The sequence below is a fragment of the Deferrisoma palaeochoriense genome, from assembly GCF_054656955.1.
In genome coordinates this window covers 1-57671 of record NZ_BAAHXI010000013.1, presented here as the reverse complement: position 1 = coordinate 57671, position 57671 = coordinate 1, and the positions used below count along the sequence as shown (strand labels likewise).

51 protein-coding genes and 1 pseudogene are annotated in these 57671 nt (G+C 70.5%); 25 read left to right on the top strand and 27 right to left on the bottom strand.

Annotated features, from left to right (window positions below; all coding sequences use genetic code 11):
* Positions 1-5: 5 nt before the first annotated feature.
* From ACYQ8L_RS05635 to ACYQ8L_RS05550, 18 genes are all read right to left on the bottom strand, one after another.
* Positions 6-1649, bottom strand: coding sequence for a flagellar hook-length control protein FliK (locus ACYQ8L_RS05635; protein ID WP_459940800.1), 1644 nt, complete (start codon positions 1647-1649; stop codon positions 6-8).
* Between the two features lie 81 nt (positions 1650-1730).
* The gene (locus tag ACYQ8L_RS05630; protein ID WP_459940799.1) at positions 1731-2282 is read right to left on the bottom strand and encodes a MotE family protein; all 552 of its coding nucleotides are present in this window, start codon (positions 2280-2282) and stop codon (positions 1731-1733) included.
* On the bottom strand, positions 2272-2733 hold the full coding sequence (gene fliJ, locus ACYQ8L_RS05625) for a flagellar export protein FliJ (protein WP_459940798.1): 462 nt from the start codon (positions 2731-2733) through the stop codon (positions 2272-2274). Before fliJ ends, ACYQ8L_RS05630 begins: the two co-directional genes overlap by 11 nt.
* A 1-nt stretch (position 2734) precedes the next feature.
* The gene (locus tag ACYQ8L_RS05620; RefSeq protein ID WP_459940797.1) at positions 2735-4072 is read right to left on the bottom strand and encodes a FliI/YscN family ATPase; all 1338 of its coding nucleotides are present in this window, start codon (positions 4070-4072) and stop codon (positions 2735-2737) included.
* Positions 4069-4809 (bottom strand): FliH/SctL family protein, encoded by a 741-nt coding sequence (locus ACYQ8L_RS05615; RefSeq protein WP_459940796.1) that lies wholly within the window; start codon positions 4807-4809, stop codon positions 4069-4071. Before ACYQ8L_RS05615 ends, ACYQ8L_RS05620 begins: the two co-directional genes overlap by 4 nt.
* Before the next feature lie 363 nt (positions 4810-5172).
* Entirely contained in the window at positions 5173-6198 is a 1026-nt protein-coding gene (gene fliG / locus ACYQ8L_RS05610; protein WP_459940795.1) for a flagellar motor switch protein FliG, read from the bottom strand.
* 3 nt (positions 6199-6201) lie between these two features.
* A complete protein-coding gene (gene fliF, locus ACYQ8L_RS05605; RefSeq protein WP_459940794.1) occupies positions 6202-7800 on the bottom strand; it encodes a flagellar basal-body MS-ring/collar protein FliF in 1599 nt (532 codons plus the stop codon).
* Between the two features lie 122 nt (positions 7801-7922).
* Positions 7923-8213 (bottom strand): flagellar hook-basal body complex protein FliE, encoded by a 291-nt coding sequence (gene fliE / locus ACYQ8L_RS05600; protein WP_459940793.1) that lies wholly within the window; start codon positions 8211-8213, stop codon positions 7923-7925.
* 46 nt (positions 8214-8259) lie between these two features.
* Positions 8260-8682, bottom strand: a complete 423-nt coding sequence (gene flgC, locus ACYQ8L_RS05595) for a flagellar basal body rod protein FlgC (protein WP_459940792.1) — start codon at positions 8680-8682, stop codon at positions 8260-8262.
* Positions 8679-9074, bottom strand: coding sequence for a flagellar basal body rod protein FlgB (flgB, locus tag ACYQ8L_RS05590; protein WP_459940791.1), 396 nt, complete (start codon positions 9072-9074; stop codon positions 8679-8681). The genes flgC and flgB overlap by 4 nt, the downstream gene beginning before the upstream one ends.
* A 150-nt stretch (positions 9075-9224) precedes the next feature.
* The gene (locus ACYQ8L_RS05585; protein WP_459940790.1) at positions 9225-10574 is read right to left on the bottom strand and encodes a sigma-54-dependent transcriptional regulator; all 1350 of its coding nucleotides are present in this window, start codon (positions 10572-10574) and stop codon (positions 9225-9227) included.
* A gap of 287 nt (positions 10575-10861) precedes the next feature.
* Positions 10862-12064: a two-component system sensor histidine kinase NtrB gene (locus ACYQ8L_RS05580; RefSeq protein ID WP_459940789.1), complete on the bottom strand. Its 1203-nt coding sequence runs from the start codon at positions 12062-12064 to the stop codon at positions 10862-10864.
* On the bottom strand, positions 12061-14040 hold the full coding sequence (locus ACYQ8L_RS05575) for a tetratricopeptide repeat protein (protein WP_459940788.1): 1980 nt from the start codon (positions 14038-14040) through the stop codon (positions 12061-12063). Before ACYQ8L_RS05575 ends, ACYQ8L_RS05580 begins: the two co-directional genes overlap by 4 nt.
* Positions 14037-14903: a MinD/ParA family protein gene (locus tag ACYQ8L_RS05570; protein WP_459940787.1), complete on the bottom strand. Its 867-nt coding sequence runs from the start codon at positions 14901-14903 to the stop codon at positions 14037-14039. Before ACYQ8L_RS05570 ends, ACYQ8L_RS05575 begins: the two co-directional genes overlap by 4 nt.
* Positions 14900-16129: a flagellar biosynthesis GTPase FlhF gene (gene flhF / locus ACYQ8L_RS05565; protein WP_459940786.1), complete on the bottom strand. Its 1230-nt coding sequence runs from the start codon at positions 16127-16129 to the stop codon at positions 14900-14902. The genes ACYQ8L_RS05570 and flhF overlap by 4 nt, the downstream gene beginning before the upstream one ends.
* Positions 16119-18215, bottom strand: a complete 2097-nt coding sequence (gene flhA / locus ACYQ8L_RS05560; RefSeq protein WP_459940785.1) for a flagellar biosynthesis protein FlhA — start codon at positions 18213-18215, stop codon at positions 16119-16121. The genes flhF and flhA overlap by 11 nt, the downstream gene beginning before the upstream one ends.
* A 144-nt stretch (positions 18216-18359) precedes the next feature.
* Positions 18360-18836, bottom strand: a complete 477-nt coding sequence (locus ACYQ8L_RS05555; protein ID WP_459940784.1) for a chemotaxis protein CheX — start codon at positions 18834-18836, stop codon at positions 18360-18362.
* 16 nt (positions 18837-18852) lie between these two features.
* A complete protein-coding gene (locus ACYQ8L_RS05550) occupies positions 18853-19212 on the bottom strand; it encodes a chemotaxis response regulator CheY (RefSeq protein ID WP_459940783.1) in 360 nt (119 codons plus the stop codon).
* Positions 19213-19579: 367 nt separating this feature from the next.
* Here ACYQ8L_RS05550 and ACYQ8L_RS05545 point away from each other — a divergent pair, with 367 nt between their 5' ends.
* The 6 genes from ACYQ8L_RS05545 (at position 19580) to ACYQ8L_RS05520 (ending at position 23503) form a co-directional block, all read left to right on the top strand.
* Entirely contained in the window at positions 19580-20047 is a 468-nt protein-coding gene (locus ACYQ8L_RS05545; protein WP_459940782.1) for a phosphate-starvation-inducible PsiE family protein, read from the top strand.
* 80 nt (positions 20048-20127) lie between these two features.
* Positions 20128-20847: a glycosyltransferase family 2 protein gene (locus ACYQ8L_RS05540; RefSeq protein ID WP_459940781.1), complete on the top strand. Its 720-nt coding sequence runs from the start codon at positions 20128-20130 to the stop codon at positions 20845-20847.
* Entirely contained in the window at positions 20844-21119 is a 276-nt protein-coding gene (locus ACYQ8L_RS05535) for a lipid-A-disaccharide synthase N-terminal domain-containing protein (RefSeq protein ID WP_459940780.1), read from the top strand. Before ACYQ8L_RS05540 ends, ACYQ8L_RS05535 begins: the two co-directional genes overlap by 4 nt.
* Positions 21103-22710 (top strand): ArnT family glycosyltransferase, encoded by a 1608-nt coding sequence (locus ACYQ8L_RS05530; RefSeq protein ID WP_459940779.1) that lies wholly within the window; start codon positions 21103-21105, stop codon positions 22708-22710. Before ACYQ8L_RS05535 ends, ACYQ8L_RS05530 begins: the two co-directional genes overlap by 17 nt.
* Positions 22707-23324, top strand: coding sequence for a DedA family protein (locus tag ACYQ8L_RS05525; protein WP_459940778.1), 618 nt, complete (start codon positions 22707-22709; stop codon positions 23322-23324). The genes ACYQ8L_RS05530 and ACYQ8L_RS05525 overlap by 4 nt, the downstream gene beginning before the upstream one ends.
* A complete protein-coding gene (locus tag ACYQ8L_RS05520; RefSeq protein WP_459940777.1) occupies positions 23321-23503 on the top strand; it encodes a uracil-DNA glycosylase in 183 nt (60 codons plus the stop codon). The genes ACYQ8L_RS05525 and ACYQ8L_RS05520 overlap by 4 nt, the downstream gene beginning before the upstream one ends.
* A 539-nt stretch (positions 23504-24042) precedes the next feature.
* Here the strand turns inward: ACYQ8L_RS05520 and ACYQ8L_RS05515 are convergent.
* The 3 genes from ACYQ8L_RS05515 to ACYQ8L_RS05505 all read right to left on the bottom strand — a co-directional run bounded on the left by ACYQ8L_RS05515 (position 24043) and on the right by ACYQ8L_RS05505 (position 25847).
* Entirely contained in the window at positions 24043-24594 is a 552-nt protein-coding gene (locus ACYQ8L_RS05515) for a hydrolase (protein ID WP_459940776.1), read from the bottom strand.
* A 178-nt stretch (positions 24595-24772) separates the two neighbouring features.
* Complete coding sequence (locus tag ACYQ8L_RS05510) at positions 24773-25066, bottom strand: hypothetical protein (RefSeq protein ID WP_459940775.1); 294 nt, start codon at positions 25064-25066, stop codon at positions 24773-24775.
* Between the two features lie 160 nt (positions 25067-25226).
* Positions 25227-25847, bottom strand: a complete 621-nt coding sequence (locus ACYQ8L_RS05505) for a MarC family protein (RefSeq protein ID WP_459940774.1) — start codon at positions 25845-25847, stop codon at positions 25227-25229.
* A gap of 279 nt (positions 25848-26126) precedes the next feature.
* Here ACYQ8L_RS05505 and ACYQ8L_RS05500 point away from each other — a divergent pair, with 279 nt between their 5' ends.
* Positions 26127-27515: a UTP--glucose-1-phosphate uridylyltransferase gene (locus ACYQ8L_RS05500; protein WP_459940773.1), complete on the top strand. Its 1389-nt coding sequence runs from the start codon at positions 26127-26129 to the stop codon at positions 27513-27515.
* On the opposite strand, the gene ACYQ8L_RS05495 is transcribed toward ACYQ8L_RS05500, so the two are convergent.
* The 6 genes from ACYQ8L_RS05495 to ACYQ8L_RS05470 all read right to left on the bottom strand — a co-directional run bounded on the left by ACYQ8L_RS05495 (position 27504) and on the right by ACYQ8L_RS05470 (position 38265).
* Positions 27504-29636, bottom strand: coding sequence for a bifunctional diguanylate cyclase/phosphohydrolase (locus tag ACYQ8L_RS05495; RefSeq protein WP_459940772.1), 2133 nt, complete (start codon positions 29634-29636; stop codon positions 27504-27506). The two genes, ACYQ8L_RS05500 and ACYQ8L_RS05495, sit on opposite strands and share 12 nt — an antisense overlap.
* Before the next feature lie 228 nt (positions 29637-29864).
* Positions 29865-29999, bottom strand: coding sequence for a hypothetical protein (locus ACYQ8L_RS05490; protein ID WP_459940771.1), 135 nt, complete (start codon positions 29997-29999; stop codon positions 29865-29867).
* A 212-nt stretch (positions 30000-30211) separates the two neighbouring features.
* The gene (gene ftsH / locus ACYQ8L_RS05485; RefSeq protein WP_459940770.1) at positions 30212-32068 is read right to left on the bottom strand and encodes an ATP-dependent zinc metalloprotease FtsH; all 1857 of its coding nucleotides are present in this window, start codon (positions 32066-32068) and stop codon (positions 30212-30214) included.
* Between the two features lie 183 nt (positions 32069-32251).
* A complete protein-coding gene (gene uvrB, locus ACYQ8L_RS05480; RefSeq protein WP_459940769.1) occupies positions 32252-34261 on the bottom strand; it encodes an excinuclease ABC subunit UvrB in 2010 nt (669 codons plus the stop codon).
* 200 nt (positions 34262-34461) lie between these two features.
* Entirely contained in the window at positions 34462-35940 is a 1479-nt protein-coding gene (gene cysS / locus ACYQ8L_RS05475; protein ID WP_459940768.1) for a cysteine--tRNA ligase, read from the bottom strand.
* A 777-nt stretch (positions 35941-36717) separates the two neighbouring features.
* Positions 36718-38265, bottom strand: coding sequence for a DUF445 family protein (locus tag ACYQ8L_RS05470; RefSeq protein ID WP_459940767.1), 1548 nt, complete (start codon positions 38263-38265; stop codon positions 36718-36720).
* A gap of 257 nt (positions 38266-38522) precedes the next feature.
* Between ACYQ8L_RS05470 and ACYQ8L_RS05465 the strand changes: the two genes are divergently transcribed.
* From ACYQ8L_RS05465 to ACYQ8L_RS05380, 18 genes and pseudogenes are all read left to right on the top strand, one after another.
* Positions 38523-39209, top strand: a complete 687-nt coding sequence (locus ACYQ8L_RS05465) for a 4Fe-4S dicluster domain-containing protein (protein WP_459940766.1) — start codon at positions 38523-38525, stop codon at positions 39207-39209.
* 170 nt (positions 39210-39379) lie between these two features.
* Entirely contained in the window at positions 39380-41194 is a 1815-nt protein-coding gene (locus ACYQ8L_RS05460) for an aldehyde ferredoxin oxidoreductase family protein (RefSeq protein WP_459940765.1), read from the top strand.
* Positions 41195-41197: 3 nt separating this feature from the next.
* The gene (locus ACYQ8L_RS05455) at positions 41198-41374 is read left to right on the top strand and encodes a hypothetical protein (protein WP_459940764.1); all 177 of its coding nucleotides are present in this window, start codon (positions 41198-41200) and stop codon (positions 41372-41374) included.
* Positions 41367-42245 (top strand): 4Fe-4S binding protein, encoded by an 879-nt coding sequence (locus ACYQ8L_RS05450; RefSeq protein WP_459940763.1) that lies wholly within the window; start codon positions 41367-41369, stop codon positions 42243-42245. The genes ACYQ8L_RS05455 and ACYQ8L_RS05450 overlap by 8 nt, the downstream gene beginning before the upstream one ends.
* Entirely contained in the window at positions 42242-42415 is a 174-nt protein-coding gene (locus ACYQ8L_RS05445) for a hypothetical protein (RefSeq protein WP_459940762.1), read from the top strand. Before ACYQ8L_RS05450 ends, ACYQ8L_RS05445 begins: the two co-directional genes overlap by 4 nt.
* Before the next feature lie 207 nt (positions 42416-42622).
* Positions 42623-43423 carry an SAM hydrolase/SAM-dependent halogenase family protein gene (locus ACYQ8L_RS05440; protein ID WP_459940761.1) on the top strand — a complete coding sequence of 267 codons (801 nt, stop codon included), beginning with the start codon at positions 42623-42625 and terminating at the stop codon, positions 43421-43423.
* Positions 43424-43524: 101 nt separating this feature from the next.
* The gene (locus tag ACYQ8L_RS05435; RefSeq protein WP_459940760.1) at positions 43525-43749 is read left to right on the top strand and encodes a hypothetical protein; all 225 of its coding nucleotides are present in this window, start codon (positions 43525-43527) and stop codon (positions 43747-43749) included.
* 19 nt (positions 43750-43768) lie between these two features.
* The gene (locus ACYQ8L_RS05430; RefSeq protein ID WP_459940759.1) at positions 43769-44488 is read left to right on the top strand and encodes a Bax inhibitor-1/YccA family protein; all 720 of its coding nucleotides are present in this window, start codon (positions 43769-43771) and stop codon (positions 44486-44488) included.
* A 102-nt stretch (positions 44489-44590) separates the two neighbouring features.
* Positions 44591-48169, top strand: coding sequence for a pyruvate:ferredoxin (flavodoxin) oxidoreductase (gene nifJ, locus ACYQ8L_RS05425; RefSeq protein WP_459940758.1), 3579 nt, complete (start codon positions 44591-44593; stop codon positions 48167-48169).
* Positions 48170-48471: 302 nt separating this feature from the next.
* Complete coding sequence (locus tag ACYQ8L_RS05420) at positions 48472-49464, top strand: dihydroorotate dehydrogenase-like protein (protein WP_459940757.1); 993 nt, start codon at positions 48472-48474, stop codon at positions 49462-49464.
* On the top strand, positions 49461-50120 hold the full coding sequence (locus ACYQ8L_RS05415) for a DUF3047 domain-containing protein (protein ID WP_459940756.1): 660 nt from the start codon (positions 49461-49463) through the stop codon (positions 50118-50120). Before ACYQ8L_RS05420 ends, ACYQ8L_RS05415 begins: the two co-directional genes overlap by 4 nt.
* 96 nt (positions 50121-50216) lie before the next feature.
* Complete coding sequence (locus tag ACYQ8L_RS05410) at positions 50217-51650, top strand: 1-acyl-sn-glycerol-3-phosphate acyltransferase (protein ID WP_459940755.1); 1434 nt, start codon at positions 50217-50219, stop codon at positions 51648-51650.
* 75 nt (positions 51651-51725) lie between these two features.
* Positions 51726-51974 carry a CopG family transcriptional regulator gene (locus ACYQ8L_RS05405; protein ID WP_459940754.1) on the top strand — a complete coding sequence of 83 codons (249 nt, stop codon included), beginning with the start codon at positions 51726-51728 and terminating at the stop codon, positions 51972-51974.
* Positions 51971-52372 (top strand): type II toxin-antitoxin system VapC family toxin, encoded by a 402-nt coding sequence (locus ACYQ8L_RS05400; RefSeq protein ID WP_459940753.1) that lies wholly within the window; start codon positions 51971-51973, stop codon positions 52370-52372. The genes ACYQ8L_RS05405 and ACYQ8L_RS05400 overlap by 4 nt, the downstream gene beginning before the upstream one ends.
* A 156-nt stretch (positions 52373-52528) precedes the next feature.
* The gene (locus ACYQ8L_RS05395) at positions 52529-53515 is read left to right on the top strand and encodes a helix-turn-helix transcriptional regulator (RefSeq protein ID WP_459940752.1); all 987 of its coding nucleotides are present in this window, start codon (positions 52529-52531) and stop codon (positions 53513-53515) included.
* Between the two features lie 684 nt (positions 53516-54199).
* Positions 54200-56356: a DEAD/DEAH box helicase gene (locus ACYQ8L_RS05390; protein WP_459940751.1), complete on the top strand. Its 2157-nt coding sequence runs from the start codon at positions 54200-54202 to the stop codon at positions 56354-56356.
* Complete coding sequence (locus ACYQ8L_RS05385; protein WP_459940750.1) at positions 56353-57021, top strand: DUF2290 domain-containing protein; 669 nt, start codon at positions 56353-56355, stop codon at positions 57019-57021. Before ACYQ8L_RS05390 ends, ACYQ8L_RS05385 begins: the two co-directional genes overlap by 4 nt.
* Positions 57022-57278: 257 nt before the next feature.
* A pseudogene (locus tag ACYQ8L_RS05380) lies at positions 57279-57671 on the top strand (IS3 family transposase); the annotation flags it as partial.

Sequence of the window (57671 nt, the reverse complement as noted above, 5' to 3'; positions counted from 1 at the left end):
CTTCGTCAGATCCGGGTCTCGAACCCCCAGGGCATCCAGGCCGACCGCACCGCCACCTCGTCGTCGAGGGGGTCCGGCGTGGCCCTCCGGCGGCCCCGGGGGCGGGGATCCGGCCGGTCACCGGGACGGCCATCGCCCCGGTCGAACTCCACGGCTACGTGGACCAAGGGAACCTGCCTCGTCTCGGCCGCGGCCCGAAGCGCCGGCAGTTCGTTCAAGAGCAGTTGGTGGGCCTGGGGGGTTTCGACCCGGATGTGGGCCGCGACCCCCCCGGCCTCCCGGGCCACCTCCACGTGAACCCGGCCCAGGTGCGCGGGCTCGAGTTGCACGGTCATGCGGTCGGAGCCGGTGCGGATGGCCACCCGCACGGCCCGGGACACCTGGTCCACGGCCGGGGGTGGCTGAGAGGGTCGGGGGGCCGTGGGCTGGACCGTGTGGGGCTTCATTGGGGCCGCCGCATCGGCTTCTGCAACGACGTGTAACGACTTCGGGTCGGCCCCACCGGCGGTTTGCTCCCGGGAACCCGGCCTCGGTTCCTCCCGGGAGACGGCGGCGAACTCCCCCCCGGTGCCCGACACATCCGGGGGAGAAGCGGCACGGCACTCCGCGGTCCGCATCGCCTCGGCCCCCCCTTTTTCGATCGGTGGAACCCCGTCTTCGACGCACGCGGACGGCCCGCCCCAGGCTTCGCGGAGCCGCCCAGCCATGAACTCGGCCGCGGCGTTGCTCGGGGCGTCCGTCTTCCCCTTTGACTCCGGACGCACCGGGAGGAAATCTTTGAGGTGGGCCCGCGCAGTCTGCTGTGGTTGATCTTCGACAAATGCACGTGCCCCCTGGTTCACACGGTCCGTGCTCGGGGACACCCCGGGAGCTAGTGTGGTCCTGGGGCCGCCGGGGCCGGGTATCATGTCGTACACCCTTGGGGTCCGTTCCCTGGAGGGCTCCGCCCGGTTCGCGGCCTCTGGCCGGGCGCCCGCGACGAGTCCCTCCGGCCCCCCGCCTTCCGGGGTCGCCGGGGAGGCCGAGCCGGGTCCCGGCGCAGGCCCCGCCCCCTCGGCCTTCGCCTCGGCGGCCTTGGGCAGGACGCCGTCCGCGCCGCGCGGAACGGCGCCGCCGGGCCCCTTGCCCCCCTCCCTGGCGGCCGGCGGGGCCCCCCGGGCCCGGCGCAGCCAAAACCCCCAGAGCCGCTCGGCCCTGGGGTCGGCCGGGGCCGGGACCCGGCCATCCGGTTCGGCGTCGGGTTCCGGCTTCGTCAGAGTCGGGAGGTCCACCGCCCGGGGGGAACCGAGGGGCGGCCGCGCCGGCTCCGCGCCGGCCCCCGCGGTCTCGCCCGAGGGCAACCCGGCCTGGTCCGGCACCGGCGCGGGGGTCGGCACCGCCAGGACCAACGCGAGCCCCCCGGGGTCGGGTTGGACCGCCCTCGACCCGGGGTCCTGGGGCGCCGGATCGCCGGAGGCGTCCTCCGGGGCGGGGACGTCCTCCGCCGGCGCGGGCACGGCCTCTGGGGGCAGGGGTTCGGCCCCGGCCTCGGCCGAGAGCCGTTCCGCGAGCACCGCCCAGAGGTCGGGAAACCCTTCGGGGGCGGCGGGCTGCCGGCCGGTCGTACCGGGGTCGGGCAGGGGCACGATGGCCACGGGCACCACGTCCATGGGGCACTCCTTTGCCGCTGGGGCCCTCGCAGGGGGGCCGGGGGACGTCGGTGCGGGGCGATCGCGGGGTGGGGAGGCGGGCTACTTCTTCGCGGGCGACGGGTTGGAGGAGGCTCTCCCTTCCTCCAGGCGGTGGGTCAGCTCCCGGACCCGGTCCTTGTCCATGAGGTCGAAGATCTTTCCCACGGTCCGGCCCGGCAGGCGCTCCAGAATCGCCACCGCCATGTCGTCCTCCAGACCCGACAGGGCCTGGGCGGCCTCCCGGGGCTTCATGGCCCCGTACACCTTGGCGATCTGGTCGAGCCGCTCGTCCTCGGCCTTCTCCCGCCGGGCGATGGCGGCCTCGACCTCCCGCTTGAGGGCCTCGAGCCGGCCGGCCTCCTCGACCAGAGCCTGCCGGGCGGCGTCCACGGCCCTCCGGAGCGCCTCCAGGGATTCCTCCTCCTGCGCGAGCTGCTGGCGGCGCTCCTCGATTCGCCGATCCAGCTCTTGCAAGAGGCGGGCCTTCGCCTGGAGAGTTTGGGGATCTTCTTGTTTTTCCTGGGACTCCTGCCCAAAAACAGGGGTCCCGAGGGCGAGCACGAGCCCGAGCAGGGCGGCCGCGGGGGCCAGAAATCGGACCTCACGGGCCATGGGGTTCCTCCTCCCCGAGGGGCCGGCGGGTCAGGGCCACCTCATCCAGGATCTGGGTCTCCCGGCGGCGCTCGGCCTCCTTCCACCGGGCCTCCTCGCGCTCCCGCAGCTTCTCCAGGGCCTCCCGGGCCTGGTGGGCCTGGAGGAGCGCCTCGTGCTCCCGGCGCACCCGGTCCTCGGCCGCGGCGAGCCCGGCCTCGGCCTCCCGGAGCCGACGCCGCACCCCGGCCACGTGGGAGGCGTGGAGAAACAGGTCGTCGGCGCTCATCTCCCCCTTGCGCTTCAGGGCGTCGAGCGCCTCGTTCGCCCGCAAGAGGGCCGCGCGCTGCCGTTCCACCTCCTCGCGGGCGCGGTCGCGTTCCCGCCGGGCCTCGGCGTGGCGCCGTTCGGCCTCCTCCTCCTCCCGGCGGCGGACCGCCAGAACCTTCTCCAGCCGGAACCGGAACGCCACCCTACGTCACCTCGGGAAACATCTCGACCAACCGCGCCACCGCCTGCTCCAGGGTCCAGGACTCCTCGATGCCCTGGGTCAGGAACGAGAGCATCGCCTCGCGCTTCTCCAGGGCCTCGTCCACGGCCGGGTTCGACCCCGGGCGGTAGGCGCCGATGTTGATGAGGTCCTCGGCCTCCCCGTAGGCCGCCAGCAGGCTTTTCATCCGTGCCGCGGCCCGGCGGTGCTCGGGGGACGCCACCTCCATCATGAGCCGGCTCGCCGAGGTCAGGACGTCGATGGGCGGATAGTGGTTCCGCGCCGCAAGATCGCGGGAGAGCACCACGTGGCCGTCCAGGATCGAGCGCACGGTGTCGGCCACCGGGTCGTTCATGTCGTCGCCCTCCACGAGCACCGTGTAGAGCCCCGTGATGGAGCCCTTCCCCCCCTCCCCCATGCCGGCCCGCTCCATGAGGCGCGGCAGGGCCGCGAACACGCTGGGGGTGTAGCCCTTGGTGGTGGGGGGCTCGCCGATGGCGAGGCCCACCTCCCGCAGGGCCATGGCGAACCGGGTCACGGAGTCCATCAGGAGGAGGACGTCCATGCCCTGGTCGCGGAAGTACTCGGCCACGGTGGTGGCCACCAGGGCGCCCCGGGCCTTCACCAGGGGAGATTTCTCGGAGGTGCTCACCACCACGACCGAGCGCCGGAGGCCCTCCTCCCCCAGGTCGCGCTCGATGAACTCGCGCACCTCCCGGCCCCGCTCGCCGATGAGGGCGATCACGTTCACGTCGGCCGAGGTGTTGCGGGCGATGATGCCCAGGGTGACGCTCTTCCCCACCCCGCTCCCGGCGAAGATGCCCATGCGCTGGCCCTTGCCCAGGGTGAGGAGCCCGTCGATGGCCTTGATGCCGGTGGACAGGGGCTCCTGGATCCGGGCCCGGGCGATGGGGTTGATGTCCTTGCCGTAGAGGGGGTACTTGCGGCGGCACCGGGGCGGGCCCTTGCCGTCGATGGGGTTCCCCGTGCCGTCGATCACGCGGCCCAGGAGCTCCTCGCCCACCTGGCACAGGCTCTGGGTTCGGGTGGCCACCACCCGGCTCCCGGGCTGGATGCCCCGCATCTCCCCGTAGGGCATAAGCAGGATCCGGCCCTCCCGGAACCCGACCACCTCGCAGGGGATGGCCCGGGTGCGCTCGAGTCCCCCCTGCTCGGGGTACACGAGGCAGATGTCCCCCACGGGGGCGGCCGGCCCCGAGGCCTCCACCACCATGCCCACCACCTGGAGCACCTTGCCGTAGGGGCGAAGGAGGTCGGCCTCCCGGACCGCCTCGATCTCGGGGGAAAAATCGAGCCTCATGCGTTCCCCCGGAGCACCCGGACGAGCTCCTCGAGCTGGGTTTCGAGGCGGGCGTCGATCTCGGCCGTGGGGGTCTGGACCCGGCACCCGCCCCGGCCGACCGACGGGTCCTCCACCACGGTGAGCTGGCGGATCCCGTCCACGGTTTCGAGGAACGCGGGCTTCGCGTCCACCACGGCCTGGAGGTCGTCGGGGTGCACCCGGACGGTCACGCTCTCCCGGTCGGCGATGGCCTGGAGCGCCCGCTCGGTCACGTACACCACGGCCTCCTCGCACTGCTCGGAAAGGGGCCCGAGGATCTTCCGCACCAGGGCCAGGACGAGCTCCAGCACCTGGGCCCGGCCCTCCTCGTAGAGCCGGGGCTTCCACCCGGCCAGCTCCCGGAGCAGCCCCTCGAGGGCCTCGATCCGCTGGGCCGCCTCCTCCCGGGCCCGCTCCCGGCCCTCCCGGAACCCCTCCTCCCGGGCCGCCTCCCGCAAGGCCTCGGCCTCGGCCCGGGCCCGGGCGAGGAGGGCCTCGGCCTCGGCCCGGGCCGCCTCCCGGGGGTCGGGGCCGGGGGCCTCCCCGCCGGGGGCCTCGGGTTCGGGCCCCGCCGCGGCGGGGGGATCCCGTTCCGGGGGAGCGCTCTCGTCCAACTCCAGAGGCCGGAACGGGCGCACCTTTCCCTTGGGGCCGGCCGGGTCGCCGGAGTCGTCCCACCGGATCGGGCGAAAGGGCGCGGGGGAATCTTTGGCCATGGAACGCTTCTCGTCGGAAAGCTGGAACGCCAGAAGGCTGGAATCTCCGGCAGGCCGCGGGGCGGCCGGCCCGGAGGTACAAGACCCGTTCGCTTCCGGCTACGAGGGGCCGCGGTGTGGACCACGGGACCGGCGACCGTGCCAGGGGCCAGGTGCCAGGTGCCGGAAGACAGAGGACAGAGGACAGGGGGGTCTGACATCTGCCCTCTGAACTCTGATCCCCGATACGGACCCCGCTCCCACAGGTCGGCTTGGACGGTGACGCCGAAACCCCAAAGGTTTTCCGCCGCCCAGCCGCCCAGCCGCCCAGCCGCCTAGCCGCCTAGCCGCCTAGCCGCCTAGCCGCCTAGCCGCCCAGCCGCCCTAAATGTACTCGTCCTCGTCGCCGCCGGCGAGCACCACCAGCCCCTCCTCCTCGAGCTGGCGCACGATCTCGGTCACCGACGACTGGGCCTCGGTCACCTCGCTCACCCGCACCGGCCCCAGGAAGCTCATCTCCTCCTTGAGGGTCTCGACGGCCCGGGAGCTCATGTTCCGGAAGAACTTCTCCTGGAGCTCGGGGTTCGCGCCCTTCAGGGCCACCACCAGCACGTTCTTGTCCACGCGCTTGAGGATCTCCTGGATCGCCTTGTCGGGCAGGTACTGGATGTCGTCGAACACGAACATGAGCTGCCGGATGTGGGCGGCGAGCTCCGGGTTCTCCTGCTCCATCCTGTCGAGGATGTTCTTGGACTCGTTGCGGCCCATCCGGTTCAGGATCTCGGCCACGGTCTTCACGCCCTGGACCTCGATGGACGAGCCCGCCATGGAGGTGATCTTCTTGTCCAGGATCTCCGAGACCTTCTTCACCACCTCGGGGCTGATCTCCTCCAAGCTCGCCATGCGGCGGGCCACCTCCACCTGGAGCTCGCTCGGCAGGCTCGCGATGGCGTGGGCCGCCTTGGCCGCGTCGAGGTGCGACAGGATGAACGCGATGGTCTGGGGGTGCTCCTTCTGGATGATCTTGCTCAGGAGCCGCGGGTCGGCCTTGCGCAGGTTCTGGAACCCGGGGCCCTGGTCCAGGTACTTCACCAGCCGGTCCAGGATCTCCCGGCACCGCTCGGGCGGCAGGCTCTTGCGCAGGATCTTCTTCGCGTACTCCACGCCCCCCTGGAGCACGTAGGAGCGCGCCAAAGCCAGGGTGTGGAACTCCCCCAGGACCGCCTCGGCCTCCTCCGGGGTGGCCTTCTCCAGCACGGCGATCTCCCGGGTCAGTTCCTGGATCTCGTCGTCCCGGAGGTGGGGGAACACGGCCTCGGTGGCCTCCTCGCCCAGCGCGAGGAACAGGATGGCCGCCTTCCGGAGGCCGGGCAGGGCTTGGGCCGTGGATTCCGGCGCAGCGTCAGGCACCGCTTACTCCTCCGTCAGCCAGCTTCGCACCAACTGGGCCGCCACCTCGGGCTCCTTTCGCATCATGTCCAGGAGCCGCTGCTTGATCAACTCGCGCCGCACGGTCTCGGTGGGCGCCTTCTCCTCGATCTCCACCTCCTCCTCGGGCACCTCCCCCTCGAGCCGCCGCTCCATCTCGGCCACGGTGACCGGCTCGGTGATCTCGGGCACCTCTGCCGGACGGGTGAGCCAGCGCACCAGGGGCTTGAGCACCCCGAACACCAGGAGCACCCCGAGCACCAGCACGAGGCCGTACCGCACGAAGGGCAGCACGGCCGGCGAGGTCCACCACGGCCCGGCCTCCGCCACCCCGACCTCGGCCGGCTGGAACGGGATGCTCGTGACCTCCACGGCGTCGCCCCGGGCGGGGTCGGCGCCCACGGCCTTCTCCACCAGGGCCTTCAGCCGGGCCAGGTCCTCGGCGGGCCGCGGCACGAACTCCCGGCCGTTCTCCCCCTCCTGGTAGGTGCCGTCCACGGCCACGGCCACCGAGATCTTCCGGAGGGTGCCCGGCCCCTTCTCGACCCGGGTCACCTTCTTCGAGACCTCGTAGTTCACGGTCTCGGTCTCCCGGCTCGAGCTCGAGCCGGCCGCCCCGGCCTGGGCCGGCTGGCCCTGCCCCACGTTGGAGGCCACCCCGGGCACCCCGGCCGGCCCGGGCGGGCCCGTGGATGACTCGGTGACCCGCTCCTCGCTCCGCACGGCCACCGCCTCCGGGTCGAAGGTCTCGGCGGTCTCCTCCACCTTGGAGAAATCGAACTCGGCCGCCACCTGGACCACGGCGGCCCCCTGGCCCACCACCCGCTCCAGGAGGTCCCGGACCCGGCGCTCCAGGTCCTTCTCGAAGGCCCGCTTGTACTCGAGCTGGCTCGCAGCCAGGAGGCCCGGCTCCTCCCCGCTCTCCCGGTAGAGCACGTTCCCCTTCGTGTCCACCACGGTGACCCGGTCGGGCGGCAGCCCCTCCACGCTCGAGGCCACGAGGTACACCACCCCGCGCACCTGCTTCGCCGTGAGCTGCCGGCCGGGCACGAGATCGAGAACCACCGAGGCCGAAGCCGGCTCCTGCTCGGTCTCGAAGAGCTTCTTCTCGGGGAGCACCAGGTGCACCCGGGCCCCCCGCACCCCGTCCATGTGGCGGATGGTCCGGGTGAGCTCCCCCTCCAGCGCCCGGGCGTAGTTCACCCGCTGGGCGAAGTCGGTCATGCCGAAGCTCGTGCGGTCGAAGATCTCGAACCCGACGGTGCCGCCCTGGGGGATGCCCTCGCCAGCCAACTGGAGGCGGACCTCGTAGACCCGGTCGGAGGGCACGAGCACCGTGGTGCCGCCCGACTCCAGGCGGTACGGCACCCCCTCGGCCTTGAGCTTTTCCACGACCTGGTAGGCGTCTTCCGGGGAGAGCCGGCTGAACAGAAGGGAGTACTCGGGGGCGCCGGCCCACAGGGCCAGCGTCACCAGAAGGGCGGTGATGAGGGCGGTCACCCCGATCAGGGTGATCCGCTGGGCAGTGGTAAGCCTGGCCCACAGTTCTCGGGCCTGGGCCAGGCCGGCATCCCAGATGGCCATCGACTAGATTCTCATCCCGGGCCAGAGTCCTTTGGGCTGGGCCGCGTGCGAACGGCCTTAGTTTCCTTGTTTCGGGCCGAAATTTCCAGTACGGGTTTTGCCAACGGCGCAGCGCCCCCGGGCTACACCTGCATCCGCATGATCTCCTGGTAGGCGTCCAGGATCTTCTGGCGGACCTCCATCATCAGCTTGAAGGCCACGTCAGCCTTCTCCACGGCCACCATCGCCTCCTGGACGTCCCCCTCCCCCTGGGCGGCGCGGGTCACCGCCTCGTCCGCCTCCTTCTGGAGGGCGTCCACCTTCTGGAGGCTCTCCGTCAGGAACTCCCCGAACCCCTTTTCCGCCTTGGCCTGGGCCGTCCCCTTGGCTCCCGCCGGCTGGGGAACCCCGAGTCCCGCAATCTCCTTCACCATCTGACACTCCTTCGCCCGTCCGTGGGCCTCGCCGGGCCCCCGTTCCCTAGATCTCCAGGGCCCGCAAGAGCATGTTCTTCGTGGCCTCGATCACGGTTACGTTCGCCTCGTACGACCGGGCCGCACTCAGGAGGTTCACCATCTCCACCGGCACCTCCACGTTGGGGTAGGCCACGAACCCCTGGGCGTCGGCGTCGGGGTGGCCCGGTTCGTACCGGAGCTTCGGCGGCGAGGGGTCCACCACCACGTCGGCCACCCGCACCCCGCGCACCGCGCCCGCCAGGGCCTCGTCGAAGGTGCCTGCGACCGGCGCGGCCTCGAACACCACGTCCCGCCGGCGGTACGGCCCCCCCTCGGGGGTGCGCGTGGTCTGTGCGTTGGCGAGGTTGGAGGCCACGGCCTCCATGCGGCTGCGCTGGGCGGCGAGCGCCGAGGCCGACACGTCGAGCAGTCGAAACCATCCGGTCATGGCGTCGTCCTCCCGGAGATCGCCTCCTTGAGTTTCCGGAACCGGGCCCCGAGCACCCGGGTCAGGAACTGGTACTCGATCTGGTTCTGGGCGAGTTTCGCCATCTCCCGGTCGATGTCCACGTCGTTGCCGTCGCGGCGGGGCACCCCGCCGGCCGCCACCACCTCCACCCGGCCGGGGGCCCGCGCGCCCCCGAGGTGCCGGGGATGGGTGCGGGCCATCGGAAGCCCGGCCCGCTCCAGCGCCCGCTCGAACCTAACGTCCAGGGCCCGGTAGCCGGGGGTGTCGGCGTTCGCCACGTTGGCGGCGATCACCGCCTGCCGCCGCTGCCGGTACCGCAACTCGTCGACCAGGGGGCCGACCGCCCCATCCATCGCCTGCAGGAACCCCATGGGAACCCCTCCGGAACCGCCGGTGTGCACCTCCGCCCCGGCCTTTGCAAGGCGCGGGCCAACGGTTCCGCCCCCTCGGAGGGCCGGCGCACAGCCGACTCCCGGAGGCCGGCCCCCACCTCCGGGGTCCGAACGATTCCCCCCGGGGGGTCAGTCGGCTCCCCCGTCCTCCTCGTCCCCTTCGCCCCCGACCCCGTACGCCTTGAGCTTGGCCCGCAGGGTCTTCACGTTGATCCCGAGGGCCCGGGCCGTGGCCTTCTTGTTGCGGCCGTGTTGCTCGAAGGCGGCCAGGATGATCCGGCGCTCCATCTCCTCGAGGGTGCCATCCACCCGGAGCTCCCCCTCCTGCCGCACCGCGCCCTTGCCGAGCAGCAGGTGCTCGGGCCGGATCGGCCCGCCCCGGGAGATCACGGCCGCCCGCTCCACGGTGTTCTGGAGTTCGCGCACGTTGCCGGGCCAGTCGTGGGAGGCGAGCGCCCGTTCGGCCTCGGCCGTGAGCTCGGCCTCGGCCAGCCCGTAGGCCCGGCGGGCCCGTTCCAGGAAGTGGCGGGCCAGGGGCACGATGTCCCGCGGGCGGCGCCGCAGCGGCGGCACCTCGATGGGGATGACCTGGAGCCGGTAGAAGAGGTCCTCCCGGAACCGGCCCCGCCGCACCTCCTCGGGCAGGTCGCGGTTCGTGGTGGCCACCACCCGCAGTTCCAGGGGGATCGGTTTGCGCCCCCCCACCCGCTCCACCTCCCGCTCCTGGAGCACCCGGAGGAGCTTGGCCTGGAGGGCGGGCTCCATCTCGCTCACCTCGTCGAGCAGGATCGTGCCGCCCTGGGCCTGCTCGAACCGGCCCGGCCGCGCCTCCGTGGCCCCGGTGAAGGCCCCCTTCTCGTGGCCGAAGAGCTCGCTTTCCATGAGGTTCGCCGGCACCGCCGCGCAGTTCACACCCACGAAGGGGCCGTCGGCCCAGGGGGAGAGCTCGTGGATCCGGCGCGCCACCACCTCCTTGCCGGTGCCGCTCTCGCCCGTGATCAGCACCGTGGCCCGGGTGGCCGCGGCCGCCTCGATCAGGGCCAGCACGGGCTCCATCGCCGGGTCCTCGGCCACGAACGCGGTCTTGGGCCGCCCCCTCGGCCGGGGCGTCGCCCGGGCCAACACCGAGGAGATCTTGGCCAGGAGCACCTCGGGGCCGAAGGGCTTTTGCAGGAAATCCAGCGCCCCGAGCTTCATGCTCTCCACGGCCGCGTCCACCGACCCGTGGGCCGTGATGACCAGGGCCGGGGTGTGGGGGGCCGCCGCGCTCATCCGCTCGAGGAGTTCGATCCCCCCCACCCGGGGCATCCGGAGATCGGTGACGACCAGGTCGAAGGACCGCCGCCGCAGGAGGTCGAGGGCCTCCTGGCCGTCGGCCGCCAGGGTGCAGTCGTACCCCGCCTTGCGCAGGGTCAACTGCAAGGCCAGGCGCATGTCGGGATCGTCGTCCACCACCAGAAGCTGTTTCGCCTCGCTCACGGGAACTCCGGGGGCACCGCTGGGACGTTGGGACGTTCGGATGCTAGGACGCAAGACCTCTCGGAATCCTGAATCTTCGCCTTCGGCCCGGGCCACACCATGGACGAGCCCTGTATGGGACTTCCGCCGAAACGCGAGAAGCCCGGGAAAATCCCCTGTTCCGACACCTGGACGAGCCCCGTTCCGTGGGAGCCGCTTCCGTGGCAGGGGTCAGAGTTCAGAAACGGAGTCCAGGGAAGTCCTGTCTTCTGTCTTCTGTCCTCTGTTCACCGGCCCTTGGCACCGGCTCAGGTCGGGGCATCGGCCGGGAACACCAGGGTGAAGGCGGCTCCGCCCCAGGGGGATCCGTCCACCCCCACCCAGCCGCCGTGGGCCGCCACGATGCGCTGGACGATCGCGAGCCCCAGGCCCACGCCCCGCGCCCGGGTGGTGTAGAAGGGGTCGAAGATCCGCTCCCGCTCCTCCGGGGGCACCCCCGGGCCGTCGTCCTCCACCACCACCCGCACCGCGCCCGGGCCCTCGTCGGGAGCGGGGCCGCAGACGACCCGCACCCTCCCCCCCGCCTCCACCGCCTGGGCGGCGTTGAGGAGCACGTTGAGGAGCGCCTGGCGCACCAGGTCCGGATCGACCCGGGCCGGGGCCGGTTCCACCTGTTCCTCCAGCACCGCGTCCTTGGCCCGGAGCGCCGACCGGGCGTACAGCACCGCCTCGGCCACCACCTCCGCGAGGTCGCAGGCCGCCCGGCGGGGCTCCACCTGCCGGGCGAAGAGGAGGAGATTCCCGGTGATCCGGGAGAGGTTCTGGAGGCCCTTGAGCACCTGGGCCGCCAGGTCCTCGTGGGCCGACCCCCGCAGCTCCTCCACCAGGTGGCTCGCGAAGAGCTCCAGGCTCCCCAGGGGGTTTCGGATCTCGTGGGCGATGCCGGCCGCCATCTGCCCCATGGCCACGAGCCGGCGGTTCCGCTCCTCCTGCTCCTCCAGGCGCCGCAACCGGGTGACGTCCTGGAACACCACGACCCAGCCCCCCCGGTTCTCCGGGCCGCCCCGCAGCGGCGACACCCGAAGCCCCAGGAGCACCCGCTCGCCGTCGGGCCGTACCAGGGTCAGGGTCGGCCGGGCCTTCCCCTGGAGGGCCTCCAGGTCCGCCGCCTCCGGCTCCTCGAACCGGAACACCTCGCCGAAGGGCCGGCCCGCCGTTTCGGGGCCGAACCCGGTGATCTCCTGGGCCGCCCGGTTGATGGTGGCGATGCGGCCCTCGGCGTCCACGGCCACCACCCCGCTCGGCACGCTTTCCAGGAGGTGCTCGAGGTACCGGGCCAGGTGCTCGGTTTCGGCCCGCGACCGGCCGAGCTCCCGGTCCTTGGCCTCGAGCCGGGCCCGGAGCTCCCGCACCTCGTCCTGGAGGCGCGCGTAGGAGCCCTGGAGGCGCTCGGTGGCCTCCTGGAACCGGAGCATGGCCTCCCGGAGCTCCTCCGGCACCGCGGGGCTCACCGCTTTCCCTCCGCCGCCTGGAGCTCCCAGGCCCCGGAAAGAGCGCGCGCAACCGCCGCCACGACCGGGTCGGGCGACTCCCGGAGCGCCTTCCACGCCTCGGGATCCGCCCCGGCCTCACCGGACCGGGCCTGCGCCAAAGCCGCGAGGAGCCGGTCCATCGGCTCGGTGGCCCCCTTCAACTCCGCCGCCGCCTCCCCAAACCGGCCCGCCGCAAACGCGAGCCGCCCCCCCACCACCGGGTCCGGGGCGACGAGGCCCTCCCGCGCCGGCGGCGGGATCTGGCCCCACAGCCGACGGCGGGTTTCCCAGGCGTGGAGCAGGGCGTCGGCATCGGCCTCGACGCGGCCGATCCGGTCGGCCTCCACCCGGACCCGGTACCGGGCGGCCGCGTCCGGCGCCTGGGCCAGCGCCGCCTGAAAAGCCTTCCGCGCCGCCTCGGCGTTCCCCCGGTCGGCCTCGAGCCGGGCCCAGGCCAAAAGCGCCCGCCAGTCGCCCGGCCGGCGTCTCGCCCACCGCTCCACGGCCTCGGGCTCGCCCCGTTTGGCCCGCACCCGCACCTCGGCCGCCTCCAGCTCGGCCGGCGACACGGCCCGAGTCGGAAGAGTCCGCAGCTCGGCATAGAGTTCCAGGGCCCGGTCGTAGGCCCCCAGGGCCTCGGCGGCCCGGGCCGCATCGCGGTAGAGCCCCCCGAGGTCCCGGGTGGGGACCCAGGCGGCCGCCTCCCGGAACCGCTCGAACAGCAGGAGCGCCCCGGCCGGATCCTCCGGAGCCCCCACGGCCGTCTCGAGCCATCCCATAAACCGCTCGTACGCCCGACCGGACTCGGGCGATTCGGGGTAGTCCCGGAAGGCCCGCTCCAAGTACCGGAGCGCCGCGGGCAGATCCCCCTCCCTCCGGGCCAGGGCGGCCAACCCCGTCAGGGCCCGCTGGGCCGTCGGGGCATCCGGTCCGGCCGCCAGGGCCTCGAGCTCCGGCCTTGGGCGGTAGAAGATGCGGTAGGCGGGGTAAGGCTCGGTGAGCTTCACCTCGTCGGCGTGCTCCACCCCGAGGAGCGCGAGCCGCAGCCGGGCCTCCCGGGCGGCCTCGGCCGGGGCCGGCCCGTCGAGGAGCCGGCCGTAGGCCGCAGCGGCCCGGGCCACCTCCCCCCGGTCCTCCCAGAGGGCACCCAGGTCCAGGAGGGCCTGGGCCCCCTCGGGCGTGCCGGATCGGTCGGCGGCCAGGGCTTCCAGGAGCGCCGCCGCCTCTTCCACCCTACCCGCCTTCCGGAAGGCGTCGGCCATGGCCCGGGCCGTCTCGACCCGCACCCGCCAGCCCTCCGGGTCGGCGCGCCGGGCCTCGTCGAACGCGGCCAGGGCCCCGCGCTCCTCCCCGGCCCGCCACAGGCTCTCGGCCCGGAGGTAGAGGGCCGTGGCCCGCCCCTCGGCGCCCGGGTAGTCCCGCAGCCAGGCCTCCCAGAGCTCCGCCGCCCGGCCGTACCGCTCGGTCTCGAGGGCCAGGGCGGCGAGATCGAACCGCAGGGCCGCCCGCCAGGGTTCCCGGCTCGCCGGCAGCGCCGTCTCGTAGGAGGTCTCGGCCGCCTCGGGAAACCCCTGGATCCGCTGAATGTTCCCCAACTGGAACCAGCACCAGGCGGTCTCCTCGGGGGCCAGATCCTCCTTCACCAGCACCCGGAACACCCGTTCGGCCTGCCACAGGGTGTCGCCGCCCGCGAGGTAGAGGGCGTCGGCCCACAGCCCCCGCAGCCGGGCCGGGGCGTCGGCCCGGGCAGCCTCCCGCCCCACCACCTGGGCCACCCGGGCCGGATCGGACGCCAGGGTGCGGCCCGCCTCGGCCCAAAGGGCTTCCTTGCCGGGCACGGGGCCCGCCGACAGGAACGGGCTCCACCCGGGATCCACGGCGGCCAGCACCACGGCCCCGGCCGGCCCCGCCGCGAGCGTCGCCCCGAGAACCAGTATCGCGACGATCCGCCTCATGCGTCCCTCCCGGCCAGCCTTCGCCAGAACCCCCCCGTTCCCCGGGTTTCGGCCTCCCGGCCCAACAGGCGGTCCGCCAGGGCCTGGACGCACCGGGCCGCCGGGCTCCGGGGGAAGGCCGAGACGAACGCCGCCTGGCGCCGGGCGGCCCGGGCCACGTGCTCGTCCCGGATCACATACCCCGCCCACTCCACGGTGCGCCCCAGGAACCGCCGCACCACCTCGTCCAGGCGGCCGAACACCGCCCGGGCGGCGGCCTCGTCGTCCGCGCTGTTCACCACGACGCCGACCCGGGCCTCGGGTTCCCGGGCCCACAGCACCTTGATCAGGCCGTAGGCGTCGGTGAGGGCGGTGGGCTCGGCGTTCGTGACCACCCACACCTCCCGGGCGGCCGCGCACAGGTCCACCACGTTGCGGCCGATGCCGGCCGCGGTGTCGATCAGGAAGAACTCGGCCCCGGCGGCCAGCCGCCCGGCCTCGGCCACCAGCCGCTCCCGTGCCGCCGGGTCGAGGTCGGCGAGTTCCTCCACCCCCGAGGCGCCGGGGATCACCCGCAGTCCCGGCAGCACCTCCACGGGGATCTCCTCGGGCCGCGCCTCGCCCCGGAGCAGATGGCCCAGGTTCCGGGCCGGGTTCAGGTTCAGGAGGATGTCCAGGTTCGCCAGCCCGAAGTCGGCGTCGAGCACCACCACCTGCCGACCGCGGCCCGACAGGGCCACGGCCAGGTTGGCCACAAGGCTCGTCTTTCCGACCCCGCCCTTCCCGCTCGTCACCGCGAGCACCCGGGCCCGGTCGGCCGCCACCGGGCCGGCCGCCTGCCTCGTGCGGGCGAGCTCCCGCAGCCGCTGGGCCTGGTCCCTCACGCCTCCCCCTCCACCCCCCGCACCAGGTACGCGGCCACCCGGTCGGGCCGGGCCTCCTCGATGTCGTCGGGCACGTTCTGGCCGGTGGTCAGGTAGCTCAGGGGGAGCCGCGACACGAGGGGCAACCCCAGGAGCGGGCCGTGGCACTCGGTTTCGTCGAGCTTCGTCAAGAGCAGCCGGCTCGGCCGGACCGCGGCGTAATGCCGCAGGATCCGCTCCAGGTCCCGGCCCCGGGTCGTCACCGAGAGGACGAGATGGACCTCGGCCTCCACCTCGGGCGGCAGGAGTTCCAGGAGCTCGGCCAGGCTCTCCTCGTCGCGGGGGCTTTGGCCGGCCGTGTCCACGAGCACCAGGTCCCGGTCGGCGTAGCCCCGCACCGCCTCCACGAACGACGCCCGGTCCAGGGCCACCCGGATCGGCACCCCCATGATGTTGGCGTAGGTCTTGAGCTGCTCCACCGCCGCGATCCGAAAGGTGTCCACGGTAAGAAGCCCCACCCGCCGGTTCTCCTGGAGGGCGAACCGGGCCGCGAGCTTCGCAACGGTGGTGGTCTTCCCCACCCCGGTGGGGCCCACGAACACGGCGACCCGGGGGCCGTCGGTCCCGGGTTCCAGGGGTCCGGCCACCCGGACCGTGCGGGACACGAGCTGCCGGAACGCCGCCACCTCGCGGCCCGGGGGCACAGCCCCCTCGTCCACCTTCTGCTGGAGGAACCCGAGCACCCGGGCGGCCAGGGACGGGTCCACGTCGATGGCCTCGAGGTGATCGTGGAGGCGGCGCAGGGCCGGGGCGAGCTTGAGCCGCTCGAACCGGCCGGTCTCCTCCAGGAGCCGCTCGACCTTGGCCACCAGGGCCCGCACCTCCGAGGTCACGGCATCGGCCGGGCCGGGCCGGGGCCGGCGGGCCAGGAGGTCGAGCTCCTCCCGCAGGCTGTCGATGTCGGCCTGAAGGGCCAGGATGGCCCCGCCGTCCGGCGCCGGCCCGGGTCGCGGCGGGGGTGTGGGCTCGGCCCGGGCCGGCGACACCGGGGGCCGGGCCCGCTTGGCGAGGTCGTCCAGATCGGCCGCGGCCGTGACCTCCAGGATCGGCCGGCCCAGCATCCCGAACACGCCCTTGCCGGGCTTCACCTGCCGGGTCGAGAGGATCACGGCGTCGGGCCCGAGCTCCTCCTTGATCTTCCGGAGGGCCTCGGCCATGTCCACGGCCTGGAACTTCTTAACCCTCAAGGCTCACCACCCGCACGGTGCGGATCGGGCCCTCCACCTCGTTGTGGCTCAGCACCACGAGGCTCGGGAGGATCCGTTCCGTGAGCTTTCGCAGGGGCAACCGCAGGGCCGGGCTCGTGAGCACCACGGGCACCAGGTTCTCCATCGTGGCGGCCTCGGCGGCCCGGCCAAGGGCCGTCAGCACCCGCTGGGCGAGGGCCGGCTCGAGCGACAGGAACGACCCGTGCTCGGTGCGCTGCACGGCCGCCAGCAGCGTCTCCTCCAGCCGGTGGTCCAGCGCGATCACCGGGAGCTTTCCGTCGTCGTCCTGGTACTGCTTGGTGATCGCCCGCCGCAGGGCCGCCCGCACGTACTCCGTGAGGGTTTCGGGGTTCTTCGTGACCGGCGCGTAGTCGGCCAGGGTCTCGAGGATCGTGCGCAGATCCCGAATGCTCACCCGCTCCCGCAGCAGGTTCTGGAGCACCTTTTGCACCACCCCCAGGGGCAGGAGCCCCGGCACGAGCTCCTCCACCAGGGCCGGCGCCTGCTCCTTGACTACGTTCAGCAGGTTCTGGGTCTCCTGCCGACCCAGGAGTTCGTGGGCGTTTTGCTTGATGATCTCGGTGAGATGGGTCGCGATCACGGTGGAGTGGTCCACCACCGTGTACCCCTTGATCTGGGCCTCCTCCCGCCGCTCCTCCGGGATCCACAGGGCGTCGAGGCCGAAGGCGGGTTCCTTGGTGGGGATCCCCTCGAGGCCCTCCTCCCCGATGCCCGGGTTCATGGCCAGCAGATGGCCCTCCTTCAGCTCGGCCCGGGCCACCTCGATGCCCTTGACCAGGATCATGTACTCCCCGGGCCGGAGCTGGAGGTTGTCGCGGATGCGCACCGGCGGCACCACCACCCCCATCTCCAGGGCGATCTGCCGGCGGATCGACCGGATCCGCTCCAGGAGGTCGCCGCCCTGCCCGGGGTCCACGAGGTGCAGAAGGCCGTAGCCCACCTCGAGCTCGAGCACGTCCACCTGGAGGAGCGGGGTTACGTCCTCCGGCCCCGGAGGGGGGGCGGGGGCCTTTTGGGCCTCGCGCCGGGCCGCCTCCTCCCGTCGGCGGGCCTCGGCCTCACGCACTTTCTTGAGGCTGTAGGCGGCGCCCCCCATGACTGCGGAGAGCACGGCAAAGGGGAAGAACGGCAACCCCGGAACGGCCCCGAGCACGAGGAGCACCCCGCTCGCCACCCCCAGGGCCTCGGGCACCTGGCCGAGCTGCTTCGGCAGCACCTCCCCCAGGTTCGACTGGCTTCCGGCCCGGGTGACCAGGATACCGGCCGCGGTGGAGATGATGAGTGCCGGCATCTGGCTCACCAGGCCGTCGCCCACGGTCATGGTGGTGTAGGTGCGGACGGCCTGGTCGAGGGGGATCCCGAGCTGGAGCACCCCGATCACAAGGCCGCCCAGGATGTTGATGCCGGTGATCACCAGCCCGGCGATGGCATCGCCCCGCACGAACTTGCTCGCACCGTCCATGGCCCCGTAGAAGTCGGCCTCCCGGGCGATCTCTTCGCGCCGGCGCCGGGCCTCGGCCTCGTCGATCAGGCCCGCATTCAGATCGGCGTCGATGGCCATCTGCTTGCCGGGCATGGAATCCAGGGTGAACCGCGCGCTCACCTCGGCGATCCGGGTGGCGCCCTTTGTGATCACCACGAAGTTAATCACCACCAGGATCAGGAAGATCACGATCCCGACGACGAAGTTCCCCCCCACCACGAAGGAGCCGAAGGCCGCGATGATCCGGCCGGCACCCTCGATGCCCTGGCTCCCCTGGGTCAGGATGAGCCGCGTGGACGAGATGTTGAGGGCCAGCCGGAACAGGGTGGTGATGAGAAGCACGCTCGGAAACAGGGAAAAATCGAGCGGCCGCTCCGTGTACATCGCCAGGAGGAAGATGAGGACGGAAAAGCTGATGTTGAGGGCGAGCAGGAGGTCCAGGAGTCCCCGGGGCAGGGGCAGGATCATGAGGAACACGATGCTCATGACGCCCGCCGCCACGAGCACCCCGCTGTGGCGGTTCAGAAAGGCGGGAACCGAAAGGCTAGCTCCTCGATCCATGGGACGCGGGGTGGGCCTCCTGGGGGGTTAGATGACATCCGCGCACGTGCGCCGGAATGTACCACAGCCGCCCCGAGGGGAACACCTTTTCGCCGGGGGGCGGCGACGGGGGTGGCCTCGCGACCCCCGCGCGACGCCGGGGCTTCAGGCCCCGGGCTTGGGAAGGAAACTCACCTCCACCCAGAAGGTGTCGCCCTCCACCTCGAAGGGCACCACGAGGCACGGGCCCTGGCCCTTGTGCTCGATCTCGTGGTTCTTGCCCACCACGATCGTGGGGATCGCGATCCGGAACTGGTAGCCCTCCTTGGTGAGGGCGGCCTTCGCGCCTCCCGCGATCATGTTGGCGATCTCGCCGACGGCGTCCCGCACCCCCTCGTCGAGCCCGTTGGCCTCCTCCCCCACCATGGCGGTGTACACCCGCCGGGCCAGCGCCTCCGAGAACGTCACGGCCACGGAACCCACGGCCTCGCCGGCCAGGCCGATCACCCCGCTGATGTCCCCCGAGGCCGCCCGGTCGGTCTTCACGAACGGCTTTCCGCGCTTCGGGTGGATGCCGGCCATGACCTCCAGGGCGTTCACGGTGGCCGCGATGAAGGGGTTGATGTACTCCACGTTGAACATGGGTCGGCCCCCGGGATTACGCGCCCAGCACCCGTTCGATTTTTTCCTTCAGCGTGTCGGGGGTGAAGGGCTTGACGATGTAGTCCGTGACCCCGGCCTTGATCGCCTCCAGGATCTCCTTCTTGGCCGCCTCGGTGGTGACCATGATGATGGGGATTTCCTTGTACTGGGGGTTCGAGCGGAGGGCCTTCACGAAGGTGAGCCCGTCCATCTCGGGCATGTTCCAGTCGGTCAGCACGAGCCCGACCCCGGCCATCTTGGCCAAGCCGTCCACCCCGTGCTCGGCCTCGACCACGTCGGTGTAGCCGAGGCGGTTCAGGGTGTTCTTGATGATCCGTCGCATGGTGGAGGAGTCGTCGACCGTAAGGATTTTCACCGCAGCGACCTCCTTGCTGGGGGATGAACGCGGAACTGATGCCCCTACGGATCGGACCCGGCCGCCGAAACTTTAGGCCGCCGACTCGCTCCAGGTATCCCGTCCCGCGTCCCGTTTGGCCGGCCGTTGTGCCCGGGGGGCGGAATTCGGTACCCTCCGCCGCCGCTTGGCACCCCTTGGGCGTTTGCGCTTTCGGACCGCCTGCGCGACCCAGCGCTCGGTGGATCCTTCGGCCACGCCCCCGGGTCGAAGGCCTGAAGAAAACGGATGCCGCGGCCTAGGCCCCGTCCCCGTGGGTGGGCCCAAACGGTCCCGCGTGGACCCGAAGGGGGTTCAGCCGCCCTGCACCGCGAGAAAGGAAACAACCGTGAACGCTCCTTACCCGTTGAACGTCCGCTTCCTCCGGCGCCTCCTCATCGCCGCCGACGACCTCGTTCACTTCGCCGTGGCGCTCGTGATGCTCGCCTGCGCGGGCGTGGTGCTCGTGCAGGCCGTGGTGCAGCTCGCCCACCCCGGCGTCACCGCGGTGCTCCATGCGCTCAACGACGTGCTCCTCGTGCTCATCATCATGGAGCTCCTCTGGCCCGTGGTCCGGTTCCTCAAGCGGGAGCCCTTCAGCCTCAACCCCTTCCTGTACGTGGGCATCATCTCGAGCACCCGGCGGATCCTCTTGCTCGAAGCCGAGCATTCCCTCGCTTCCAAGGTGCACGAGGGACAGTGGCAGGCCCTCTGGCCTCCCCTGGTCGAGATCGGGGCCAACGTGGTGGTGATCCTGGTGCTGGCCGTAGCGCTGCGGATCGTCGCGGGCTCGGGGCACCCGGCCGCCCGCACCTGACCGCGCGGGGCCCGGGGTTGGATACCGGGGGCCGTCCCGCCGTATACTCCGCCACTCTACGTTCCCACGCGGAGGCCCCGATGCGCCTGTCGGTCGTGCTGCCGGTGTACAACGAGGAGGAAAACCTCCCGATCCTGGCCCGGGAACTCCGGGACGTGGTCGCGGGGCTCACCCCGGACTGGGAGGTGGAAACCGTGTTCGTGGACGACGGGTCCACCGACCGGAGCCGAGACCGAATGCTAGAGATCCGACGGGACTATCCGGATCTCGGGGTCCGGATCGTGGCCCTCGACCGGAACTGGGGGCTCACGGCCGCCATGGACGCCGGATTCCGGGCGGCCCGGGGAGAGGTGGTGGTGACCCTCGACACCGACCTCCAGAACGACCCGGCCGACATTCCCCGGCTCTTGGGCCACCTCGACCGGGCCGACGTGGTGGTGGGCATCCGGGCCAACCGCCGGGACCCGTTCGTGAAGCGCATGAGCTCCCGCATCGCCAACGCGATCCGCAACCGGGTGACCCACGACGACATCGTGGACACCGGGTGCTCCCTCAAGGTGTACCGCAAGGCCTTCCTCGACCGGCTCAAGCTCTACACGGGGCTCCACCGGTTCCTGCCCACCCTGCTCAAGCTCGAGGGGGCCCGGGTGATCCAGGTTCCGGTAAACCACAGGCCCCGGCGCTACGGCGAGGCCAAATACCACCTTTGGAACCGGCTCGTGGGGCCGCTCCTGGATCTGTTCGCGGTGCGCTGGATGCAGAAGAGGCACCTGGGATACCGCTGGGAGGAGATCCCATGAGGTGGGATCCCTGGCTCATCCTAGGGTTTGCGGCCCAGGCGCTCTTCTCCGGCCGGATGCTGGTGCAGTGGATCGTGACCGAGCGCAAACGGCGCAGCACCGTGCCCAAGGCGTTCTGGTACCTGTCGCTGGCCGGAAGCGTCCTCCTGCTGATCTACGCGATCCACCGCCGGGACCCGGTGTTCATCCTGGGCCAGGCGTTCGGTTCGGTGGTCTACGTTCGCAACCTCATGCTCTGGAAGGGGGATCCGGCGGATGCCCAGGGCGCGTGACCTGGCCGCCGGGGGCCTCGCGGCCGTGGCCCTCTGGGTCGGCCTGGGTTCGTACGGCCTCGTGGAACCCTCCGACGCCCGCTACGCCGAGATCGCCCGGGAGATGTGGGCCTCCGGCGACTGGCTTTTCCCCCGCCTCCTCGGCATCCACCATTTCCACAAACCCCCGCTGGTCTACTGGGTCACGGCCCTGGGCTACGGCGTGGCCGGCCCCACGGAATGGGGGGCCCGGCTCGGCCAGGGGGTGCTGGCCACCCTCCTCGTCCTGGTGCTCTGGCGGTTCGCCCGGCGGCACCTCGCGCCCGGGGCGGCCACCTGGGCCGCCCTGTTCGCGGCCACCACGCCGGCCGTCGTGGGCGCCGAGCGCATGGTCACCACGGATCTTCTCCTTTGCCTGTGCCAGACCGTGGCGCTCACGGCGGCGTACGAGATCTGGAACGGGTCGGCCGGGCGGGGGGAGCGGATCGCCCTCTACCTGGCCCTCGGCGCGGCGTTTCTCACCAAGGGGCCGGTGGGGTGGATCGTGCCCCTGCTTGTGCTCCTCGCGTTCCTCCCGTTCCATCGGCGGGGGGCGACCGAGCAGGCCCGCTGGGGCCTGGCGTGGGGGGTGCCCCTGGCGCTCGCCGTGGCGCTACCCTGGTACGCCTACGCCGTGGGGGCGGTCCCCGGGCTTCTCGACTACTTCCTCGGGGGCCAGATCGCCAGCCGCCTCAAGGAGGGGGGCATGGGGCACCCCCATCCCTGGCACTATTACCTGTACGTGTTCCCGGCCCTGGGGCTCCCCTGGGCGCTCCTCGCCCCCGCGGGCCGCAGGGCTGCGGCCCGGGCGTCGGAACCCCTGGCGTGGTTTCTCGGGGCGTGGGCCCTGGTGCCCCCGATCTTTTTCAGCCTGCCCGCCACGAAACTGCCCCTCTACGTGCTCGCCGCCTACCCCGCAATGGCCCTGCTTGCGGCCCAGGCCCTGGCGGCCGCGGCCGATGAGGTCCGGGCCCTCTTGCGGGCGGTGGGATTCGGGTTCGTGCTGGCAGCCGCGGCGGCCCTCGTGGTCGGGCTCGGGGTCGTGCCGCTCCGTGGCGGGGATCTGGCGGCCATGGACCGGGCGGCCCTGGGAACCGTGTTCCTGCCGATCGCCGCGGTCCTCGCCGCCGCCGGCGCCGGGGCCGCCGCCTGGACCGCGGACCGGGGGTCCCGCCCCGACCTCGCGGCCCTGTGCATCGCGGCCGGTCTGGCTCTCACGGTGGGCTGGGCCTTCAGCCGGGGGGACGCTCTGCCCCTGCGAACCGCGAGACCCACCGCCCGCAAGGCCCTCGAGCACCTGGGCCCGGACGCCGTGCTCGCGGAGTACGGGTCGCTGTCGGCGGGCTTCGCGTTCTACACCGGTCGGATCCCGGTGCTCGGCGGGATCTCCCGGGAGACCCTGTTCGAGGGACCCGAGGTCGAACGACGCGTGCTGAGCCGGGAGGCGTTCCTGGACCTTTGGAAGGGCCCGCGCCGCGTGGTGGCGCTCACCCGGCCCAAGTACCGCAAGGACCTCCCGGGGGGGCGGGACCTCGCCCGGGGCAACGGATACGTGCTGGTGGAGAACCGATGAGGGGTTGGCTCGAAGGGGCGGTCGCCTGGCTCGTGGCCACCGTGGGGGCGATGGGCTACCCCGGGGTGGTGGCCCTCATGTTCCTCGAGAGTTCGTTTTTTCCCTTTCCGAGCGAGGTCGTGATCCCGCCCGCAGGGTACCTGGCGAGCCGCGGCGAGATGCACCTCGGCCTCGTGATCGCCGCGGGCGTCCTGGGGAGCCTGCTGGGGGCCCTGTTCAACTACGGGGTCGCCGTGTGGCTCGGCCGGCCCTTTCTCCTCCGCTGGGGCCGGTACGTGGGGCTCACGCCCCGCGCGCTCGAACGGGTGGAGGACTACTTCCGCCGGCACGGCGAGATCAGCACCTTTGTGGGCCGGCTCGTGCCCGGGGTGCGGCAGTACATCTCGTTTCCGGCGGGGCTCGCCCGCATGCGGCTCGCGCCCTTCTGCCTGTACACGGTGCTGGGCGCCGGCATCTGGGTGGCGATCCTGGCCTGGATCGGGTATTTCGTGGGGAACAACCAGGAGAAGGTCGTGGAGTACGTCCACCGGGCGTTCTGGTACCTGCTGCCGGCCCTCGTGGCCCTGTGCGGGATCTACGTCTGGCGCCACCGCGCCCGCACCCCGAACGGATGACCCGGCCCAACTGCCTGCGGTGCCGACACTTCTACGTGACCTGGGACCCCCGCTTCCCCCGGGGCTGCCGGGCCCTCGGGTTCAAGACCCAGGGGATCCCGGCCGACGAGGTGCGCCGGGCCTCGGGCCGCGACTGTCTCTTCTTCGAGCCCCGGCAGGACAAGGGCAGGTCCGGGTGAGGGTTGGTTCGGCTGGGGGGCCGGGACGGGAGGACGTTCGGACGCTGGGACGGTGGGACGTTAGGACGGTTGGACGGTAGGACGCGAAAACCTTTGATGGCCCCCGCGTTTCCACCCGTCCCTTCCTGTGGGAGCCGACGCCGTACCAGGGGTCAGAATTCAGAGGCCAGGTATCAGAGAAACCCTGTCCGCTGTCGTCGGTCCACCGGACCCTGACACGCCCCCCTCTCCTGATAGCAAGTTGCGTTCATACAGACACCCAGCCCGGGCGCCCGGCAAGGGGCCTGGTGGAGCGCCGGGCGTGGCTCCTACAGTCGCTGCATCCGGCGCTCAGCCAACGACTGGGGCTCTTCCGGCCAATCGGACCGACAAAATACGCCCTGCATTCCTGAGCGGTTCCGTCCATCCGGCTGAGTGCCGGATGCAGCGTAAGCCGGATGCCGCACTCACGCACGGCCGGAACCAGGCCCCTTGCCGGGCCGAATCGGGAGACGGTAGCTCTAATGCAACTTGATATGAAATCCCCGGTTTCCCCCGGATCATCCCCCCTTCACGAGGGACAGGCACGCCCGGAACTCGTCGGTGCCCGCCCGGCCGAGGAGTTCGTACAGGGCCGACTCCCAGCAGGTCACCACTCCCCCCGCCTGTCGGACCCGCTCGAGGGCCACATCGCGGTCGGCGGGATTCCGGGAGGCCACCGCGTCGGCCACCACGTGAACGCCGTAGCCCCGCTCCAGGGCCTGGAGCGCCGTCTGGCCCACGCAGATGTGGGCCTCGATCCCGCACAGGAGAAGGGTTCGGCGACCGGTCGCCTCCAATGCCCCCACGAACGCCTCGGACCCGAAGCAGCCGAAGTGGATCTTTTGGATGGGGCTCCCCGGCGCGAGCACGGCGGCGAGCGGCGGGGCCGTTTCGCCCAGGTTTTCCTGCTCCGTCCACAGAACCGGCAGGCCGACGATCCGCGCGGCCTCCCCGAGCCGTCGGGCCCGGTCGACGACCCGGTCGGCGTCGGGAATGTGGGGCAGAAGGCGGACCTGCAGGTCCACCACAACGAGGAGGGCATCGGTCCGTTCGAGCAGCCATCGGGTCATAACTATTGCTCCAGCGGCAAAATATGTACGGTCCGGGGCATGGGGCCTGCTGGAGCGCCGGGCGTGGCTCCTACAGTGGCCGGATGCCGCACTCGCACCCGGCCGGAACCAGTCCCCCACCCGCGGCCGGCAAAACGTTTACCGGGTTCGTCAGGGCTCCCTCCCCTCCCCCGTCCGGCTACCGCCGGAATACCGTGCGCATCTCCTCCGGGCCCTTGGGTTCCCGGGCCGACACGGCCACCTCCACCCCGGGTCCGTTCCGGCGGGCCCGCAGCTCCTCCACCCAGGTCCTGGCGAGGCACGCGATGGCCCGGGTCATGGGTCGGGGTACGTGGAGGATCAGCCGGTGCCCGCAGTCCCGGCACTCGAGGAAACACCCGAGGATCCATGGATAGGTGACGGCCCGGTCCACGAACTCGTTCACAACGGCCCGCACCCTGGGGTCCAGGTCGCCGAGGCGGTCCAGAAGCACCGGCCCAAAGGGCCGCCGGGCTGCGGCGGAATCCCGCCGTCGGTGAGCGGCCCGCTGGCGGGTCCGGCGCCATCTTAGGGAGGAGTGGGATCGGTCCATGACGTTCAGCCTACCCCAGGCTAGGGATTCGGCAAGCAGGCACGGACCGTTCCGCCGGTCTTCACCCCCGCCAGATCTCCTGGACCCCCTGGATCACGAACTGCACGGCCAGCGACGCGAGCAACAGGCCCATCAGCCGGGTCACCAGCCGGACCCCCGTGGGGCCGAGCCAACGCGACAGGGGCTCGGCCAGCCGGAACGCCAGGAACACCAGGACGGCGTTCGCCACCACCGCGAGCCACACGATTCCCGCCTCGGCCAGGCCGTGGCCCGTGTCGGTCAGTACCAACACGGCCGAGATCGCGCCGGGCCCGGCCAGCATGGGGATCGCCAGCGGGATCAGGGAGACGTCCTCCTTCTCCCGCGCGGCCGACTCCTCCTCCTCGGTGCGCTTCATCCGGTTCCCCCGGGCCTCGAGCATGTCGAAGCCGACCTTCAACAGGATCAACCCGCCGGTCACCCGAAACGCGGCCAGGGTGACGCCGAACAGGCCGAAGATCGCCCGACCCGCCAGGGAAAAGAACACGAGCACCGCCATCATGTACACCGTGGACCGCAGGGCCACCCGCCGGCGGGCCTCGGCCGGCAGGTCGGCCGTGAGCGCCAGGAACACCGGCATGTTGCCGATGGGGTCCAAGATGGCGAACAGCGTGGCAAACGCCTGGAGAAACTCGGGGAACACGCGCGCCTCCCTGGGTCCGGGGAAGACCGGGGGTTCTACCCCGAACCCCGTCCCCCGTGCAAGCCGGTCTGGCCTCGGCCGCCGTTTGCGCGCCGGCTCGAACCTTCGTATTCTCCCACCGCAGAGGCCCCCGTGGGACGGACGGAAGCGGTCCTTCTCCATTCCGACCCTTGCTGCGGGACCCGCGCCCAACGGTTCTAGCGGACGGTTCCGCCGGAATCCGACAGGGCGTTCGCCCGCTCGCCGGGTACCCATGGACCCGCCCCGAAGGAGTCACCCATGGCACTTCCGATCGAAGAAGCTCTGGCGCGTTTCGAGGCGATGTTCCGGGAGGAGGGGGAGCCTCCCGAGGCCCTCGAGACCTTTGCCCGCCTGTACCGGCGCTACCGGCAGGGCGAAACGGGAACGGTGGACTGGGAGCGCATCGAGCCCGCCGGCCCCGAGCAGATGGTGCCCCTGGAGGCGGCGGACACGCCGGAGGCCCGGCGGGAGGGCGAGCGGCGGTGGGGGGAGCTCGTGTGGATCGTTCTGAACGGCGGGCTCGGCACGTCCATGAAGATGGACCGGGCCAAGAGCCTCGTGCCCGTGAAGGGGGACCGGAGCTTCCTCGACCTCCTGGCCGACCACGTGCTCCGGCTCCGCCGCCGCACCGGGGTGGAACTCCCCGTACTCTTCATGAACTCGTTCGCCACCCGGGACGACACCCTGCGGGCGCTGGCGGGCAAGGGGTTGGAGGTCCGGGGCCTCCCCCTGGACTTCGTGCAGCACCGGTTCCCCCGGATCCGCGAGGACGACGGCGGCCCGCTGGGCGCCGCGGGCGATCGGGACGCGTGGGCCCCGCCGGGCCACGGGAACCTGTATGCCGCCCTGGCCGGCTCGGGGGTGCTGGAACGCCTCCTCGACGCCGGGATCCGCTGGGCCTTCGTGTCGAACGCCGACAACCTGGGGGCGAGCCCCCACCCGGGACTGCTCGGTTACCTCGCCAACCAAAACTTGCAGTTCGCCCTGGAGGTGACGCCCAAGACCGAGGCGGACGTGAAGGGGGGAACCCTGGTGGTGAAGGACGGCCGGCTGGAACTCCTCGAGATCGCCCAGGTGCCCCCGGGCCGGGAGGCCGAGTTCCAGGACATCCGGCGGTTCCGGGTGTTCAACACGAACAACCTCTGGGTGGACCTGGCGGCCATTCGGGATCTCGTGTCCCAAGGGCGGGGCCTGGACCTGCCCCTGATCGTGAACCGCAAGGAGGCCCGGGGGGTGGCTGTGGTGCAGCTGGAAACGGCCATGGGCGCGGCCATCGGGGCCTTCGAGCGGTCGCGGGGAATCGTGGTGGGCCGGGAGCGGTTTGCGCCGGTGAAAACCACCGACGACCTCCTGGCCCGGCGGAGCGACGCGTACGTGCCGGGCGACGAGAGCCCTCTGGTGCCGAACCCCGAGAGGGAGCCCGGCCTGGGACCGCTGGTGATCCGGCTGGATCCTCGGTACTACCGGTCGGTGGCGGACCTCGACCGGCGGATCCCCGACCCGCCGAGCCTCGTGCGGGCCCGCCGGCTCGAGGTCCGGGGAGACGTGCGGTTCGGAAAGGGCGTGGTGGTCGTGGGGGACGCCGTGGTCGAAAACCCCGGCCAAGAGCCGCTGGGGATCCCCGATGGGACACGGTTAGGGGGCTGAGCCCGACACCAGCTCCCGCAGGGCGGCCAGCACCTCCCCGTCCAGGGCCCCGGCGACCCCCTGTTCCAGCTGGGCCACGGCCTCCAACGGCGCCACGGGCGGGCGGTACGCCCGCTCGGAGGTGAGCCCCACGAACGCCTCGGCCACGGCCACGATCTTTGCCGCAGGGGGGATCTCTTCGCCCTGCCGGCCCATATATCCCGAGCCGTCCACCCGTTCGTGGTGGTACACGATGGCGTCCCGGTCGAGGCCCTTCACCCCCAGTTGCTCGAGGAACCGCCAGCCCAGGAGGGGGTGTTCGGCCAGGTCCCGCCGCTCCCGGGGCCCCAGCCGCCTCGGCTCGGCGAGGCGCCGGATGCGGAAGCTCGCCTCCCCCAGGTCGTGGAACCGGGCGCTGGCCACGATCCGCTCCACGGTCTCCTCGTCGTATCCCCGGGCCCGGGCCAACCGGCCGGCCCAGTCGGCCACGGCCCGGGAGTGGCCGGCCATGCCCGGGATCATGTCCTCGACCATGTCCACAAGGTACGAGAGCGACTCCCGCAGGAACCCCTGCCGGTCCCTCGAGAACCTCCGGAAGGCGTGGAGCACCAGGCCGATCCGGTCCGCCACCGGCAGGAACCGATCCCGGTCCGCCGGGGTGAACGCCGCCCCGTCGGACCGGTTGCTGAAGTGCACCACCCCCTCCAGTTCCCCCTGGGCCAGGAGCGGCACGCTCAGGAACGAGTCGGTGCGGTAGCCGCCCACCCGGTTCAGGGGGGCGGCGTCGGCCTCCAGGTCCTGCGGGACGAGGAGCGGCCTCCGGTGTCGGGCCACCCACCCGGACACGGTCTCTGAGTCGAGGGGCACCCGGGTGGTCCGGATCACCTGGTCCCGGCCCTCGAACCCGAACGCCTCCTGGACCACGAGATGGCCGTCTTCGCGCACCATGAGGGAGATCCGGTCCGCCGGGACCACCTCGCGGCACAGCCGGGCGATCCACCCCAGGAGGGCCCCGGCGTCCCGGGACGTGGCGACCACGGCCTGGGCGGTCATGCGGTCGATTAACCGGTCCGCGTCGGGCGCCTCGGGCCCCGGGCGCACGTAGTAGCGCCGCCCCGCCATCGCGCGCGCCTTCGCCAGCGACTCCTGGGCCGCGTCCCACAAGCTCTCTGGCGTGTCCCCGTGCTCGGGCATCACCGCCGCCCCCATGCAGGGATCGACGCGGATGCCGCCCCCGGGAACGATCTCCGGGATGAGGGGCTCTGCGAACACCTCGAACAGCCGGCGTGCCAGGGCCGCCACCTCCTCTTTCCCTGCGCCGGGCAGGATGACCGCAAGCGTTTCGGGCTCGATGCGCGCCAGCGTGTCGCTTCGCCGGCGCGTCGCGTTCACTTGGGCCACCACGGCCTGGAGGAGCGCGTCCGCCACGGCCGCGCCCCGCTCGGCCCGGATCCTGGGCAGGGCGTCGATCTCGAGCAGCAAAAGGGCCACCGGGGTCTGGGTGCGGGCGGCCCGGGCCACCTCACCCCGGAAGTGCTGGTCGAAATATCGGCGCGTAAACACCCCCGTGAGCCGGTCGACGAAGGCGAGTTCCCGGGCCCGGTCGCCGGCCGCCAGATCGTCCAGCACCGGTTCGAAGCTGAGGGCGAACAGGCGCATCATCCGGGCCTCGTCGGCCGTGAACCCGGGCTCCCGGTTTCGAAGCAGGACCAAACTGCCGGCCTCCCGGCCCGAGGGCCCCAGGGGCACGGCCAGAAGGGAACTGGCGTTCAGGGGTTCCAACCAACGGGACGCCACCGAGGGGTCCCCCGCTGCGTCCAGAACGGCGGGGTGGGCCGGGCCCCTGCGCAGGGCCTCAAACAGGCGACGGAGGGGTTCCTCGCGGCCCTGTGCCGAACCCCTGGTCTCGAGGAACACCGGATCGCCCCCCCCGTACCAGGCCGCCGCCGCCCCTTCCCACGGCACGACGGAGGAGGACAGGTCCAGCATGAGGCGCAGCGCGTCTTCCAGCGACGTGGCGCTTCGCGCTGCCCACTGGGCCTGGAAGAGGAGGTTCACCTCCCGGGGGTACCGGGACGCCCAGTCGCCGGGGATCTCGAGCGGAACGGGGATGAAGCACGAACGGGGAAACGCGGTCGCCATGTGGAGGTGCATCCTTTCCGCCGGGGGAGTTGCTCGCTGCGGGCCCACCCCTGACCGCCTCGGACCATGTCATGCAAACACCTTGCCGCAATTGGGCTTTTTCGGAATCCCACGGAAACGGCCGGTTTCCACACGGAAACCGGCCGTGCCGAACGTCGGGGTCGTGGCAAATTTGACCCATTTATGGAAATCTTTTTCCCATTGTTCCTTTTTCCGGTTGCTCCGTCGTCAGAACCGAGCCGCCGACTCCCGGGCGCCGGCCTCCTGCTCCCGGATCCGTTCCTCGGCCGCCTCCGGCCCCCCGTGCGGCGTCGGTTCCACCACCAGGGATTCCACCCGCGTGAACCCGATGAACCCGAGCACCAATTCCAGTTAGGGACGCTGGTGATCGGCGGCCGCCCCGTCCGAACCGGGGGGATACTCACCACCCCTGGCGAGGAGGAACGCGAAGGAGTGCCCAGGCGCTCCACGCCCCCGACCTCCGCCAGGCGGGTATTCACGAAAAAATGGGTTCCCGAGCGTCACGGGAACCCCGGGGTAATGTGAGACTACGGGTTCGCAAGCCCTCGCCTGGACTACCCCCCCTGGGTTCGGGCTTCCCGCACCTCGCCCCGGATGAGGTCGTCCACCTCGGCCCCCGTGAGCTCCTCCCGTTCCAGGAGGGCCTCGGCCACCCGGTCCAGGGCGTCGCGGTGCTCGGTCAGGAGCGCCACCGCCCGGTCCTCGCAGTCCCGGACGATCGCCTCGATCTCCTGGTCAATGATCCAGCCCATCTGCTCCGAGTACGTCTTCTCCTGGGCCAGCTTTTTCCCGAGGAACACGTGCTCCTCGCCCCGGCTGAAGGTCACGGGTCCCACCCGCTCGCTCATGCCCCACTGGCAGACCATCTTCTCCGCCAGGTCGGTGGACTGCTTAAGGTCGTTCTGGGCCCCGGTGGAGAGGTCGTCGAACACGAGCCGCTCGGCCGCCCGCCCCCCCATGTTCACCGTGATCTTCCCCAGGAGATACGACTTCGGGTAGTAGTGCCGGTCGGCCTCGGGCACGATCTGGGTCACCCCCAGGGCCGCGCCCCGGGGCACGATGGTGACCTTGTGCACCGGGTCCATACCGGGGATGAGCCGGGCCACCACGGCGTGGCCAGCCTCGTGGTAGGCCGTGATGCGGCGCTCCTTCTCGTCGGTGAGCCCGGGCCGTTCGAGGCCCATGAGCACCTTGTCCTTGGCCTGCTCGAAATGGGACCTCGTTACGAGGTCGCTCTTCTCCCGGGCCGCGAACAGGGCCGCCTCGTTGCAGAGGTTCTCGAGATCCGCTCCGCTCATGCCGGGGGTGGAGCGGGCGATCACGTCCAGATCCACGTCGGGCGCGAGCGGCATCTTGCGGGTGTGGATCCGGAGGATCTGGCGGCGCTCCTCCAGGGTCGGCAGGTCGATCACCACGTGCCGGTCGAACCGCCCGGGCCGCAGGAGCGCCGGGTCCAACACGTCGGGCCGGTTCGTGGCCGCGATCACGATGACCCGCTCGTGGCCCTCGAACCCGTCCATCTCCCCGAGGAGCTGGTTCAGGGTCTGCTCCCGCTCGTCGTGCCCGCCCCCGAGCCCGGTGCCCCGGGAGCGGCCCACGGCGTCGATCTCGTCGATGAAGATCATGCTCGGGGCCTTGGCCCGGGCCTTCTCGAAGAGGTCCCGCACCCGGGCCGCCCCCACCCCCACGAACATCTCGATGAACTCCGAGGCGCTGGTGGAGAAGAACGGCACCCCGGCCTCCCCCGCCACGGCCCGGGCCAGCAGGGTCTTCCCGGTTCCCGGCGGGCCCATGAGCAGGATCCCCTTGGGTACCCGGCCCCCGATCCGCTGGAACCGCTCGGGATCCCGCAGGTAGTCCACCACCTCGGAGAGCTCCCGCTTGGGGTTCTCCATGCCGGCCACGTCCTGGAACGTGACCTTGGGCACCTTGCCCTCGTACACCCGGGCCTTCACCTGGCCGAAGTTTCCAAAGGGGCCGAACCGGGCGTTCTGGGCCCGCCGCATGGTCCACACCCAGAACCCGAGGAGCAAAAGCCACGGCAGGCTATTCACCAGGAACATCCACCACATGTTCTCCTGGCCCCGCCGCCGCACCCGCACCTCCACCCCCTTCTCCTCGAGGAGCGGCAGGAGCTCGCGGTCGTCCAGGGGAGGCAACTGGGTGCGAACCGTGGAGGTCTTCTGGCCGGCCGTCCCCACCGGGATCTCCCGGTAGAGGGCGGCGGTGAGCTCCTCCTCCCCCAACTCCACCTGCCGCACGTTGCCCTCCCTGAGCTCCCGCTTGAAGGCGGAGTACGAGACGGTGGCCGCGGGACCGGTCGGGGTCCGGGAGAGGTTCTCCACCATCACGCTCAAAAGCAGCAGGAGCAGGAGGAGCCCCAACGCCCGCTGCCAGGGAAATCGCTCCATGGTCCGGTTCGGTCCTTTCAAAGCAAGGCGGGAGCCCTGCGGGTTCCCGGCGAGGCGGCTCGCCAGCCGGACGGCCGGGTGGCGCACCCCGCCGCGGCCATGCGGAGCCGATGGAGTCCTCCGGGTAAGCTATCGGAAAGCCTGGAAACGGTCAAACGGGCGGGCGGCCTGGGCGGGCCAGGTTCACCCCGCGGCCCGGTCGGGAAAGAGCCGGAGGGCCAGGTCCTCCAGGCGCCGGATCTCGTCGCGGTACCGGGCGGCCGTTTCGAACTCCAGGTCCGCCGCGGCCTCGAGCATCTTCCTTCGCAGCTCGGCGATCTCGGCCTCGAGCTCCTCGGGCGACCGGTAGGCCGCCTCGTCCTCGGCCGCCACCGGCACCGTGACGTAGTCCATCTCGTAGACCGACGAGAGCACGTCGTCGATGCGCTTGCGCACCGACTCCGGGGTGATGCCGTGGGCCTCGTTGTAGGCGAGCTGGGCGGCCCGGCGGCGGCGGCTCTCGGCGATGGCCCGGGCCATGGAGCCCGTGATCCGGTCGGCGTAGAAAAGAACCCGGCCGTTCACGTTTCGCGCCGCCCGGCCCGCCGTCTGGATGAGGCTCGTCTCGCTTCGGAGAAACCCCTCCTTGTCGGCGTCGAGCACGGCCACCAGGCTCACCTCGGGCAGGTCGAGCCCCTCCCGCAAGAGGTTCACCCCGATCAGCACGTCGTGCACCCCCTGCCGGAGTTCCCGGATGATCTTCACCCGCTCCAGGGTGTCGATGTCGGAGTGGAGGTACACGGTCTTGACCCCAAGGTCGGCGTAGTAGCGCGTGAGGTCCTCGGCCATGCGCTTGGTGAGGGTGGTCACCAGCACCCGCTCGCCCCGCTCCACCGTGCGCCGGATCTCCTCCAGGAGGTCGTCCACCTGGGTCTCGGCCGGCCGCACCAGGATCTCGGGGTCCACCAGCCCCGTGGGCCGCACGATCTGCTCCACCACCCGGCCGCCGGCCTTCTCGAGCTCGTACCGGCCCGGGGTGGCCGACACGTAGATCGCCTGGTTCACCCGGGCCTCAAACTCGTCGAACCGCAGCGGCCGGTTGTCGAGGGCCGAGGGCAGCCGGAACCCGTACTCGACGAGCGTTTCCTTGCGGGACCGGTCCCCCCGGTACATGCCGCCGAGCTGGGGGATCGTGACGTGGCTTTCATCCACCACCAGCAGGAAATCCTCCGGGAAGTAGTCGAGGAGGGTGGGCGGGGGCTCGCCGGGCCGGCGGCCCGTGAGGTGGCGGGAGTAGTTCTCGATGCCCGTGCAGTACCCCATCTCCTGGAGCATCTCGATGTCGAACAGCGTGCGCTGCTCCAGGCGCTGGGCCTCCAGGAGCTTTCCCTGGGCCCGGAGTTCCCGGAGCCGCTCCCCCAGTTCCTCCTGGATCGACCGGATGGCCCGGTCGAGCACGTCCCGGGGGGTCACGTAGTGGCTCGCCGGGGGGATCAGGATGTGCTTGAGCCGGCCGATCCGCCGGCCCCTGAGGGGGTCCACCAGGTGGATCGCCTCGATCTCGTCGCCGAAGAACTCCACCCGGATCGCGTGCTCGTCCTCGTAGGCCGGGAACACCTCCACCACGTCGCCCCGCACCCGGAACGTGCCCCGGTGGAAGTCGATGTCGTTTCGCTGGTACTGCAGGTCCACCAGCTTCCGGAGCACCCGGTCCCGGTCGGCCTCCACCCCCTCCTCCAGGTAGAGCACCATCTCCTGGTAGGTTTCCGGGTCGCCCAGGCCGTAGATGCACGACACGCTCGCCACGATGAGCACGTCGCGCCGGGTCAGCAGGGCGTGGGTGGCCGCGTGCCGGAGCCGGTCGATCCGGTCGTTGATGGACGAGTCCTTCTCGATGTAGAGGTCCTGCTCGGGCAGGTAGGCCTCGGGCTGGTAGTAGTCGTAGTAGCTGACGAAGTACTCGACGGCGTTTTCGGGGAAGAGCGCCTTGAACTCGGCGTAGAGCTGGGCCGCCAGGGTCTTGTTGGGGGCGATCACCAGGGTGGGCCGGTCGACCCGGGCCACCACGTTGGCGATCGTGAAGGTCTTGCCCGACCCGGTGACCCCGAGGAGGACCTGGTGGCGAAGCCCCTCCTCGACCCCCCGGGCCAGCTCCTCGATGGCCCGGGGCTGATCCCCCCGGGGCTCGAACTCGGTGACGAGACGAAATGGCATGCGACAGGCTGGGAGACGAAAAAGCTAGAAAGCTGGGAAGCTAGGAGGCTGGGAAGCCGAGAGGCGGGGAGGCCACCGTCCGTTCGTGGTGGGCCGCCGGTCGTGGGGCCCGGGCGCCCCACGCCGCCCCACCACCCTCGGTGCGACCGGCACGCCCGTCCGGCCGCGCGTCCGCACGTCCCAGCGTCCGCACGGTCGCCCTACCTCACCTTCCACCGGGTGCCCTCCGGGCCGTCCTCGAGCACGATGCCCCGCTCGGCCAGTTCGTCCCGGATCCGGTCGGCCGTGGCCCAGTCCCGGGCCTTCCGGGCGGCGGCCCGCTCCGCGATCTTCTGCTCCACCCAGGCCGGGTCGATCCCCAGCGAGGCCGCCCCGCCGCGGCGGCGGGCCTCCCGGTAGGCCACCGGGTCCTCCTGCAGGATGCCCAGCACCGCCCCCACCTTCCGGAGGCTCTCGGCCGCGTACCGCACCACGGCCAGATGGTGGGGTTGCGGGTCGAAACCCTCGTGCAAGAACGCCCCCACCTCCCGGGCGCACCGGTGCATGTGCCCCAGGGCCTCGGCGGTGTTGAAGTCGTCGTTCATCGCCTGCTCGAACTGGTAGAACAGCCCGAGCACCGCCTCGTGCACGGCCCGGCTGCCGTTGCCCAACTCGGCCACCGGCACCTGGCCCGGCACCTCCCGGTCCCGGAGCACGGCGTCGGCCCGCTCCAGGAGGCCGTAGAGCCGGTCGAGGCCGGCCGCGGCGTCGTGGAGCGCCTGGTCCGAGTAGTCCAGGGGGCTCCGGTAGTGGTGGCCCAGGAGAAACGCCCGCAGCACCTCGGGGTGCACGGCCTTCAAGACGTCGCGGATCGTGAAGAAGTTCCCCAGGCTCTTGGACATCTTCTCCTGGTTGATGTTCACGAACCCGTTGTGGAGCCAGTACCGGACGAACGGCTTCCCGGTCAGGGCCTCGGCCTGGGCCACCTCGTTCTCGTGGTGGGGGAACACCAGGTCCTTCCCGCCCCCGTGGATGTCGATCGTGGGGCCCAGGTACTTCTGGCTCATCACCGAGCACTCGATGTGCCAGCCCGGGCGCCCCTCGCCCCAGGGGCTGGGCCACGAGGGCTCGCCGGGCTTCGCCGCCTTCCAGAGGGCGAAATCGAGGGGGTTTCGCTTGCGGGGATCCACCTCGACCCGGGCTCCGGCCACCATCTCGTCGAGCGGCCGCTTCGACAGGCGGCCGTAGGCCGGGTAGCTGTCCACCGAGAAGTACACGTCGCCGTCCACCGCATAGGCGTGGCCCTTGGCGATCAGGCCCTCGATGTGGGCGATCATGTCGTCCACGTGCTCGGTGGCCCGGGGTTCGTGGGTCGGCCGCTCGACCCCCAGGGCGTCCATGTCCTCGTAGAAGGCCTGGATGTAGCGCTCGGCGATCTCGGCCGCCGACACCCCCTCCTCGTTGGCCCGCCGGATGATCTTGTCGTCGATGTCGGTGAAGTTGCGTACGTACACCACGTCGAACGAGCTGTACCGCAGGTACCGGTACACCACGTCGAACACCACGGCCGAGCGGGCGTGGCCCACGTGGCAGTAGTCGTACACGGTGACGCCGCACACGTACATCCCCACCCGCCCGGGCTGGAGGGGTTCGAAGGGCTCCTTGCGGCCCGTCAGGGTGTTGTAGACCTTGAGTCCCATGGCTTCTCGATTTCCTCCTTCGGGGTTTCGACGTGGCTCCGGGGCTTCGGTGAGCCCTCCGCCGGAAGGCTGGACGCTAGGAATCTAGGACGCAGAACCCTTTGCGATTCCTAGTGTTCCGCCTATCCCAACCGCGGAAACCGCGTCCGCACCGCGACGGCGTTGCCGGCGGGCCCGAGGCCCGGGCCCCCTCACCCTGTCCCTCTCCCCCGCGGGGGGAGAGGGAATGTCGTGGCGAGGCCGCCCCCATTCTTCGTTGTCCCTTCCACGGCCGGGGTCCAGGGGTCTTCCCGGTTCAGAACTCCCCAGGGCCCCGTCGAGGCCCCGCTACGCACGACAGTAACGCCCGAGTCGGGGTGTAGGGTGGGAGCGGCGTCTGTGCCAGGAGTCGGTGGACAGACGCCAGAGGACACGGGTTCTCTGACCTCTGACCTCTGACCTCTGACCTCTGAATTCTGGCCCCTGCTACGGCAGCCGCTCCGAGGAATTGGCCGGCGCGACGCCGCCGGGATCCCGAATGTTCCTAACCGCCTAGCTGCCAAGCAGCCCAGCCGCCTAGCCGAACTTACTTGGAAGCTCCGTAGGCCGCGAGGCGCGGCCTGTTTGCAAAAACAATAACTTCCGCCTCGGCCACACGGTGCGCCGCCGCGGTCTGGACCACGGGACCGACGACCGCGAGACCGCCGACCGTGGACCGAAGTTACTTGGAAAAGCCCACCGGTCACCCCGAAACCCGAACCTGCGGACCCTAGCAGAGCCCGGCGGGTGCCGGCAAGATCACCCGCCGAGCAGGAGAAGCCCCGCCTGCACCCCGCCCACCAGCGCGCCCAGCACCCCGCCCCACCAGGTGATGGCCCGGAGCTCGTTCCGGGCCACCTGTAGGATCACCTGCTCCACCTCGGCCGCCGAAAACCCCCGGATCTGCTGCTCCACCAGCCCGCGCACGTCCACGATCCCGAGAAGGGCCGGCACCTGCTCCGCCACGATGGGCAGCAGCCGGTCCACCGCGAGCGAGGCCACCTCCCGGACGAACGCCTCCGACGGCGGCGGGACCCCGCCCCGGGCCAGGGCCTCCCGGGCCCGCTTCGCGAGCCGCGGCGCCTCCCGGTCGGCCAGGCGCCCGAGCCCTCCCCCCTCGATCCACCGGGCGGCATAGCCGGCCCAGCGCTCGGCGGCGTCGGCTCCCAGGCTGGCCCGCAGGGGCTCGCCGTACCAGCGTTCCAGCTCGCGCTCCAGCAACCCCAGGAGGGCCTCGGCCACCTCGGGTCTTCGCAGCCGCCCCACGACCCACGAGGCCGTCTGGCCGTACACCCGGTCCAGCACCTCGGGGGGGAACCCGGCCAACACCTCCCCCGGCGTGCGGGCCAGAAGCCGGTCCACGGCCTCCAGGATCCCCTCCCGGATGCGCTGCCGGTGCTCCTCCTGCCGCACCAACTCCCGCAGCCGAAACAGATTCGCCTCGACGATCTCGTCGGCCTCGCGGAAAATCCGCTCCCGGGCCAGCAGCGCGGCGTGGCGGATCGCGTTCTTGACGAGCCCCCCCTTGACCTCGGCCAGATACCCCACGATCCCCGCCCGCACCGCCCCCTTGATCCGCTCCACGTTGGCCGGCGAGAGCACCGCCTCCTCGAACCGCTGGAGCAACGGGTCCACCAGCGGGTCCACGGCCGAGCGCAGGGCGCCCGCGATCTCCGGGGGAAGGACCTCCCGGAGCGGCCGGTCCACCCCGGCCAGGCGGACCACCAGCCGGTCGAGCCCCAGGCGCACCCGGCTCTCCAGGTCCGGGGACGCCAGGAGCTCGGCCGCCTTCCCGGCCGCCACCCGCCGGAGAACCCCCTGCTCCCCGGGCAGCAACTGGCCCGGGGCGAGCCCCAGGACCCGATCCGCCAGCTCCCGGAGCGCGGCCCTCCCGTCCGGGGTCCGGAACCACTCGCTGAGCCCCTTGGCGGTCTCCCGGACCACGGCCTCCACGGCGCGGCCGGCGGCCTCCCGGTGCTCTGGGGTCGCCCACCACGACCGGGCGCCGGGCCCCAGGTACCGGCCGGCCAACTCCACCACCATCTCCACGAGGGGCCGGCGGACCTCGGTGCCGGCCAGGCGCTCGACCACCCGCTCCTCCCGCAGGAGCTCCGTGGTCACCACCTCGGCCACCTTGCGGGCGATCTCGTCCTTGCGGCGGGGGATCATGCCCTGGAACCGCACCCCCAGGATCCGCCGCTCGTCGTAGGGGCGAAACAGCATCCGGATCGCCAGGGCGTTGGTGGCGTACCCGATGACGAACCCGAAAACCGGGGCGGCCGCGGCCGCCCACAACTTCTCGTTCACGGGGAATCCCCCATCTGCGGCGCCCGGCCAGAGACGGCCGGGGCGCTCGGAAGCCGGGTGAGGGAACCGCCCGGAAGTCCAGGATTCATTCGCACCCTCCCAGATGCCCTCCCCCTCCGTGTTCTCCGTGCTCTCTGTGGTCTCCCTGCCGGGCCCCGGCCGGCCGCTCCCGTTCTTGACACACCGCAACCCCTCCCCTACCCTCGTGGAACCCTTCCAAACGAACCCGCCGCGGCCGGATCAGCAAGGGGGGGCCCATGCTACACCCGCCCGGACCCGAAGACTACTGCCTCGCCCGCGTTCGGACGCCCCCGGAGGGGGGCCTCGACCGCCGGGAGTTCCTGCGGCGCGCCGCCGCTGGCGCCTCGTTCGTCGCTCTGTGCCTCCTCGTGCCCCGGCGGTCCCACGGCACCCCCACCGAGGAGCAACCGCCCTCCCTCGTGGTGGTCGACGTGAAGAAGTGCGTGGGCTGCCGGATCTGCGAGGTGGAGTGCGCCCGCAAGAACTACAAGACCTACAACCCCCGCCACGCGAACCTCCAGGTGATCCACCTCGTGCCGCCCGTGAGCGTGCCGAACCACTGCTACCTGTGCAAGGACTCCCCCTGCATCGCCGAGTGCCCGGTGGTGGTGGACGCGAAAACAGGCAAGCGCGCCCTGTACCACGACCCCAAGGTCAAGGGGCTAAAGCTCGACAACGTGGCCTGCACGGGGTGCTGGAAGTGCGTGGACGTGTGCCAGCGGGAGCGAAGCGGGATCCTGCGGCGCAACGAGGCCTCCAAGCGGCCCGAAGGGTTCTGCACCCTGTGCGACGGCGACCCCTCGTGCGTGAAGTTCTGCCCCAACGACGCCATGGCCCGGGTGCCGGTGACCTTCGACGGCCGCTACCTGGCCCGGAACCCCTACCTCCTGGGCCAGGAACTGGCGAAGCTGTGGTATCGGTGAATAAGGCTGGGAGGCTGGGAAGCGGGGAGGCTTGGCGGCCCGGCTGCCCAGCCGCACAGCCCGAGGCCCTTGGCGTTGCGTACACACCCTGGATCAAGCGGAAGCGCGGGACGTTGGAACGGGTGTAGCGTCCCAGCGTCCGGACGTCCCAACATCCTAACGGAACCCCCATGGAAGGTTACGCCGGATTCTTGCTCGATGTGGACCTGACCCGGAAACGGACGGAGCGCGTGCCCCTCGACCGGGAACTCGCCCTCCGGTACCTGGGCGGCCGGGGCCTCGCCGCGCGCCTCGTGTGGGACCACGTGCCCCCGCATGCCGACCCCCTGGGCCCGGAGAACGTAGTGGTCTTGGCCGCCGGGCCCCTCACCGGGTTCCCCGTGCCCGGGGCGTCGCGCACCAGTGTGGTCACCAAGAGCCCGGCCACCTCGCCCCGGGCGGGGGCGCCCCATGCCGGCACCCTGGCCATCGGCCAGATCCCCGGGCATTTCGCGGCCGAACTGCGCTACGCCGGGTTCGACGCCGTGATCCTGCGGGGCCGGGCCAAGGACCCCGTGTCCCTCGTGATCCGGGACGGCGAGGCCACCCTGCACCCGTCGCTGGACCTGTGGGGCAAGGAGATCCCCGAGGCCGAGGCGCTCCTGCGGGAAGACCTCCCCCGGGAACCCTATCAGGTGGTGGCGATCGGGCCGGCCGGGGAGAACCGGATCCCCCTCGCCTCGGCCGTGCACAGCCACCCCTACGGGGCCCACGCCGGACGCGGGGGCATCGGCGCGGTCTGGGGCAGCAAGAACCTCAAGGCCGTCGCGGTGCGGGGCACCCTCACCCCCTTCGACGCGGCCCGGCCGGCGGAACTCGACAAGCTCACCCCCGAACTGGCCAGGAACCTCCAGGGGTGGAACCGGTACGAGACCTGGCGCCGGTACGGCACGGCGTGCCTCCTGGAGGCCGGGAACGACGCCGGGTTCCTGGCCGTCCGGAACTTCCGGGAGGGCTGGACCCCCGACGCGGCCGCCGTGGGGTCCGTGCGGGCCGAGGCCGTGTACTGGCTCCGGAGCGAGGCCTGCTACTACTGCCCGCTCCACTGCCGCAAGGTGGCGCGGCTCCCCGGCCGGGGCGGCCCCGGACTCGCGGTGGCCGGGCCCGAGCTCGAGACCGCGGCCATGCTCGGCACGAACCTCGGCCTCACGGACCTGGAGGCCGTGCTCCGGCTCAAGGACCGCTGCGACCGCCTCGGCCTCGACCCTTCGAGCGCCGGGAACCTGCTGGGGTTCCTGACCGAGGCGGCCGAGCGCGGCCTCGTGACCCCGGCCGACCTTGGGGGCGTGGCGCCCCGGTGGGGGGACGGAGAGGCCTATCGGGAACTCCTGGACCCGATCGGCCGGGCCGACCGCTCGGTGGCCTGGGCCTCGGCCGGGGTGCGGGCCGCCGCGACCCGCCTGGGCAAGGACGCCGAGGCCTGGGCGATGGAGGTCAAGGGCCTCGAGATGGACACCTACAACCCGCCGGGACTGCCCACCCTCGTGATCTCCTTTGCCACCGCGCCGGTGGGCGCGGCCCACGAGTTCGGCCACACCCCCCGGGTCCAGGACGAGCGGGCCGTGTCCGACTCCCTGGGCCTGTGCCGGTTCCACCTCTACGCCAACCCCCTCGAGGTCCAGGCCCGGGTGCTGGCCGCGGTCACGGGAATCGACCGGTCGCCCGACGACCTTCGCACCCTGGGGGAGCGCATCTGGAACCTGGAGCGGGCGTTCGCGGCCCGGGAGGGGTTCGGGCCCCAGGACGACCGGCTGCCGGCCCGACCGAGCGCCGACGCCTTCACCCAGGGCCCCCGGGCCGGGGCCTCCCTGTCCCGGGACGACGAGGAACGCCTCCTCGCCGACTATTACCGGCAGCGGGGGTGGGACCCCTCGGCCGCGGCGCCCACGGCCGAGACCCTGGGCCGGCTCGACCTGGGCGACGTGGCCCGGGTGCTCGCGGGGTGACCCGTGCGGATCTGGGTGGGCTGGCTCGGCGTGATCGTGGGGCTCTGGGGGCTCGCCCTCGGGTTTCTGGGGCGCGGCCCGGGACCCGGCTGCCCCCTGGGCACCTGCGCCGCCTGCGGGGCCTGCTTCCCTCGGCCCGGCATCGAGCGGGCGGCGGACCCGGGGGACCGGGTTGCGTAGACCCGCCTGGCCGCTTCGGACGGCCGTGCAGGCGGCCGCCGTGGGGTGGGCCGTCTGGATCGCCCTGAACGCCGCCTTTCTCGCGGCCCTGGCCGACCAGGCACGCACGCCCGCGCCCTGGCTCGCAGCCCTGGCCCGGTGGTTTCCCTTCGGCCCGGAGGCCGGGAGTTTGACACTGGAGGACTACTGCCCCTTCGGCCCGCTGGAAGGGGCGATCCGGGCGGTCCAGGGCCTCTGGGCCGGCCGCGGCCTCTCTTTCGTGGGCCCGGTGACCCTCAGGAACCTCGGGGTGCTCGCCGCCGTGGTCGCCCTGGTGCTCCTGACCAAGCGCACGTTCTGCGGCTGGCTCTGCCCCTTCGGCGCCCTGTTCGATCTCCTGGACTGGCTGGGCCGGCGCCTCGGCCTCCCCCAGGTGCGGCCCCGCGCCCGGTGGGACGCCCGGCTGGGCCGGCTCCGGTGGGCCGTTCTGGCCGGGATCGTGGGGCTCACGGGCTGGGCGGGCTACCTCGTGTTCAAGGAGGTGGACCCCTTCTTCGCCCTCTACACCTTGGGAAGCGCGACGGCCCCGAAGGCGGCCTATGGCGTCGCAGGGCTGCTCCTGGCCGCCGGCCTCTGGGTGCCCGGGGTGTGGTGCCGGTACCTGTGTCCCCTGGGGGTCGCCCTGGAGCCCCTGTCGCGGTGGGGCCGGATCCGGGTGGTTCGGCTCGAGGGGGCCTGTACCCGCTGCGGCCGATGCGGAACCATCTGCCCCCAGCGGATCCCGGTGGCCCGGCGCGACCGGGTGCGGGACGGCCGATGCACCAACTGCCTGCGGTGCCTCGACGCCTGCCCCGAGAACGCCCTGGAACTTCGGCTGGAGGTGCGGCCGTGAGGGTTCCGGCGGGGTGGTTCGCGCTGCTGGTGGCCGCCGGCTTCGCCCTGGCCCTGTGGGGCGCCCGCACGGCCGGGGTGTGGAAGCCCCGGGTGCGGGAACTCCCCCCCTCGGAACGCCTGGCGCCCCCTCCCCCGGCGCCGGGCCAGTCGGGGGCGTTTCCCCTGTAGGCCGCGCCGGGCCGCCTTCCCGCCCGCACAAAAAACCCGGAACCCGCAAGGCCTTCGGCCTTCCCGGGTCCCGGGTCGGGTTCCGGTGGGCAGTTTAACGTCGTGCCCAGGACCGACTAGGGCAGCCCTCGCTGCAGTGCGCCACGCGGGGCACCATGAACCGCTTCATCGTCATCGCCTTCACCTCCCTTCGTGTGAGGATGGTTGATGGGAGCCAGCCTAAAACCGACCCCGAGGGTTGTCAAGGAACCGCCCATCGTCACCCTGACCACCGATTTCGGCACCCGGGACCCCTTCGTCGGCGTCATGAAGGGGGTGATCCTCGGCATCTGCCCCGGCGCGCAACTGGTGGACCTCACCCACGAGATCCCGCCCCAGGACGTCCTCGCGGGGGCGATCGCCCTGGAGGACGCCGTGGGGTACTTCCCGGCGGGCACCGTGCATCTCGCGGTGGTGGACCCCGGGGTGGGCACCGACCGGCCGGCCCTGGCCGTCCGGACCGATCGGTACTGGTTCGTGGCGCCCGACAACGGGCTCCTTTCGTTTCTCCCCGAGGGGGAGATCCGTGAGATCCGGCGGATCGAGAATCCGGACCTGTGGCTCCACCCGGTGAGCGCCACCTTCCACGGCCGGGACGTGTTCGCGCCGGTGGCGGCCCACCTGGCCGCAGGAATCGCCCCCGAGCGGGTGGGCCCCCTCGCGGGCGGCATCAAGCGGTTCGCGTTCCCCCGCCCCCGCCCCACGCCCGAGGGACTGGAGGGCGAAATCCTGGGGTTCGACCGGTTCGGGAACGCGATCACGAATCTCCGCCGGCCCGGGGCCGCGGGCCGCGCCGTGCGGGTGGCCGGCCGCGATCTTCCGTTGCTTCGCACCTACGCCGAGGTGGCACCCGGCCAACCCCTCGCCCTCTGCGGCTCCTCCGACCGGCTCGAGATCGCCGTGCGAAACGGCAGCGCCCGGCGCGAACTGGGGCTCGAACGGGGCGACCGGGTGGTGCTCCGGCCTTGATCGGGTGGGCTGGTCCCGGTATAAAAGGATTTCCGATTCGGCGCTTTTCGCCTTGATTCAACCGGATTTCGGGAAACGAAACCGTTTAGGGGAGGAATGCCATGGCCACCGAGAACACCGCGTTTGCCCAACTTCCCGCCGACGACACCCTGCCCCGGGCCGTCCGGGAGCGGTGGGTACCCCTCCAGGCCGAACTCCTCCGGGCCGGGGCGTGCTGGGAGGAGAGCCTGGCGATCCTCCGGGAGATGGTGAGCCACCGCCGTCCGTTCCCGTCGGCCGCCGAGGCTCTGGCCTGGTACCGCAAGCCCTACCACCCCCCCGTCTGACGCCGGAGGACCGACACCGATGCCCTACCCCTTCGCCCAAGCTGCCCCCGCCGTCGACCCCCGTGCCGTCGCCCTGGTGCGCACCCGGTTCGTGCGTACGGTGTACCAGTGGATGGCCGGCGGCCTGGTGCTCACGGCCGCAAGCGCCCTGCTCGTCGTGCGAAGCCCGGCCCTCATGGGCGCCCTGGTGCTGAACCGCGGGGCGTTCCTCTTTCTGATCCTCGCCGAACTGGGCCTCGTGGTGGCCCTGTCGGCCTGGATCGGCCGGATGAGCGTCCGGGCCGCGAGCTGGGCGTTTCTCGCCTATTCCGTGCTGAACGGGCTGACCCTTTCGGTGGTGTTCCTCGTGTACACCGGCACGAGCATCGCCCTGACCCTGCTCGTGGCCGCCGCCACCTTCGGCGCCGCCGCCCTCTACGGCACGGTGACCAAGAGGGATCTTGCAGGAATCGGGTCGTTCCTGTTCATGGGCCTCGTGGGGATCCTAGTGGCAAGCGTGGCCAACTGGTTCCTCCGAAGCCCCGCCCTGGACTGGGCCCTCAGCTACATCGGGGTGCTCGTGTTCACGGGGCTCGCCGCCTACGACGCCCAGAAGGTCCAGCGGATCGGGCTCGCGGCCGCCGCCCACGGCGAGGCCGCCCTTTCCCGGCAGGCCATCCTGGGGGCCCTCGCCCTCTACCTGGATTTCGTGAACCTGTTCCTCTTCCTGCTCCGCATCTTCGGGCGGTCCCGGGACTGATCTCCCGTTCGCGAACGAAGTCTGAGGCCGGTCCCCCGCCCCGCCGGGCGGGGGCGGGGCCCCGGCTTTACCCTGTTGCCATCCGACACGAAGGAGGTACCGATGTCCCAGCGCAGAAGGCTCACCATCGACGGCAACGAGGCCACCGCCTCGGTGGCCCACCGGCTGAGCGAGGTGATCGCGATCTACCCGATCACCCCCTCGTCGCCCATGGGCGAGTTCGCGGACGAGTGGTCGGCCGTGGGCAAGAAGAACATCTGGGGTACGGTGCCCCACGTGGTGGAGATGCAAAGCGAGGGCGGCGCGGCCGGCGCCGTGCACGGGGCGCTCCAGGCCGGGGCGCTGACCACCACGTTCACGGCGAGCCAGGGCCTCCTGCTGATGATCCCCAACATGTACAAGATCGCCGGGGAACTCACGAGCTACACCATGCACGTGTCGGCCCGCACCGTGGCCACCCACGCTCTCTCCATCTTCGGCGACCACTCCGACGTGATGGCCTGCCGCCAGACCGGGTTCGCCCTGCTCGCCTCGAACGGGGTGCAGGAGGCCCACGATCTTGCGGCCATCGCCCATGCGGCCGGCCTCAGGGCCCGGGTGCCGTTCCTCCATTTCTTCGACGGGTTCCGCACCTCCCACGAGGTGGCGAAGATCGAGGAACTCACCGACGACGACCTGCGCTCGCTCATCGACGAGGACGCCGTGCGGGCCCACCGGGAGCGGGCCCTGAAGCCCGAGGATCCCAAGATCCGGGGCACGGCCCAGAACCCCGACGTGTTCTTCCAGGCCCGGGAGGCCTGTAACCCCTTCTACCTGGCCTGCCCCGGGGTGGTGGCCGAGGTGATGGACCAGTTCGCCCAACTCACCGGCCGCCGGTACCGTCTATTCGACTACGTGGGCCATCCCGAGGCCGAGCGGGTCATCGTGATGATGGGCTCGGGCGCCGACGTGGCCCACGAGACCGTGGAGCACCTGGTGGCCCGGGGCGAGAAGGTGGGCCTGGTGAAGGTGCGGCTCTACCGGCCGTTCAGCACCGAGCACCTCGTGGCCGCGCTCCCGGCGAGCGTCCGGGGCATCGCGGTGCTCGACCGCACCAAGGAGGCCGGGGCCGTGGGCGAGCCCCTCTACACCGACGTGGTGTCGGCCCTGGCCGAGGCCGAGGCGGCCGGCACGGCCCCCTACGGCGAGCGGCCCCGGGTGGTGGGCGGCCGGTACGGCCTGTCGTCGAAGGACTTCACCCCGGCCATGGTCAAGGCGGTGTTCGACAACCTGGCCGCGGCCACGCCCAAGAACCACTTCACCGTGGGCATCACCGACGACGTGACCCACACCTCGCTCCCCTTCGACCCGGCCTTCGACATCGAGCCCGAGGACGTGGTGCGGGCCGTGTTCTGGGGCCTCGGGGCCGACGGCACGGTGGGCGCCAACAAGAACTCCATCAAGATCATCGGCGAGGAGACAGACAACTACGCCCAGGGCTACTTCGTGTACGACTCGAAGAAGTCGGGCGGGGTCACCGTGTCCCACCTCCGGTTCGGGCCCCGGCAGATCCGAAGCGCCTACCAGATCAAGAAGGCGAGCTTCGTCGCCTGCCACCAGTTCACCTTCGTGGACAAGTACGACGTCCTGGAGTTCGCCGCGCCGGGGGCGGTGTTCCTCCTGAACGCGCCCTACGGCCCCGACGAGGTCTGGGACCAGCTCCCCCGGGAGATGCAGGAGCAGATCCTCGAGAAGAACCTCAAGTTCTACGTGATCGACGCCTACGACGTGGCCAAGAAGACCGGCATGGGGGTGCGCATCAACACCATCATGCAGACCTGCTTCTTCGCCATCTCGGGGGTGCTGCCCCGGGACGAGGCCATCGCCAAGATCAAGGGCGCGATCCAGAAGACCTACGGCAAGAAGGGCGAGGAGATCGTCCGGAAAAACTTCGAGGCCGTGGACGAGACCCTGGCGAACCTCCACGAGGTAAAGGTGCCCGGCCGGGTCACGGCCACCCGCACCCGGCCGCCCATCGTCTCCGACGAGGCGCCCGAGTTCGTGAAGAAGGTCGAGGCGCCCATGATGCTCCTCAAGGGCGACGAGATCCCGGTGAGCCTCCTGCCCCCCGACGGCACCTTCCCGACGGGGACGACCCAGTGGGAGAAGCGGAACATCGCCCTGGAGATCCCGGTGTGGGATCCCGACACCTGCATCCAGTGCACCAAGTGCTCGTTCGTGTGCCCCCACGCCACGATCCGGCCCAAGATCTACGACCCCGAGGTGCTCGCAAACGCCCCGGCCGCGTTCAAATCGGCCGACGCCAAGGGCAAGGACTGGGCGGGCAAGAAGTTCTCGATCCAGGTGGCCCCCGAGGACTGCACCGGGTGCGGCCTGTGCGTGCAGACCTGCCCGGCCAAGAACAAGGCCGACCCGAAGAAGAAGGCGATCAACCTCCAGCCCCAGCTCCCCCTGCGGGACCAGGAGCGGGAGAACTGGGCCTTCTTCCTCACGATCCCCGACCTCGACCCCTCGATCCTGAAGGCCGACGTCAAGGGGAGCCAGCTCCGGCGGCCCCTTTTCGAGTTCTCCGGGTGCTGCGCGGGCTGCGGCGAGACCCCCTACGTGAAGCTCATGACCCAGCTCTTCGGCGACCGGCTCCTCATCGCCAACGCCACGGGCTGCTCCTCGATCTACGGCGGAAACCTGCCGACCACCCCCTACACCACCAACGCCGAGGGGCTGGGGCCCGCCTGGGCCAACTCGCTCTTTGAGGACAACGCCGAGTTCGGGCTCGGATTCCGGCTGGCCATCGACAAGCAAAAGGAGATGGCCGAGGAACTTTTGAAGAGCCTGGCGCCCCGGATCGGCGACGACCTGGTCACGGCCCTCCTCACGGCCGACCAGTCTTCGGACGCCGGCATCCGGGAGCAGCGCCGGCGCGTGGCCGCCCTCAAGGAGAAGCTCGCGGGCCTCGACGACCCGGCGGCCCGGCGGCTCACGTCGCTAGCCGACTACCTGGTCCGCAAGAGCGTGTGGATCCTCGGGGGCGACGGCTGGGCCTACGACATCGGCTACGGCGGCCTCGACCACGTGCTCTCCATGGGCCGCGACGTGAACATCCTGGTCATGGACACCGAGGTGTACTCCAACACCGGCGGCCAGATGTCGAAGGCCACCCCGCTGGGGGCGGCGGCCAAGTTCGCGGCCGCCGGGAAGGCCAAGCCCAAGAAGGACCTGGGCCTCATGGCCATGGCCTACGGCGACGTGTACGTGGCCCGGGTGGCGTTCGGCGCCAAGGACCAGCACACGGTCAAGGCGTTCGTGGAGGCCGAGTCGTACCCCGGCACCTCGATCATCATCGCCTACAGCCACTGCATCGCCCACGGGTACGACCTGCGCTACGGGTGCGAGCAGCAAAAGCGGGCGGTGGAGTCCGGGTACTGGCCGCTCTATCGGTTCGACCCCCGGCGGCGGGAGCAGGGCCTGAACCCGTTCCAGCTCGACTCCGACCCGCCCAAGATCCCGCTCGAGGAGTACGTGTACCAGGAGACCCGGTACCGGATGCTCCAGCAGATGGATCCCGAGCGGGCCAAGCGGCTCCTGGCCGCGGCCCAGGAGGAGGTGCGGCGGCACTACGCGCTCTACGAGCAGCTCGCCCACCTCAAGATGCACGGCCTGGAGGGCGGCGCCGCCGAGTAGCGGCAACGCGTCCAGCAATCCCCAAGGGCCCGTCGGTTGACGGGCCCTTTTTTTGCGCTACCGTGGCGTTCGGGGAAACCACGGAGGACACGGAGAGCACGGAGAGAATCGGGCGGGAATGCCCGGGGAACGCAGCGCCGCCTAGCTGCCTCGCCGCCAAGCCGCCTAGCCGCCCAGCCAAACGATTCACGATTTCACGATCCCCGATTCACGGCAGTTCAGCCGCCTAGCCGCCCGGCCGCCCAACCGCCTAGCCGCCTAGCCGCCTGGCTGCCTAGCCGCCCAGCCCCAAGGAGCTTCCCATGGACCTCACGACCCCCTACCTCGGCCTTTCCCTCGCCCACCCCGTCGTGCCCGGGGCCTCTCCCCTCACGGCCACGGCCGACGGCGCCCGGCGCCTGGAGGACGCCGGGGCCCCGGCCCTGGTGCTGCCGAGCCTGTTCGCCGAGGAGATCGAGGCGGAGCGAGCCACGCGGCAGGAGGTCATCGAGGCCGCCGAGAACTCCTTTGCCGAGGCCCTGACCTACTTCCCCCGCCTCGTGGCCGAGGCCGACGCCGGGGCCGAGGCCTACCTGGAGAGGGTCCGGGCGATCAAGGAGGCCGTGGGCATCCCGGTGATCGCGTCGCTCAACGGCTCGGCCCCGGGCGACTGGACGGCCTACGCCCGCCAGATCCAGGAGGCCGAGGCCGACGCCCTAGAGCTCAACGTGTTCTTCCTGGCCACCGACCCGGCCGAGGGGCCGGCGCAGGTGGACGACCGGGTCGTCCAGGCGGTGGCCTCGGTGGTCCGGGCGGTCTCGATCCCGGTGGCCGTGAAGCTCTCCCCCTTCTTCTCGAGCCTACCCCACCTGCTGGACCGGCTCGCGGCGGCCGGGGCCAAGGCGGCCGTGCTCTTCAACCGGTTCTACCAGCCCGACGTGGACCTGGACCGCCTCGAGGTGGTGCCCCGGTTGCGGCTCTCGGACCCCGGGGAACTGGGCCTGCGGATCCGGTGGACCGCCCTCCTCTGGGAAAGGGTCCCCCTGGAGCTTGCGGTCACGGGCGGGGTCCACACGGCCGACGACGCGGCCAAGGCCATCCTGTGCGGGGCCACCGCGGTGCAGACCGCCTCGGCCCTCCTGCGCCACGGCCCGGCCCGCCTGACCGAGATGGTCGAGGGACTCCGGACGTGGATGGAAGCGCGGGGGTACGCCTCCCTCGCCGAGGCGCGAGGCGCCCTCTCGGCGGCCAAGGCCCCGGACCCGGCCGCCCTGGTGCGGGCCAACTACGCCCGGGTGCTCCGAAGCGGGCCGTGAGAGCCGCCGGGCTCCTCGCCCTCGCCCTCTGGGCCGGCGCGGCGGCCGCGGCCGGGCCCCTCTGGCACGAGGACTTCGAGGCCGGGCTCCGGCCGGGCTGGGAGGAGAAGCGGTTCCAGGGCCGCACCGCGTACGAGGTGGTGGCCGAACCCGACGGCAACCACGCCCTCCGGGCCGAGGCCCGGGCGAGCGCCTCGGGGCTCGTGTACGAGCTCGCCTTCGACCCCTGCCGCTATCCCATCCTGTCGTGGCGCTGGAGGGTGGACCGGGTGGTCGCCCGGAGCGACCCCACCCGCAAGGAGGGCGACGATTACGCGGCCCGGGTGTACGTGGTGTTTCCCCACTGGTTCCCCCCGAAGACGAAGAGCCTCAACTACATCTGGGCCACCCGGCCGCTCCCCGGCCCCGTGCCGAACCCGTTCTTCTCCAACGCCGTCATGATCGCGGCCGAGGCGGGGGCCGGCCGGGTCGGCCGGTGGGTCACGGTGCGCCGGAACCTGGTGGAGGACTTCCGGGCGGCCTTCGGAACCGATCCGCCCCGGGCCGGGGCCGTGGCCCTCATGACCGACACCGACCAGACCGGCGAGGCCGTGACCGCCTGGTACGACGATCTGCGGATCGAACCGGCGGACGCCCCGGCCTGCGGCGGCGATTGACCCCGGCAGGCCGGACCGGCCAGAATCACCGCCGGGAGTTCCGAGCTCCCTTCGCCCGAACCCAAAACCGCCGCCCCGGGACCGAGGGGTTTCGCCGTGGCCCCCAAATTCGCCCCCCTGGCCCAGACCGTCTCCGAGCGCCTCCTGGCCGGGGCGCTCAAGGCCTGCCGCGCCCCGGCGGTGCGGCGGGCCGTGGACCGGTTCGCACTCAACCGCACCCGGTACACCAAGGCCGAGGCCGTCGAGGCGGTGGTGGACGCGGTTGCGACCCACTACGCCGAGCACCGCATCGAGGCCGCGCTCGCGGCCCGCCAGGCCCGGGTTTACCAGCGGGTGTACTTCCGCCAGCAACTGCGCCGCCTCCCCCCCGACCATCCCGCCGCGGCCGAGTACCGCCGCCGCGACGCCGAACTCGCCCGCCTCGACGACACGGCGGCCATCGTGCGGTACCTGGCCCGGTACTACGCCGAGGACATGATCGCCGACTTCGATCCGGCGTTTTTCCTGTTGTTTCGGTCGATTGCGCGGAGATTGTTCCCCCATTTCGTGAAGAGCATCCGGGTGGTCGAGGCCGCCGAGGGCGTGCTCGACCGGGTGCGGGACCTCGCGGCCCGGGCGCCCGTGCTCCTCCTGCCCAACCACGTCTCCAACGCCGACCACGTGCCCCTGTGCTTCGCCCTGAACTTCAGCGGGATCCCCCAGCCCCGCATCGCGGCCGGGGCCAACCTGTTCCGGGGGGTCTCCACCGTGGTGCTCCCGGCCATGAACGCCTACAAGATCCGGCGGGAGCAGATCGGGCAGGAGGAGCGCTGGCCCTACAACGTGCGGTGGTTCCAGAACCCGGTCTACCGCCGGGTCCACGCGGCCTACCTGCGGTACGGGTGGGACCGCAACGAGCCGTTCCTCTTCTACCTGGAGGGCACCCGGTCCCGGGACGGCCGGATCGGCCGGCCCAAGCGGGGCATCCTGGGCGACCTCCTGGAGTACCTGGCCGACACCGGCCGCACGGCCTGGGCCGTGCCGATCTCCCTGTCCTACACCGTGGTGCCCGAGGACGAGGAGATCGAGGCGGCCCGCACCGGCGCCGAGATCTCCCGGCGCGATCTCGTGAGCCAGCTCACCCGCCTCGACCGAAGCTACAAGCGCTACGGCGACCCGCCGATCTACCTCCGGTTCGGCGAACCCGTGGAACTCACGGTCGACTCCGGCTCCCCCGACCGGGTGGGCGAGGACCTCATGGGCCGGATCGCGGCCGGCATTGTGCCCCCGGCCACCTCGGCCCTGGCCCGGGCCGTCCTGGCCGTGCGCCACGGCAAGCCCGAGGCCGGGTGGTTTTGGCCCGAGGAGGCCGAGGCCCGGTTCCGTGCCCTCCTGGGCCCGGAGCGGGCCGGCGAGTTCCCGGGCGCCCTCGCCCTCCTCGAGGGCCGGGGGTTCGTCGCCCGCGAGCCCGACCGGGGCCGCTACGCCATCCGCAACGAACCCCTCCTCGTCCAGTACGCCAACCGCATCGCCCACCTGGAAGAGGGCTGAGTTCCTGTGCCGCAACGCCCACGGATGGCGCACCCGGAGCCGGCGCGCTATGATGGCGCCATGGAGGTGGCGGACATGGTGCGCACGCAGATCGAACTCACCGACGAGCAACACCGGCGGCTCCAGATCATCGCGCGGCGCGAGGGGATCACCTTGGCGGAAGCCGTTCGCCGCTGTCTCGACCGGAGTCTCTCGGCCCCCGAGGGGGACCTCCGAGGTCTCTACGCCAGGGCGGCGGAACTGATCGGAACCATCCGGGCACCGGAGGACATCCCCGATCTCGCCGAACACCACGACCGATACCTGGAGGAGTCGCTCGAGTGAGGGGCGTCTTCCTGGACACGTCGGCGATCCTGGGGCTCCTCAACCCCGCCGACCGGGTCCACGAAACCGCGAAGCGGATCTTCTTCCGGCTCGCGGCGGACGAGGTTCCCCTCTTCACCACCTCGTACGTCCTGGTGGAAACCTTTGCCCTGCTCGGCCGGCGATTCGGACTCGACGCCGCCCGATCCTTCCAGCACAAGTTCGTTCCCCTTCTCCGGGTGGTGTGGGTGGACGAAACCCTTCACGCACTCGCGGTGGAGGAGTGGCTCCGGCGCTCGGTCCGCCAACTGAGCCTCGTGGACGTGGTTTCGTTTCTCGTCATCCAGGAAGAGGATCTCCCGGCGGCGTTCGCCTTCGACAGGCACTTCGAGGAGGAAGGGTTCACGCTCCTTTCCTAACTTCGACACGAGGCCCGCGGCATGCCCCGCAGCCTTGCGAACCCTTTCCCCGATCTGCTACCAAGAGGGGAATCCCCCCGGATGCCCACCGCGGGGGGTTCCCAGGGCGTTCCGTCCACCGAAGCCAACGGGGCCGAGGGCCCGAAAGGGGGGACCGTGGCTTCCACCCAGCTCATCCGCCAGTGGACCCTGCTCCAGGAACTCGCCGCCGCCCGGTGGGGCCGCACCACCGCCGAGCTCGCCCGGGCCGTGCACGCCTCGGAGCGCACCGTGCGCCGCGACCTCCACGACCTGGAAGCCGCCGGGTTCCCCATTGAGCGGGAGCACCGCGGCCGGGAGGTCCGCTACCGCCTGGCCCGGGCCAAGGCCCTGCCCAACCTGCCCCTGACCCTGGACGAGGCCCTGGCTCTCCACCAGGCCGCGGTGACCGCCGCGATCCTCCAGAACCCCGCCTTCCACCACCCCCTCGAATCGGCCGTGGCCAAACTCCTCCAGGCCCTGCCCCCGGGGGTCCGGAACCTTCTGGGCCGCATCGCCACCGCCTGGTCCCACCGCCCCCCGCCGAGCGCGGGCGAGAACCTGCCCCACATCCTCCGGGTGCTCGCCGAGCAGACCGCCGACCGGTGCCGGGTGCGCCTGCGCTACCAAAGCCTGGAGGGCGAGATCACCGAGCGGGTCGTGGACCCCTACCTCCTGCGCCAGCACGGCGGCGAGGTGTACCTCCTGGCCCACTGCCACCTCCGAAACCAGGTGCGCCTCTTCCACACCGAGCGCATCCTCGACGCCGAACCCCTTGACGAGGAGTTCACCCCGCCCGCCGGGTTCGACCCCGAGGAGGAGTTCGCCAAGAGCCTCGGCGTGTTCCTGGGACCCGAGGGCCACGCCGTGGTGCGGTTCGAGGGTTGGGCCGCCCGCTACCTGGCCCGCCGCCCCCTCCACCCCCGGCAGGAGGTGCTGGAGCGGTCCGACGGCCACCTCGTGGTGCGCGTGCCCGTGCGCGGCAAGGCCGAGATCACCCAGACCGTGCTCCGGTTCGGCCCCCTGGCCGAACTCCTCGCCCCCCCGGACCTGCGCGCCCACGTGGCCACCCAGGCCCGGGCCACGGCCGAACGGTACGGGCGGAACGAGGAGGATGGGCAGTGACCCGGGAGCGACGCAGTGATCGGCGCCCTTGCTTCCGGGACGCCCGAGCCTTCCAGCTTTCTGGCCTTCCAGCCTTCCAGCGCGACAACGTCGCCCAAGGATGGGCCATGAACCCGGCCGCGGTGTGGGGCCCCCACCCCTATGGCCTGAGATGTCCAGACGTCCAACGTCCGAACGTCCACCCGTCCGTGCGCGCATCAGGCGCTCATCGGACGGGATCTGACCCCAATGAGGGGTAAATTCTTGAACGCCTCGCCGGCACGGTAGTATCAGAAAGGAAAGGGCGGGATGCAGGGAACGGTACGAGGAAGAGCACAGCCGGAAGGGTGCCTACAGCGCGGCCGTAAACTGTCCGTGAAACAGGGGCAATTCCACTCGTGGCCCCCCGTGATGTGCGATTTCTCTATCCCTGGCGCTATCAACAACCCCCGACGGCCGGGATGGTGCGCGATCTTATCAGCAAGATTTAGGCCGTGTCGATCTTCGCGACTTTTGGAACGCGAAAGGGCAGAAATTCGTTGCCCCCGAGTGGGGTAGCCCACCGTGCGACCCGCCAGATCGATCCAACGCGATGTAAGCGCGGCCAATTTTCGTCACCGGCGCGCTGGATTCAGTTCTCCCTTTCGGAGACCAGGGCCGCCGTGTCTCTAAAGTCCAGGAACGAAAAGAAAACGGAGGGAATACATGAATAGAGTCGAGTTCATTCGTGGGGCAAATGGCAAACCGGTAGCCAGTAAAGCCCTAGAGGAGGTCCTCTCTTCCATTGATGAACTTTCCGGAGTGTGTTTCTTCGGCTTCCCTCTAATCGCGACACCCGAGGGGAAAAGCGTCATTGACGCCACGCTCGTGAGCCCCGAAAAGGGGATCGTTCTTTTCGACATTGTAGAAGGAACCAGTCTTGGTGAATATACAGAACGGCAAGACGATTTGGCCACCAAGATCGAAGCTAAACTCAAACTCCACAAGGAATTGGTGAGAAAGCGCAAGCTTCTGCCACCCATAGGGGTGGTCACTTTTGCTCCAGCCATTCATGATAATGCCGCATTACGCCAAAATGATTATCCACTCGCCAATGATAGAGACGTCTCCACGGTCCTTGAACAATTCACTTGGGATGGGGCCACTGAAGACCTCTACCGTTTGACCCTGTCAGCGGTCGAAAGCCTTTCCTCTCTGAGGAAGGCTCGATCGAAGCGGGAAGTATCTGACACAAGTTCGCGGGGAGCGAAACTCAAACGACTTGAGGACTCCATCGCCACACTGGATCACCGACAGAACCGTGCAGTCGTGGAGACCGTGGACGGTGTTCAGCGTATTCGTGGACTGGCCGGGTCGGGCAAGACCATCGTCTTGGCACTCAAAGCGGCTTACCTCCACACACAGCATCCCGACTGGCGAATCGCGGTCACATTCAATACGCGATCACTGAAAGGGCAGTTCAGAAGATTGATCACCAACTTTTGTATCGAACAGACGGGGGAAGAGCCGGACTGGACGAAACTTCGTGTGATCAATGCTTGGGGCGCACCCGGTGGTGAAGACCGAGATGGGATTTATTACGAATTCTGTCGAGCCACGGGGGTCGACTATTACGATTTCCGTTCCGCCCGTGATCGTTTCGGTAGTAGCGACAGAGCTTTCGACGGTGTCTGTCGGGAAGCACTCGAAAACGCTCCGGAGCCTCCGAGCCTGTACGACGCCATCCTGGTGGATGAAGCTCAGGATTTCGCACCGAGTTTCCTTCGCCTGTGCTACGCGCTACTGTATAAACAGAAACGCTTGGTGTACGCATACGACGAACTGCAGAATCTATCTGGCGTTTCCGTTCCCCCTCCGGAGGAGCTTTTCGGGCGAGACGATAAAGGGAGACCGTTGGTCAGCCTGCAAGGAGACCCACGGCGGGATGTCATCCTTCAGGTGTGCTATCGGAACTCTCGTCCCGTCCTCGTGACGGCACACGCCCTTGGATTTGGCATCTATCGGGAGCCAACCAGTGGTAGTCAAAGTGGGTTGGTACAGATGTTCGAATACCCGGCACTTTGGGAAGAGATCGGGTACCGTGTTCGAGAAGGCATGCTTGATAAGGGACAACGTGTGGTTCTCGAAAGGACGGATGAAACGAGTCCAAAGTTCCTGGAAGAACATTCGCCCATAGACGACCTGATCATGCTTAAGACGCTTAAAGACGAGGACGCTCAGACAGAATGGGTGGCTAGAGAAATCAAGAAGAACATTGAGGAAGACGAATTGCGTCACGACGATATCGTCGTCATTCATCCCGATCCCATGACGGCACGCAAAAAGCTTGGCCCCATTCGCAAGAAGCTGTTCGACATGGGTATCCAGAATCACATGGCGGGTGTAGATACGGACCCTGACGTCTTCTATCGCTCGGACACACCATCGGTCGTGTTCACGAGTATCTACCGGGCCAAGGGCAACGAGGCTGGGATGGTCTACGTCGTCAACGCACAGGAATGTGAAGGTCAGGGTGCCGGCTTGGCGAGCCTGCGCAACAGGTTGTTCACCGCCATCACTCGAAGCAAGGCCTGGGTCAGGGTAACAGGACATGGAACGAAGATGGAGCGCATCCTCAAGGAATTCGAGCAGTTGAAGGGAAAAGAGTTCAGGCTCGACTTCCAATATCCCACGAACGAACTCCTCGAACGTTTACGGGTCGTTCATCGGGACCTATCACCACACGAGAAGGAACGGTTGGAAGGAAAGAAAAAACAGCTTGAGGACGTGTTGGATGCTTTGGAAAAAGGCGAATTGATGCCAGAAGACCTGGATGAGGTGACCAAGGAAAAACTGATCCGGCTACTCGGAGGCATACAGTGAGTGCGCCAGAAGTGGTAATCAATACAAAAGAGGACCTCGACGCTCTCTTGTCTCATTTAATCGCACTGGGAATCGTCGATGATCAAAACTTTTCCGTAGTTCGCGGCCTTCCAAATCAAAAGTGGGAAGTCTCGTTCAAGAATGCCGAACATGTTTCGATCGCTATAGGCGAGGCCGATTATACCGACATTCACCGCGAGTTGATGGAGAAACGCTCCTACAATGCTAAATTAATCGATGGTGGCCTCCTCCAGTTGCAATACCTCTTCGAAGTGGATCGACCGATCAAACACCGATTGGCCTTCTTGCCTTCACCATCGCTTCGACCTTTTCAGAACGATCCTGAAGACTATCTACGGGACGCACTCTATGTCGAAATCGTTTCTAGGCGAATCGTGCCGTTTCCGTTGAGGTTCGACTTCGATATGAACGCTGCACAGGATGCGACCCATCCAGCTTGTCATTTGACTTTGGGGGATGTGAAGGGATGCCGGATACCGGTTTCAGCGCCACTGACTCCCAGGTGGTTCATCGAGTTTGTTCTCAGGAACTTCTATAACGCGGATACTTATGATTTGACCACTGCTCTACCCTGTCACCGCCATTATTTCGCCCAAACGATCACTACCAGGGAACGAGAGCTCATCCATGTGATGGTTCCCTAAGGAACTTGAGGTGGCGCCCATGCTTCTGCCGTAGAACGAGAAAAGTAAGGCTGTGAATGCCTGCTTGGTCCGTGTTGATAATGAGGGAGCCGAACGGCTCTTCCAGGGGGTCGGGGGGATAACGTTGGGGCATCGGGGGGACGTTGTTCGGTTTTATAAGTTGTTTGGACCCCCGGTTCGGGCCCGGCGAACGCCCGGCATACCAGGGGCGAGGAAGGGCATCCGCGGGCGCAACCGCCCGGCCTCCCGGGGTCACGGTGGAACGGCCAAGCGACAGCAGGAAGGTGAAGACGACGGTTCCGGACCGGGAGGCGAAGGCCGCGCCGGACCTGGTGAATCGGAACTTCCAGGCGAGTCGGCCCAACGAGTTGTGGGTGGCGGACATTACGTACGTTCCAACGCTTTCGGGGTTTTTGTATCTGGCGGTGGTGTTGGACGCGTTCAGCCGTCGGGTGGTGGGATGGGCAATGGAGACGCACCTTCGGGCAGAGTTGGTGATCCAGGCCTTGAACATGGCGATCCGGCAGCGCGGAGCTCATGGGGTCATCCACCACTCGGACCGGGGGAACCAGTACACGTCGTTGGCGTTTGGGACGCGGTGTCGGCAGTTGGGCATTCGCCTTTCGATGGGGTCGGTGGGAGATTGCTAC

Coding starts and splice junctions, on each gene's coding strand:
- ACYQ8L_RS05635 (WP_459940800.1), bottom strand. CDS start 1,649: ATGGACGTGGTGCCCGTGGCCATCGTGCCCCTGCCCGACCCCGGTACG.
- ACYQ8L_RS05630 (WP_459940799.1), bottom strand. CDS start 2,282: ATGGCCCGTGAGGTCCGATTTCTGGCCCCCGCGGCCGCCCTGCTCGGG.
- ACYQ8L_RS05620 (WP_459940797.1), bottom strand. CDS start 4,072: ATGAGGCTCGATTTTTCCCCCGAGATCGAGGCGGTCCGGGAGGCCGAC.
- ACYQ8L_RS05615 (WP_459940796.1), bottom strand. CDS start 4,809: ATGGCCAAAGATTCCCCCGCGCCCTTTCGCCCGATCCGGTGGGACGAC.
- fliF (WP_459940794.1), bottom strand. CDS start 7,800: ATGGCCATCTGGGATGCCGGCCTGGCCCAGGCCCGAGAACTGTGGGCC.
- fliE (WP_459940793.1), bottom strand. CDS start 8,213: ATGGTGAAGGAGATTGCGGGACTCGGGGTTCCCCAGCCGGCGGGAGCC.
- flgC (WP_459940792.1), bottom strand. CDS start 8,682: ATGACCGGATGGTTTCGACTGCTCGACGTGTCGGCCTCGGCGCTCGCC.
- flgB (WP_459940791.1), bottom strand. CDS start 9,074: ATGGGGTTCCTGCAGGCGATGGATGGGGCGGTCGGCCCCCTGGTCGAC.
- ACYQ8L_RS05575 (WP_459940788.1), bottom strand. CDS start 14,040: ATGAGGCGGATCGTCGCGATACTGGTTCTCGGGGCGACGCTCGCGGCG.
- flhA (WP_459940785.1), bottom strand. CDS start 18,215: ATGGATCGAGGAGCTAGCCTTTCGGTTCCCGCCTTTCTGAACCGCCAC.
- ACYQ8L_RS05555 (WP_459940784.1), bottom strand. CDS start 18,836: ATGTTCAACGTGGAGTACATCAACCCCTTCATCGCGGCCACCGTGAAC.
- ACYQ8L_RS05540 (WP_459940781.1), top strand. CDS start 20,128: ATGCGCCTGTCGGTCGTGCTGCCGGTGTACAACGAGGAGGAAAACCTC.
- ACYQ8L_RS05535 (WP_459940780.1), top strand. CDS start 20,844: ATGAGGTGGGATCCCTGGCTCATCCTAGGGTTTGCGGCCCAGGCGCTC.
- ACYQ8L_RS05530 (WP_459940779.1), top strand. CDS start 21,103: ATGCCCAGGGCGCGTGACCTGGCCGCCGGGGGCCTCGCGGCCGTGGCC.
- ACYQ8L_RS05525 (WP_459940778.1), top strand. CDS start 22,707: ATGAGGGGTTGGCTCGAAGGGGCGGTCGCCTGGCTCGTGGCCACCGTG.
- ACYQ8L_RS05520 (WP_459940777.1), top strand. CDS start 23,321: ATGACCCGGCCCAACTGCCTGCGGTGCCGACACTTCTACGTGACCTGG.
- ACYQ8L_RS05515 (WP_459940776.1), bottom strand. CDS start 24,594: ATGACCCGATGGCTGCTCGAACGGACCGATGCCCTCCTCGTTGTGGTG.
- ACYQ8L_RS05500 (WP_459940773.1), top strand. CDS start 26,127: ATGGCACTTCCGATCGAAGAAGCTCTGGCGCGTTTCGAGGCGATGTTC.
- ACYQ8L_RS05495 (WP_459940772.1), bottom strand. CDS start 29,636: ATGGCGACCGCGTTTCCCCGTTCGTGCTTCATCCCCGTTCCGCTCGAG.
- ftsH (WP_459940770.1), bottom strand. CDS start 32,068: ATGGAGCGATTTCCCTGGCAGCGGGCGTTGGGGCTCCTCCTGCTCCTG.
- uvrB (WP_459940769.1), bottom strand. CDS start 34,261: ATGCCATTTCGTCTCGTCACCGAGTTCGAGCCCCGGGGGGATCAGCCC.
- cysS (WP_459940768.1), bottom strand. CDS start 35,940: ATGGGACTCAAGGTCTACAACACCCTGACGGGCCGCAAGGAGCCCTTC.
- ACYQ8L_RS05465 (WP_459940766.1), top strand. CDS start 38,523: ATGCTACACCCGCCCGGACCCGAAGACTACTGCCTCGCCCGCGTTCGG.
- ACYQ8L_RS05460 (WP_459940765.1), top strand. CDS start 39,380: ATGGAAGGTTACGCCGGATTCTTGCTCGATGTGGACCTGACCCGGAAA.
- ACYQ8L_RS05440 (WP_459940761.1), top strand. CDS start 42,623: ATGGGAGCCAGCCTAAAACCGACCCCGAGGGTTGTCAAGGAACCGCCC.
- ACYQ8L_RS05435 (WP_459940760.1), top strand. CDS start 43,525: ATGGCCACCGAGAACACCGCGTTTGCCCAACTTCCCGCCGACGACACC.
- ACYQ8L_RS05430 (WP_459940759.1), top strand. CDS start 43,769: ATGCCCTACCCCTTCGCCCAAGCTGCCCCCGCCGTCGACCCCCGTGCC.
- nifJ (WP_459940758.1), top strand. CDS start 44,591: ATGTCCCAGCGCAGAAGGCTCACCATCGACGGCAACGAGGCCACCGCC.
- ACYQ8L_RS05420 (WP_459940757.1), top strand. CDS start 48,472: ATGGACCTCACGACCCCCTACCTCGGCCTTTCCCTCGCCCACCCCGTC.
- ACYQ8L_RS05405 (WP_459940754.1), top strand. CDS start 51,726: ATGGTGCGCACGCAGATCGAACTCACCGACGAGCAACACCGGCGGCTC.
- ACYQ8L_RS05390 (WP_459940751.1), top strand. CDS start 54,200: ATGAATAGAGTCGAGTTCATTCGTGGGGCAAATGGCAAACCGGTAGCC.